The 55,829-nt window shown below is 65.7% G+C and carries 55 protein-coding genes and 1 pseudogene (2 of these 56 only partly in view); 33 read left to right on the forward strand and 23 right to left on the reverse strand.

Annotated features, from left to right (window positions below; all coding sequences use genetic code 11):
• The 3 genes in view from VSX77_RS09680 to VSX77_RS09690 are tightly spaced (at most 49 nt apart) and all read right to left on the reverse strand, a layout consistent with a single transcriptional unit that may run on beyond the window.
• Nucleotides 1-669, reverse strand: the 5' portion of a protein-coding gene (locus tag VSX77_RS09680; RefSeq protein WP_338424398.1) for a hypothetical protein. 423 nt of this gene lie to the left of the window's left edge; only the first 669 of its 1,092 coding nucleotides appear in the window; it begins with the start codon at nt 667-669; its stop codon lies off the left edge, out of view.
• Nucleotides 670-718: 49 nt separating this feature from the next.
• Nucleotides 719-1,567, reverse strand: coding sequence for a metallophosphoesterase family protein (locus VSX77_RS09685; RefSeq protein WP_338424399.1), 849 nt, complete (start codon nt 1,565-1,567; stop codon nt 719-721).
• A complete protein-coding gene (locus tag VSX77_RS09690) occupies nt 1,564-2,394 on the reverse strand; it encodes a diacylglycerol/lipid kinase family protein (RefSeq protein WP_338424400.1) in 831 nt (276 codons plus the stop codon). Before VSX77_RS09690 ends, VSX77_RS09685 begins: the two co-directional genes overlap by 4 nt.
• A gap of 124 nt (nt 2,395-2,518) precedes the next feature.
• Here VSX77_RS09690 and VSX77_RS09695 point away from each other — a divergent pair, with 124 nt between their 5' ends.
• Genes VSX77_RS09695 through VSX77_RS09705 form a run of 3 tightly spaced genes read left to right on the forward strand, consistent with a single transcriptional unit; the run spans nt 2,519 to nt 4,994 of the window.
• Nucleotides 2,519-3,442, forward strand: coding sequence for an alpha/beta hydrolase (locus VSX77_RS09695; RefSeq protein WP_338424401.1), 924 nt, complete (start codon nt 2,519-2,521; stop codon nt 3,440-3,442).
• Entirely contained in the window at nt 3,439-4,233 is a 795-nt protein-coding gene (locus tag VSX77_RS09700; protein ID WP_338424402.1) for a nucleotidyltransferase family protein, read from the forward strand. The genes VSX77_RS09695 and VSX77_RS09700 overlap by 4 nt, the downstream gene beginning before the upstream one ends.
• Nucleotides 4,230-4,994: a phosphocholine cytidylyltransferase family protein gene (locus tag VSX77_RS09705; RefSeq protein ID WP_338424403.1), complete on the forward strand. Its 765-nt coding sequence runs from the start codon at nt 4,230-4,232 to the stop codon at nt 4,992-4,994. Before VSX77_RS09700 ends, VSX77_RS09705 begins: the two co-directional genes overlap by 4 nt.
• Here VSX77_RS09705 and VSX77_RS09710 read toward each other — a convergent pair.
• The 5 genes from VSX77_RS09710 to VSX77_RS09730 are packed head-to-tail and all read right to left on the reverse strand — an operon-like array spanning nt 4,982 to nt 9,897.
• Complete coding sequence (locus VSX77_RS09710; protein WP_338424404.1) at nt 4,982-5,410, reverse strand: HIT family protein; 429 nt, start codon at nt 5,408-5,410, stop codon at nt 4,982-4,984. The genes VSX77_RS09705 and VSX77_RS09710 overlap by 13 nt on opposite strands.
• Complete coding sequence (locus tag VSX77_RS09715; protein WP_338424405.1) at nt 5,407-6,510, reverse strand: CDP-alcohol phosphatidyltransferase family protein; 1,104 nt, start codon at nt 6,508-6,510, stop codon at nt 5,407-5,409. Before VSX77_RS09715 ends, VSX77_RS09710 begins: the two co-directional genes overlap by 4 nt.
• A complete protein-coding gene (locus tag VSX77_RS09720; protein ID WP_338424406.1) occupies nt 6,507-7,646 on the reverse strand; it encodes a hypothetical protein in 1,140 nt (379 codons plus the stop codon). Before VSX77_RS09720 ends, VSX77_RS09715 begins: the two co-directional genes overlap by 4 nt.
• On the reverse strand, nt 7,646-8,356 hold the full coding sequence (locus VSX77_RS09725) for an HAD-IB family phosphatase (protein ID WP_338424407.1): 711 nt from the start codon (nt 8,354-8,356) through the stop codon (nt 7,646-7,648). The genes VSX77_RS09720 and VSX77_RS09725 overlap by 1 nt, the downstream gene beginning before the upstream one ends.
• Nucleotides 8,353-9,897, reverse strand: a complete 1,545-nt coding sequence (locus VSX77_RS09730; protein ID WP_338424408.1) for a lipopolysaccharide biosynthesis protein — start codon at nt 9,895-9,897, stop codon at nt 8,353-8,355. Before VSX77_RS09730 ends, VSX77_RS09725 begins: the two co-directional genes overlap by 4 nt.
• Nucleotides 9,898-10,025: 128 nt before the next feature.
• Between VSX77_RS09730 and VSX77_RS09735 the strand changes: the two genes are divergently transcribed.
• The 3 genes from VSX77_RS09735 to zapE are packed head-to-tail and all read left to right on the forward strand — an operon-like array spanning nt 10,026 to nt 12,429.
• On the forward strand, nt 10,026-10,808 hold the full coding sequence (locus VSX77_RS09735; protein WP_338424409.1) for a succinate dehydrogenase iron-sulfur subunit: 783 nt from the start codon (nt 10,026-10,028) through the stop codon (nt 10,806-10,808).
• Nucleotides 10,805-11,293, forward strand: coding sequence for a PaaI family thioesterase (locus VSX77_RS09740; RefSeq protein ID WP_338424410.1), 489 nt, complete (start codon nt 10,805-10,807; stop codon nt 11,291-11,293). Before VSX77_RS09735 ends, VSX77_RS09740 begins: the two co-directional genes overlap by 4 nt.
• On the forward strand, nt 11,290-12,429 hold the full coding sequence (zapE, locus tag VSX77_RS09745) for a cell division protein ZapE (protein ID WP_338424411.1): 1,140 nt from the start codon (nt 11,290-11,292) through the stop codon (nt 12,427-12,429). Before VSX77_RS09740 ends, zapE begins: the two co-directional genes overlap by 4 nt.
• Here zapE and VSX77_RS09750 read toward each other — a convergent pair.
• Nucleotides 12,382-13,425: a polysaccharide deacetylase family protein gene (locus VSX77_RS09750; protein ID WP_338424412.1), complete on the reverse strand. Its 1,044-nt coding sequence runs from the start codon at nt 13,423-13,425 to the stop codon at nt 12,382-12,384. The two genes, zapE and VSX77_RS09750, sit on opposite strands and share 48 nt — an antisense overlap.
• Before the next feature lie 285 nt (nt 13,426-13,710).
• Here VSX77_RS09750 and mdh point away from each other — a divergent pair, with 285 nt between their 5' ends.
• The 5 genes from mdh to lpdA all read left to right on the forward strand — a co-directional run bounded on the left by mdh (nt 13,711) and on the right by lpdA (nt 21,292).
• A complete protein-coding gene (gene mdh / locus VSX77_RS09755; RefSeq protein WP_338424413.1) occupies nt 13,711-14,673 on the forward strand; it encodes a malate dehydrogenase in 963 nt (320 codons plus the stop codon).
• A 59-nt stretch (nt 14,674-14,732) separates the two neighbouring features.
• Complete coding sequence (gene sucD, locus VSX77_RS09760; RefSeq protein ID WP_338424414.1) at nt 14,733-15,623, forward strand: succinate--CoA ligase subunit alpha; 891 nt, start codon at nt 14,733-14,735, stop codon at nt 15,621-15,623.
• Between the two features lie 81 nt (nt 15,624-15,704).
• Nucleotides 15,705-18,527 carry a 2-oxoglutarate dehydrogenase E1 component gene (locus tag VSX77_RS09765; RefSeq protein WP_338424415.1) on the forward strand — a complete coding sequence of 941 codons (2,823 nt, stop codon included), beginning with the start codon at nt 15,705-15,707 and terminating at the stop codon, nt 18,525-18,527.
• A 20-nt stretch (nt 18,528-18,547) separates the two neighbouring features.
• Nucleotides 18,548-19,771, forward strand: a complete 1,224-nt coding sequence (odhB, locus tag VSX77_RS09770; protein ID WP_338424416.1) for a 2-oxoglutarate dehydrogenase complex dihydrolipoyllysine-residue succinyltransferase — start codon at nt 18,548-18,550, stop codon at nt 19,769-19,771.
• Between the two features lie 123 nt (nt 19,772-19,894).
• On the forward strand, nt 19,895-21,292 hold the full coding sequence (gene lpdA / locus VSX77_RS09775; RefSeq protein ID WP_338424417.1) for a dihydrolipoyl dehydrogenase: 1,398 nt from the start codon (nt 19,895-19,897) through the stop codon (nt 21,290-21,292).
• A gap of 36 nt (nt 21,293-21,328) precedes the next feature.
• On the opposite strand, the gene VSX77_RS09780 is transcribed toward lpdA, so the two are convergent.
• Nucleotides 21,329-21,790, reverse strand: a complete 462-nt coding sequence (locus tag VSX77_RS09780) for a GFA family protein (protein ID WP_338424418.1) — start codon at nt 21,788-21,790, stop codon at nt 21,329-21,331.
• A 62-nt stretch (nt 21,791-21,852) separates the two neighbouring features.
• Here VSX77_RS09780 and VSX77_RS09785 point away from each other — a divergent pair, with 62 nt between their 5' ends.
• Nucleotides 21,853-22,476, forward strand: a complete 624-nt coding sequence (locus VSX77_RS09785) for a trimeric intracellular cation channel family protein (RefSeq protein ID WP_338424419.1) — start codon at nt 21,853-21,855, stop codon at nt 22,474-22,476.
• A gap of 90 nt (nt 22,477-22,566) precedes the next feature.
• Nucleotides 22,567-23,472 carry an alpha/beta fold hydrolase gene (locus VSX77_RS09790; RefSeq protein WP_338424420.1) on the forward strand — a complete coding sequence of 302 codons (906 nt, stop codon included), beginning with the start codon at nt 22,567-22,569 and terminating at the stop codon, nt 23,470-23,472.
• A 105-nt stretch (nt 23,473-23,577) separates the two neighbouring features.
• Here VSX77_RS09790 and sppA read toward each other — a convergent pair whose 3' ends face one another.
• The 3 genes and pseudogenes from sppA to proB form a co-directional block, all read right to left on the reverse strand.
• Nucleotides 23,578-25,563, reverse strand: coding sequence for a signal peptide peptidase SppA (gene sppA / locus VSX77_RS09795; protein ID WP_338424421.1), 1,986 nt, complete (start codon nt 25,561-25,563; stop codon nt 23,578-23,580).
• Between the two features lie 77 nt (nt 25,564-25,640).
• Entirely contained in the window at nt 25,641-26,540 is a 900-nt protein-coding gene (locus tag VSX77_RS09800) for an SDR family oxidoreductase (protein WP_338427251.1), read from the reverse strand.
• Nucleotides 26,541-26,557: 17 nt separating this feature from the next.
• Nucleotides 26,558-27,663: pseudogene (gene proB / locus VSX77_RS09805) on the reverse strand (glutamate 5-kinase).
• A gap of 373 nt (nt 27,664-28,036) precedes the next feature.
• Between proB and VSX77_RS09810 the strand changes: the two are divergent.
• Together VSX77_RS09810 and VSX77_RS09815 are read left to right on the forward strand one after the other, a co-directional pair.
• Entirely contained in the window at nt 28,037-28,597 is a 561-nt protein-coding gene (locus tag VSX77_RS09810; RefSeq protein ID WP_338424422.1) for a hypothetical protein, read from the forward strand.
• Nucleotides 28,598-28,629: 32 nt separating this feature from the next.
• On the forward strand, nt 28,630-29,160 hold the full coding sequence (locus VSX77_RS09815) for a GNAT family N-acetyltransferase (RefSeq protein WP_338424423.1): 531 nt from the start codon (nt 28,630-28,632) through the stop codon (nt 29,158-29,160).
• A gap of 96 nt (nt 29,161-29,256) precedes the next feature.
• Here the strand turns inward: VSX77_RS09815 and VSX77_RS09820 are convergent, their stop codons facing one another.
• Both VSX77_RS09820 and VSX77_RS09825 read right to left on the reverse strand, forming a co-directional pair.
• On the reverse strand, nt 29,257-29,703 hold the full coding sequence (locus VSX77_RS09820; protein ID WP_338424424.1) for an NfeD family protein: 447 nt from the start codon (nt 29,701-29,703) through the stop codon (nt 29,257-29,259).
• A gap of 1 nt (nt 29,704) precedes the next feature.
• Nucleotides 29,705-30,619 (reverse strand): SPFH domain-containing protein, encoded by a 915-nt coding sequence (locus tag VSX77_RS09825; protein ID WP_338424425.1) that lies wholly within the window; start codon nt 30,617-30,619, stop codon nt 29,705-29,707.
• 85 nt (nt 30,620-30,704) lie between these two features.
• Here VSX77_RS09825 and VSX77_RS09830 point away from each other — a divergent pair, with 85 nt between their 5' ends.
• Nucleotides 30,705-31,508 carry an HpcH/HpaI aldolase/citrate lyase family protein gene (locus VSX77_RS09830; protein WP_338424426.1) on the forward strand — a complete coding sequence of 268 codons (804 nt, stop codon included), beginning with the start codon at nt 30,705-30,707 and terminating at the stop codon, nt 31,506-31,508.
• A gap of 199 nt (nt 31,509-31,707) precedes the next feature.
• Nucleotides 31,708-33,210, forward strand: coding sequence for a M28 family peptidase (locus VSX77_RS09835; RefSeq protein WP_338424427.1), 1,503 nt, complete (start codon nt 31,708-31,710; stop codon nt 33,208-33,210).
• Nucleotides 33,211-33,328: 118 nt separating this feature from the next.
• Here VSX77_RS09835 and VSX77_RS09840 read toward each other — a convergent pair whose 3' ends face one another.
• Nucleotides 33,329-34,702 (reverse strand): class II 3-deoxy-7-phosphoheptulonate synthase, encoded by a 1,374-nt coding sequence (locus tag VSX77_RS09840; protein WP_338424428.1) that lies wholly within the window; start codon nt 34,700-34,702, stop codon nt 33,329-33,331.
• Nucleotides 34,703-34,953: 251 nt separating this feature from the next.
• Here VSX77_RS09840 and VSX77_RS09845 point away from each other — a divergent pair, with 251 nt between their 5' ends.
• The 9 genes from VSX77_RS09845 (at nt 34,954) to VSX77_RS09885 (ending at nt 42,416) form a co-directional block, all read left to right on the forward strand.
• On the forward strand, nt 34,954-35,631 hold the full coding sequence (locus tag VSX77_RS09845) for a Crp/Fnr family transcriptional regulator (protein ID WP_338424429.1): 678 nt from the start codon (nt 34,954-34,956) through the stop codon (nt 35,629-35,631).
• A 55-nt stretch (nt 35,632-35,686) separates the two neighbouring features.
• A complete protein-coding gene (locus VSX77_RS09850) occupies nt 35,687-36,037 on the forward strand; it encodes an ArsC family reductase (protein ID WP_338424430.1) in 351 nt (116 codons plus the stop codon).
• Nucleotides 36,034-37,110 (forward strand): glycerophosphodiester phosphodiesterase, encoded by a 1,077-nt coding sequence (locus VSX77_RS09855; RefSeq protein WP_338424431.1) that lies wholly within the window; start codon nt 36,034-36,036, stop codon nt 37,108-37,110. The genes VSX77_RS09850 and VSX77_RS09855 overlap by 4 nt, the downstream gene beginning before the upstream one ends.
• A gap of 72 nt (nt 37,111-37,182) precedes the next feature.
• Complete coding sequence (panB, locus tag VSX77_RS09860; RefSeq protein ID WP_338424432.1) at nt 37,183-38,046, forward strand: 3-methyl-2-oxobutanoate hydroxymethyltransferase; 864 nt, start codon at nt 37,183-37,185, stop codon at nt 38,044-38,046.
• Nucleotides 38,047-38,148: 102 nt separating this feature from the next.
• Complete coding sequence (locus VSX77_RS09865; protein ID WP_338424433.1) at nt 38,149-38,913, forward strand: tetratricopeptide repeat protein; 765 nt, start codon at nt 38,149-38,151, stop codon at nt 38,911-38,913.
• A 1-nt stretch (nt 38,914) separates the two neighbouring features.
• Entirely contained in the window at nt 38,915-40,249 is a 1,335-nt protein-coding gene (locus VSX77_RS09870) for a PQQ-binding-like beta-propeller repeat protein (RefSeq protein ID WP_338424434.1), read from the forward strand.
• Between the two features lie 44 nt (nt 40,250-40,293).
• Nucleotides 40,294-41,682, forward strand: coding sequence for a ribosome biogenesis GTPase Der (der, locus tag VSX77_RS09875; protein WP_338424435.1), 1,389 nt, complete (start codon nt 40,294-40,296; stop codon nt 41,680-41,682).
• Nucleotides 41,672-41,896: a sulfurtransferase TusA family protein gene (locus tag VSX77_RS09880; protein ID WP_338424437.1), complete on the forward strand. Its 225-nt coding sequence runs from the start codon at nt 41,672-41,674 to the stop codon at nt 41,894-41,896. Before der ends, VSX77_RS09880 begins: the two co-directional genes overlap by 11 nt.
• A gap of 115 nt (nt 41,897-42,011) precedes the next feature.
• A complete protein-coding gene (locus VSX77_RS09885; RefSeq protein WP_338424438.1) occupies nt 42,012-42,416 on the forward strand; it encodes an Hpt domain-containing protein in 405 nt (134 codons plus the stop codon).
• A gap of 13 nt (nt 42,417-42,429) precedes the next feature.
• On the opposite strand, the gene VSX77_RS09890 is transcribed toward VSX77_RS09885, so the two are convergent.
• Nucleotides 42,430-43,713 carry a DUF418 domain-containing protein gene (locus tag VSX77_RS09890; protein ID WP_338424439.1) on the reverse strand — a complete coding sequence of 428 codons (1,284 nt, stop codon included), beginning with the start codon at nt 43,711-43,713 and terminating at the stop codon, nt 42,430-42,432.
• A 230-nt stretch (nt 43,714-43,943) separates the two neighbouring features.
• Here VSX77_RS09890 and VSX77_RS09895 point away from each other — a divergent pair, with 230 nt between their 5' ends.
• Nucleotides 43,944-44,762, forward strand: a complete 819-nt coding sequence (locus tag VSX77_RS09895; RefSeq protein WP_338424440.1) for a Coq4 family protein — start codon at nt 43,944-43,946, stop codon at nt 44,760-44,762.
• A gap of 4 nt (nt 44,763-44,766) precedes the next feature.
• Here VSX77_RS09895 and VSX77_RS09900 read toward each other — a convergent pair whose 3' ends face one another.
• From VSX77_RS09900 to VSX77_RS09915, 4 genes are all read right to left on the reverse strand, one after another.
• Nucleotides 44,767-45,513, reverse strand: coding sequence for a DUF72 domain-containing protein (locus VSX77_RS09900; protein WP_338424441.1), 747 nt, complete (start codon nt 45,511-45,513; stop codon nt 44,767-44,769).
• A 128-nt stretch (nt 45,514-45,641) separates the two neighbouring features.
• On the reverse strand, nt 45,642-47,885 hold the full coding sequence (gene purL / locus VSX77_RS09905) for a phosphoribosylformylglycinamidine synthase subunit PurL (protein ID WP_338424442.1): 2,244 nt from the start codon (nt 47,883-47,885) through the stop codon (nt 45,642-45,644).
• An 86-nt stretch (nt 47,886-47,971) separates the two neighbouring features.
• Nucleotides 47,972-48,268 (reverse strand): hypothetical protein, encoded by a 297-nt coding sequence (locus VSX77_RS09910; protein ID WP_338424443.1) that lies wholly within the window; start codon nt 48,266-48,268, stop codon nt 47,972-47,974.
• Nucleotides 48,269-48,399: 131 nt separating this feature from the next.
• On the reverse strand, nt 48,400-48,816 hold the full coding sequence (locus VSX77_RS09915; protein WP_338424444.1) for a DUF2177 family protein: 417 nt from the start codon (nt 48,814-48,816) through the stop codon (nt 48,400-48,402).
• A gap of 88 nt (nt 48,817-48,904) precedes the next feature.
• Between VSX77_RS09915 and VSX77_RS09920 the strand changes: the two genes are divergently transcribed.
• The 5 genes from VSX77_RS09920 to queA all read left to right on the forward strand — a co-directional run bounded on the left by VSX77_RS09920 (nt 48,905) and on the right by queA (nt 52,570).
• Nucleotides 48,905-49,168 (forward strand): exodeoxyribonuclease VII small subunit, encoded by a 264-nt coding sequence (locus VSX77_RS09920; RefSeq protein WP_338424445.1) that lies wholly within the window; start codon nt 48,905-48,907, stop codon nt 49,166-49,168.
• Nucleotides 49,169-49,214: 46 nt separating this feature from the next.
• The gene (locus VSX77_RS09925; protein WP_338427252.1) at nt 49,215-50,096 is read left to right on the forward strand and encodes a polyprenyl synthetase family protein; all 882 of its coding nucleotides are present in this window, start codon (nt 49,215-49,217) and stop codon (nt 50,094-50,096) included.
• Nucleotides 50,096-50,602, forward strand: a complete 507-nt coding sequence (gene coaD, locus VSX77_RS09930) for a pantetheine-phosphate adenylyltransferase (protein WP_338424446.1) — start codon at nt 50,096-50,098, stop codon at nt 50,600-50,602. Before VSX77_RS09925 ends, coaD begins: the two co-directional genes overlap by 1 nt.
• Before the next feature lie 87 nt (nt 50,603-50,689).
• Nucleotides 50,690-51,499: a peptidylprolyl isomerase gene (locus VSX77_RS09935; RefSeq protein WP_338424447.1), complete on the forward strand. Its 810-nt coding sequence runs from the start codon at nt 50,690-50,692 to the stop codon at nt 51,497-51,499.
• A gap of 24 nt (nt 51,500-51,523) precedes the next feature.
• Entirely contained in the window at nt 51,524-52,570 is a 1,047-nt protein-coding gene (gene queA, locus VSX77_RS09940) for a tRNA preQ1(34) S-adenosylmethionine ribosyltransferase-isomerase QueA (protein ID WP_338424448.1), read from the forward strand.
• Here the strand turns inward: queA and VSX77_RS09945 are convergent.
• Nucleotides 52,549-53,301, reverse strand: a complete 753-nt coding sequence (locus VSX77_RS09945; protein ID WP_338424449.1) for a MerR family transcriptional regulator — start codon at nt 53,299-53,301, stop codon at nt 52,549-52,551. The genes queA and VSX77_RS09945 overlap by 22 nt on opposite strands.
• A gap of 69 nt (nt 53,302-53,370) precedes the next feature.
• Nucleotides 53,371-54,039 carry a helix-turn-helix domain-containing protein gene (locus VSX77_RS09950; protein WP_338424450.1) on the reverse strand — a complete coding sequence of 223 codons (669 nt, stop codon included), beginning with the start codon at nt 54,037-54,039 and terminating at the stop codon, nt 53,371-53,373.
• Nucleotides 54,040-54,243: 204 nt separating this feature from the next.
• Between VSX77_RS09950 and VSX77_RS09955 the strand changes: the two genes are divergently transcribed.
• On the forward strand, nt 54,244-55,829 hold the 5' portion of the coding sequence (locus tag VSX77_RS09955; protein WP_338424451.1) for an EAL domain-containing protein. The gene runs 601 nt beyond the window's last position; the window shows 1,586 of its 2,187 coding nt (coding positions 1-1,586); it begins with the start codon at nt 54,244-54,246; the stop codon falls past the right edge of the window.

Genomic DNA, 55,829 nt, shown 5'->3' on the forward strand with positions numbered 1-55,829 from the left:
CCACGGCGCGCCCGCGGCGTCGTCGTTGCTGTGAAAGAAGATCGAACGGTCGGCGAAATTGCACGGCGTCCACAACCAGAAGAATTGCGCGAAATTGCCCTCAGGCGGCGGCTGCGGTTCGCTCGCGCCGACGGGGCGGATGCCCCAGCTGCGGTCGCGGGTGCCCGTCCAGCCGTCGGTAACATCGACGCGCTGGCCGCCGACCGACAGCCAGCCCGACCAGCGGCCGTTCTGTGTCATGCGCGTATAGTCCATGAACAGCCGCGTGCCGTTGCGGCGCGTGAAGCGCGGTTCCTCGATCGGAAAATGCCGACCGGCAAAGTGCAGCCGACCCGCAAGGGGGCCATCGTTCGGCGCAATGTCCAGCGTCAATGATTCAAGCGGCGCGTCGATCGTGATCGCAATCGGGCCGACCGACAGGTCGAGTCGCTCGCCGCCCGACCGCCGGCTGGCGCGAAGATTATGCTGCACCCCGTCGAGGATGACGCAAAAGCTGGCATCGACAATGCCGAGCTGCGGATAAAAACCCATCGCTGCGGCGAAAAACACCGACCCGTCGGGCGCATAGCCGTTGAAGAAATAGCGGTCGTAAAAATTGCGGTCGGTGCCCGCGAACGCGATCGGCTCGGCGCTCTGGTGCAGCGGGTAATCATCGCCCTTGGTCAGCATCGTTCCTCATCCCGTTTTTTGTTGCAACCTAACGGGACAGACGGCGGCGTCAATGCACCGGCGGATCGACCGGCGGGACGGCGTGGACGGGCGCAACAGGCTCGCCGGGGTCGCGCGGGGGCAGCGCGTCGGGCGGGATGTCGGCGATCTGCATGTCGGGGGTCGGCACGTCGGCGAGGTTGCGGACACGCACCGACAGCGCGCCGTCCTCGATCAACAGCTCGTTGAAGCTTGGCGGGGTCGAGCGGATTCGCTGCGACAGCGTGCCGGCGCCGATCATGCGGATCGGCCCGCCCGCGGTCTGGTTCACGAGATCGAAAGCGTCGTGGACGTGGCCGGTCAGCACCGCCACGACGCCGCGCTTCGCCAGCGCGGCGAGCGCACGTTCGCCGCCGCGGGTCAGCGCGCGGCCTTTCGTGCCCGCCTCGACCAGCGGATGATGCGCGGTAACCAGCACCATGGTGCCGTGCGGCAGCGCGTCGATCGCGGCGAGCGTGCGGGTCAGCGCGCTTTCGGTCACCCATCCTTTCGACCAGTCGAGCCGCCACTGCGCGCGCGCGGTTGTCTTGAGCGGTACGATTGCGAGCCCGGGCAAGTCGATTTCGCGCTCGACGAGCCGCTCGATGCGGCGGATGCGGCGATAGGGAAAGAAGAAGCGCGCGATCGGGTTGAAATAGGGGAGGTCGTGATTGCCGACCTCGACCGTCACCGGAACGTCGAGCGTTTCGATCCAGTCGCAGGCGGCGGCGAATTCACGGGAGCGCGCGCGCATCGTGAGATCGCCGGTGATGAGGACCGCGTCGGGGCGCTCGGCGCGCACGCAATCGCCGAACCAGTCGAGCGCCGCCGGATCTTCGAGCCCGAAATGCAGGTCGCTGATATGAAAGAGTCGCCTCATGCCGTCGCGATGAAATCGACCGCGCTGGTGCCGAGCGCAAAGCGCGCGGGCGATCCCGTTTCCCGAAGCTCGCCGTCATATTCGAGGCTGATCGGCGCTTCGCCTTCGAGGATGATCGTTTCGCCGGTTGTAAGCGCCTCGGTCGGCCCGTCGCGAAAATCGCCGCCTAGCCAGGCGAGGCCGTGGCGCAGCACATCGCCCGAGCCCTCGGCGACGATGCCCTCGGCACGGATGCCGTGCTGGGTGGGGGTCAGGATGATCGCGGGCCAGTCGCGATCCTGTCCGGCGATGCGCACCCCCGGCGCGTTCATCATCGCATCGAGCGCCTCGGGCGCGGCGCGGCTCGCTTCGATCAGCCCGTCCTGCCGCATCGTTTCGCGCACCTCGGCCCAGCGGGTCGCGGGGCCGGCGACGATGGTGATGAAGGCTTCGCCGTCCTGCGACCGGATCATCGGAATTGCGGCCCGACGCCCGTTTCCTCGCAGCGCATCGGCCAATATGTCGGGTGCGTCGCGGTCGCCGTGGAGCGACTTCGACAGGAGGTTGAGCGTGCCGCCGGGCAGCGGCAGGATCGCGCCGTCCCACCCCGCCGCACCGCGCGCCGCCGCGTTGATCGTGCCGTCGCCGGTCCAGACGATCAGCAGGTCGATGTCGCGCCGCGAAAGCGCGTCGGCGTCGGGGATCGCGTCATCGGGCAGCGCAAAGGTCGCGGCGAGCGGCGCGCCCCGTTCGCGGCACGCCGCCGCGATCGCTTCGAGGACGGCCTCGTCGTGGCTGCCGCTCTGGCTGTTGCAGACAAGGGCGGGGCGGGAAAAGGGGCTGGTCATTGCCTTCTTCTACGCGCGAGCCGGGAAAAGGTCGCGCGTCGCGTCATTGGTCCGCGCTTGTTCCGCGCGTCGCGGGCCTGTAGGGCGCGGCGGGATGGCGGCGCGGCTTTTCAAGGGACGACGATTGATCAAGATCCTCTTTGTGGTGTTGCTGCTCGTGCTGCTGTTCGGCGGCGGGGCCAAGATGATCGTCGCGGGCGGCGCCAAGTCGCTCAACATGGCCGACCGGCTGCTGGGGCAGGGCGACGGCGCGCGGCTGCTGATCGCAGACCAGCCCTATGGCCGCGGACCGCGCCAGTCGCTCGACATCTGGGCGCCCGACAGCCTGCGCGAAGGTGACCGGTTGCCCGTCGTCGTTTTTTTCTATGGCGGCGGCTGGAACAGCGGCGAGCGCGGCCATTATGGTTTTGCGGGACGCGCGCTCGCGCAGCAGGGTTTTGTCGTGGTGATCCCCGATTACCGGCTGGTGCCGAAAGCGCATTGGCCCGACTATCTGGAGGACAGCGCCGCGGCGGTCGCGTGGACGCACGAGCATATTGCAAAGCTCGGCGGCGATCCCCACCGCATCGCGCTGATGGGCCATTCGGCAGGCGCCTATAACGCCGCGATGCTCGCGCTCGATCCGCAATGGCTGCGCGCCGCGAAGAGCGACCCGTCGATCATTCGCGGCGTTGCGGGCCTTGCCGGACCCTATGACTTCCTGCCACTCGAAAAGGGCGGCCGCGCCGACAAGGCGATGGGCAAGGTTCGGCCGATCGAACGCACCCAGCCGATCCATTTTGCGCGCGGCGATGCGCCGCCGCTGTGGCTCGCGCACGGCGATGCGGATGCGGTCGTGCGCCCGCGCAACAGCCAGAATCTGGCGGCTGCGATCGAGCGCGCGGGCGGGTCGGCGGCATTGCGCATCTATCCGGGCGTCGGCCACACCGGGATCGTCATGGCGCTCGCCACGCCCTTTCGCAGCCGCGGGCCGGTGCTTGACGAGGCGAGCGATTTCCTGCGCGGAGTCACCGCGCGCCGTATCGCACCGGTGGGCGCGGAGCGATGAACGGGCCGATCCCGGCGATCGTGCTCGCGGGCAGCCGTCCCGGTCCCGATCCGCTGCTTGAGGGCACCGGGGTGTCGACAAAGGCGCTGCTGCCGATCGCGGGGCAGGCGATGCTCGTCCATGTCGTGACCGCGCTGCGCGCCGCGCCCGCGGTCGGGGCGATCACCATTTTGGCGCAGGACAGCGCGGCGCTCGCCGCCGAGCCGGGACTGGCGGGCATAGCTGACCTGCATTTTGCTACATCGGGACAGGGGATCAGCAGCTCGCTCGCCGCCGCCTTGCCGCCGGGCGACGATCCGCTGCTCGTCACCACCGCCGACAATGTGCTGCTGACTCCGGTGATGATCGCTGAATTTCTGCGCGGCGCGGCGGACAGCGACGTCGCGGTCGCGATGGTCGAGCGCGATGTGCTGCTGACGCGCTACCCCGAATCGCGGCGCACCTGGCTGAAGTTCCGCGGCGGCTGGTGGTCAGGGGCGAATCTGTTTCGGCTGCGCGGACGACGGGTTCTGCCGCTGCTCGATTTTTGGGGGCGGATTGAGCGCGACCGCAAAAAGGGGCTGAAGATCGTTGCGGCGTTCGGGCCGTGGCTGCTCATCGGCGCGCTGCTGCGCCTCTTCACAATCCAGCAGGGTGTCGCGCGGGCGGGGCGGCGCTTTGGTCTGGCGGCGAGGGTCGTGCCGATGTCCGAACCCGAGGCGTGCATCGACGCCGACAAGCCCGCCGACATCGTGCTGATCGAAGCGATATTTGCCGCGCGGGGCGAAGCGGCTATAGGGCGGCGGCCATGAGCATTACCAAAGCCATCATCCTGTCGGCCGGACAGGGTTCGCGCCTGTTGCCCCTGACGCGCGACATCCCCAAATGCCTGATCGAACTGGGCGGGCGCAGCCTCATCAGCTGGCAGGTTGCGGCGCTCGTCGCGAATGGAGTCAAGGACATCGTCGTCGTCACGGGTTTCCGTACCGAGCGCGTCGAGGATCATGCGCTCCAGCTTTATCGCGACACCGGCGCGCGCATCCGTACCCTGTTCAACCCTTTCTTTCAGGTCGCCGACAATCTCGGCACCTGCTGGATTGCGCGCGAAGAAATGGACCGCGATTTCATCATCCTCAACGGCGACACCATTGTGTCGGACGAGATCGTCGCGCGGTTGATCGAGGGCGCGAACGAGCCGATCACCGTTACCGTCGATGTCAAAGCCGATTATGACGACGACGATATGAAGGTGAACCGCGACGCCGAGGGACGGCTGCACCAGATCGGCAAGCGGCTCTTGCCCCCCGATACCAACGCCGAATCGATCGGGATGCTGGCCTTTACCGGCGACGGTCCGTCGATCTTCCGCAATCAGGTCGACCAGATGATGCGGACCCCCGACGGGGTCGAACGCTGGTACCTGCGCGCGATCGACATCATCGCCAAGGGCAACCGCGTCAGCACCGTGTCGATCGAAGGCCTCGAATGGCAGGAAGTCGATTTCCCGCAGGATGTCGAGGCCGCCGAGGCGCTCACCGCCAAATGGGCCGCCGAAGGCCGCTACGCGAAATAGGGTTTGAGCCACTCGGTGAGCGCGGCGATCTGGACGTCGCTCAGCTTTACCGCCTGCGCCAGATCGGGCTGACCCGGCCAGCCGGCATCGGCGACCGTCAGCCCCGCGCCGCTGCGTTCGCCGTCATAGCGCGGCAGGACGTGGAAATGGACATGGCGATCGACCATCATCAGCATCAGATAGTTGATCTTCGCATAGCCGACCGCTTGGCCCAGTGCGGCCTCGATTGCCGCGGTGACAATCTTGAGTTCGGCATGCGCTTCGGCGGGCAGGTCGCCGAACGCCGTGGCGTCCGATTTTGCCGCCAAGATCAGCGCGCCGAGCACCGGCTGGGCGGGGCGCAGCAGCACGACCCAATGGTCATAGTCGGCAATCAGCGTCGCCGGATGCCCGAATTTGGCGATGGTGTCGTTCATGCTTCCTCCATCCAGCTGACGATCGGCTTGCCCGCGCGCCGCGTCGCATAGGCCTGCACCAGCTGCACGGCATGGACGAGCAGCGAGATGACCGTCCACCATGCCACCGCGATCAGCCCGGTGTCGGGGCGTCCGGCGAGGGTGGCGAAGAACAGGATCGCGAAATTGGGGTTGCGCCGCGCGGTGATCAGGCGAAACTGGCTGTCGAACCGGCGCCAGACATGGACGTCCATGCCGAAATCCTTGATGAACATCCCCTCGATCACGCGCTGGAGCACATAGCCCGCGACCACCGCAATCATCACCAGCAGGAAGGTCTGATCCGGCAGCGCAAGGCCCCAGGCACCGAGCCCGACGCCCCAGAAATACCACCAGAAGGGCGGGTGGATCAGGTCGACGCCATGGTCGGCGACATTGCCCCATTTCGACGAGGTGATCGTGCAGCGCGCGAGCTTTCCATCGACCGTGTCGAGCACCATGAAGATGAAGCCCGCCAGCATCCCTTCCCAATATCGGCCATAAGCGAAGAGATAGGTCGCATAGATGCACAGCGCCGCGCCGATCGCGGTGACCATGTTCGGCGTCATGCCGATGCTCGCCGCGCCGCGCGTCAGCCACAGCGCGAGTTCGGGCCAGAGATATTTGGTGAGTGCGTCGGTGACGCCCTTATAGGCACCGAAATAGCTTTTCCGCTCGATCGCGCGTCGCGTTTCAGGGGTCAGCGGCTGAATGAAGGGGCAGTCGAGCTTGCGCAGCTGGCGGTTATAGATTTGCGGATTGTCGCGATAGTCGATGATCGACAGCGTGCTGCGGTTGGCGGCAATGTCGTCCGGCGTCATGCCGCCGACCAGATGCGCCATCACCAGCGCATCGCCGTCCATCACCACCGTACCGGGAAGCGCGACGACATGGCGCAGCCAAACGGGATCAAAGACATAAGCCAGATTGACGTAAAGCCGCGCGCCCGATGCGCCCGGCACGTCGGGCAACCCCTCGGCGCGCGCCAGCCGGCGCAAACGCTCGGCATTGGTCATGCCCCAGATCGGGGTCGGATTGTCGCCGATCGGCGTCAGCGCGGGGAGGGAATGGCTGTCGGTCATCCGCCGCTCTTATCCTGCCCGGCGTCCTTTGCAAGAAAGTGCAGGATTGCCTCGGCGCCGCGCGCCGCCGCGCCGGCGGGATCGCCACCGATCGATTCGGCAAGGCGCGCGCGCTGGGCATCGGCATAGAGCGGATGGCGGGCGGAGGCGGCGTCGAATGCCGCGGGCAGCTCTGCGATGTCATCGAGAACATCCCCGAGCGTCCAGAAAAGATAGTCGGGATCGCCCGCCCAATCGACCTGATGGGCGTTGAGGAATATGCACGGCCGCGGCGTGGCGAGAAATTCGTAAACCTGGCTGCTGACGTCGCCCAGATAGAGGTCGGCGCCGATGGTATAGCTCATGTCGAACAGGCGTTCAGAGCCGAGGTCGATGTGGATTTTGTCCGGCACCGCGAGCCGCTCGACCGCCACCCGCTCGGCCTCGCTTGCTTCGGCGAACAGGCGGACGTGCGGCGCGACGACAAGGTTGTAGCGATCCTGCGCGGTGAACCAGTCGATGATCCCGAGCCCGAACCGATCCCAGGACGACAGGTCGCGCCGGAAATGCGGGGCATAGAGGATTGTCGGCCGCCCATTGTCGAAAATCGGCGCGCGCGATTTTTGCAGGCGGCGCATCAGGTCGAGCTTCACATAGCCCGTGACCGCGTAATGGCCGGGACGGATCGTTCGCGCGTCCAGCATCCGCGCTTCGCTTTTTTCTCCCGCAACGAGCGCAAAATCGAAATGACGGTCGCGCGCATCAAAGGTGATCGCGCGGTCGCCCGCGCCGTGTGGCGTGAAGATGAGGCGCGTCCGGCGCGGCAGGAAATGTCGGATCGCCGTTGTCGTTCGTTCGGGAACGATGATCGCGTCGAACTTGCGAAGAAAGGGCAGCGCGTCGAGGAGGATCGGCAGGCGCGGATTGCGGAACAAACCACACGCGCGGAGCCAGTGTGGCAGACCCTTTTGTCCGAGCAGGGTGATGTTCGGCGCAAAGCCAGGATAGGCGAGCATGACCTGCTGTGCGACGGGCAGATGGTCGGCGCTCGTCACCGCGACCTCGACTGCTTGACCTTGCACGGCCATTTCGGCGGCGATGGGCAGCGCGTGGAACAGGTGGTGCGGCTCGCCGATGAAGAGGAAGAGGATGCGCATCAACGAGCCTCTGCCGACGTCCCCGCGGCAGCATCCTCGAAATCGGCGAGCTGCCAGCCATGGTGTGCGGCGAGCCGCGCGAACCTGGCGCCGCGCCCGACGAGCCACGCCTCGCGCGCAAGCGCAAAGGTTGGCGCGTCGCTGACATGGTCCGAATAGGCGCGGATATGCGCGTCCTCGCGCTCATTCGCAACAAGCCACTCGGTGACGCGCCGCGCCTTTTCGGCTCCGTAGCAATTGGTGCCTTCGAGTGCGGGCAACCAATTTCCGACGGCGTCGCGGCGATGGCGCGAGGCAATGACGGCGTCGAAACCCAGCGCATCGGCGATCGCGTACGCGTAAAATTCGGGCGCCGCGGTCGCCATCAACAGCTGAAAGCCTTCGGAACGGTCGCGCGCGATGCAGGCGGCGGCGCCCGGCGGTACGTCGCGCGGCACCCGCCACGCGGCGAACCGCGCGGCGAGCCGCTCGGCGCGCTCCTGCGCTATGGTGCGGCCGAGCATGAGGCGGATCGCCGCGGGCTTGAACCGGTCGCGGCCATACAGGCCGAGCGCATAGCCGATCATCAGCACCGCGAGCGCAGGGAGCAGCAGCAACCGCCACGGGGTCTCGCGCCACGCTGCCCACAGCAGAAACAGCGTGAAGGTCGGCGTCCGCAGCACGGTGCGGTCAAGATCATAGACGGCGACGCGGAGCGGAATATCGGTCATCGCTCGGCGGGTCCGATCAGGCGAAGGCGATGCGCGGTCTTGCCGAGCGAGGCACGGTCGGCGAGCGGCAGCGCAAAGCGCAGCGCCAGCCAGATTGCTAAGGCAGCGATGGCGAGGAGCAGCGGCAGGGCAACGGGATCGGGCAAGAGGTCGGCGAGTATCGCAGCAATCCCCGCAGCAATGGTGATGCCGATCCCGCGCAGCGCCACCGACGGGAATTGCATATCGAATGGATGCAGCCGCTCGACCAAGGCGAGTTGCAGCGTCGGGATCGCGGCCATCGCGACGAGTCCGATCGCGGTCGCCAGCGTGACGCCGGTCAGCGGATCGACATGGCCGACCATCAGCCACCCGGCCGCGACAGCCACCGCCACCCCGATGATGCTGGCGGTCAGCTGGTGGCGAAAGGCGGCGACGACTTGAAGCACCGGCGCCGAAATGCCGAGCACCGCTTCGGCCGCGCGCGCGAAGAGCAGGATGACCAGAGCCGCCTGCGCCGTCTGCGCCTGATCGCCGAACAGGCTGAGCAATGACGCGCTGCCCGCGGCGAGCACCGCGGCGAGCGGCAGCGCGATCGCCGCGATCAGCCGCGTTGCATAGGCATAAATGTCGGCAACCTGCCGCCGGTCGCGCCGTTCGGCGCTGGCGGCGAGCGGCGCCATCACATAAGTGAAGGCGATGCGCACAAGCTGGACGACGCTCGACAATTTGCGCGCGATGGTGAAGAGGCCCGCCGCCGCGGCGCCGGCCGCGCCGGGGAGCAGCATGTTGAGGACCAGCGCGGGCGCGTCACCGAACAGCCGTGTAATGATGTTCGACGGCAGGATCGACAGCCCCGCCCAAAAGGTGTCGCGCGACGTCCGGCTCGCCCAGGGACCGCGCCAGAGATCGGCAAAGCTATATTGCTGCGCAAGCAGGCGGACCGACAGCGCCGCGGTGATCGCCAGCGAGCAGAGGTGGGCGATGAACAGCCCCTTGAGGCCGAGGCCACCGGCAAAGAAGAGGCCCGCGAACACGAGGCGCAGCAATTGTTCCCACACGATCCTGAGCCGGATTTCGGCGCCGAACACCATGCGCGCGCGCAGCGCCGACGTCGCGATTTCGACGAAGGCCCACAGCGGCAGCGCCCAGACGAAAATCTTGATCGCCGGGATGACCAGCTCGCGATCCTTAGCCGCGACATTGAGGAGCGGGCCGAGCTCCGCGGCGAACAGCGAAATCAGCGCGGCGACAAGGATGCATGGGCCGACGCCGAAAATCATCGCGGTGCGCAGCGCCGCCGCCGCTTCGGCATCGCTTGCCGATTGCGGGACGGTCCGCTGCATCGCGCTGGTCATACCGAGGTCAAAGATATTCTCGATGAGGTTCACCGCCGCCCACAGCACCGCATAAAGACCATAGCCTGCGAGCCCGAACATCAGGACATAGAGCGGCTGCGCGATGATTTCGACCACCGCACCAAGGCGCGCGAGCACCGTCGTGCCGAGTCCGCGCGCGACGCTGCGGCTGGTGACGGCAGGATGGTCGGCAGCTTCGCTCATCCTTGCCGCACCTAGCGGCTCGACCGGCGCGCCGCCAGCGGCTTTCGCGCATCGGCGGCGCATCACCCCCTTGTCGGCGCCGCCAATCGGGTCTAGTCGATCCCGCGACTGCATCATTGGAGCCCGACATGGCCGAATTCCGCCTGCCCAAGAACAGCCGCCCGCAAAAGGGCGGCAAGGTCCACAAGGCCGAAGGCGCGAGCAACGTCAAAAAATTCAAAGTCTATCGTTACGACCCCGACAAGGGGCAGAACCCGCATTTCGACACGTTCGAGATCGACACCGATACATGCGGTCCGATGGTGCTCGACGCGCTCATCAAGATGAAGAGCGAGCAGGATTCGACGCTGACCTTCCGCCGCTCGTGCCGCGAGGGCATCTGCGGCAGCTGTTCGATGAACATGAACGGCAAGAATGGCCTCGCCTGTACCACCGCGATCGAAGATCTGAAGGGCGACATCACGATCACCCCGCTGCCGTCGATGGACGTCATCAAGGATCTGGTCCCCGATTTCACCCATTTCTACGCGCAATATGCGTCGATCGAACCCTGGCTCAAGACCAAGACGACGACGCCGAGCGGCAAGGAACGGCTGCAATCACCCGCCGAACGCGAAAAGCTTGATGGGCTGTATGAGTGCATCCTGTGCGCCTGCTGCTCGACCAGCTGCCCCAGCTATTGGTGGAACAGCGACAAATTCCTTGGTCCCGCGATCCTGCTTCAGGCGTATCGCTGGCTCGCCGACAGCCGCGACGAGATGACTGGCGAGCGGCTCGACGAGCTGGAAGATCCCTTCCGCCTCTATCGCTGCCACACGATCATGAACTGCGCCAATGCGTGCCCCAAGGGGCTTAGCCCCGCGCGCGCGATTGCCGAGATCAAAAAGCTCGAGGCCGAGCGGCAGGTGTGAACGACGGGATCGAGGAACCGAAGCGCCGCGAGTATTTCAGCGCCGAGGAACTTGAGGGCGGCTGGGCCAGCTGGGACCTGAAAGACCCCACGCGTTTCAACAGCTTTATCGAACCGCTGACGGTGCGCATGGAAGCGCCAACCGCCGACGGGCGTCCGCGCGCGCGGGTGCGGATGGTTCCGGAGCGCAAGCACAGCAACCTTGGCGACAATGTTCATGGCGCGGTGACGCTGGCGCTGGTCGACGTCGCGCTGTTTGCGGCGTCGCACCAGTTTGGATCGCTCAATGCCGGTCATTCGGTGACGCTCGACCTTTCGACGCAGTTCGTGGGCGCCGGGCGCGTGGGCGAGCCGCTCGATGCCGTGGTCGAGCTGGTGCGCGAAACGGGGCGGCTCATCTTCCTGCGCGGCCTCGTCGTGCAGGGCGATGACGATAGCCATATCGTGCTCAGCTTTGCGGGAACGATCCGCAAGGCGAGCAAATGACCACCGTTCTTGCGACTTACGACGCGCTCGTCGCGGCAGGCGAGCTGCGCCCCGACCCCCAACAGCGCGCCGCCGCGGTCCGGCTCGATCATTTGCAGACGGAGCTGGAAGCGGTGCCGAAACGCGGCAGCCTGCTCTGGCGCCTTGCGGGCCGTAAGCCCGAGGCGCTGCGCGGCGTCTATCTGTGGGGCGCGGTCGGGCGCGGCAAGTCGATGCTGATGGACCTGTTCTACGACCAGCTGTCGATCGAGCGGAAGCAGCGTGTTCATTTCCACGCCTTCATGATCGATGTCCACGCGCGGATGCGCGAAGCCCGGAAGAGCGAGAGCGGCGATCCCATCCCGCTTGTTGCCGACGCGCTGGCGGCGAATGTCCGCTGCCTCGCTTTCGACGAGATGGTGGTGAACAACAGTGCTGACGCGATGATCCTCTCGCGCCTGTTCACCGCGCTGATCGACCGCGGGTTGACGATGGTCGCGACGTCGAACCGGCCGCCGAAGGATCTCTACAAGGATGGGCTCAACCGTGAGCATTTCCTGCCGTTCATCGCGCTGGTCGAGGATCGGCTCGACGTAATGGGACTGAATGGCCCGACCGATTATCGCCGCGACCGGCTGGGCGACGGCGCGCGCTGGTTCGTGCCCGCCGACGATGAAGCGAGCGCGGCGCTCTCGGCGGCTTTTTTCCGCCTCACCGATTATCCGCCCGAGGACCGCGCGCATGTTCCGTCGCTCGACCTCGACGTCGGCGGCGGACGGACGCTGCATGTGCCGAAAGCGCTGAAAGGCGTCGCGGTTTTTTCGTTCAAGCGCTTGTGCGGCGAGGCGCGCGGCGCCGCCGATTATCTGGCGGTCGCGCAGCATTTCCACACCGTGATCATCGTCGGCATTCCGCGCATGGGGCCGGAGAACCGCAACGAGGCGGCGCGCTTCGTGACGCTGATCGACGCGCTGTACGAATATAAGGTCAAGCTGCTCGCAAGCGCGGCGGCGATGCCCGACCAGATTTATGTCGCGGGCGACGGTGCGTTCGAGTTCGAGCGCACGGCGAGCCGCCTCGCCGAAATGCAGTCGGACGATTATCTTGCCTTAGGCCATGGCCAGGAGGATGCCCCCGGCAATCTTCCCCCAACGTGAGGTATTGGCGGTGACATAGGCGAGGCTGCGGACATAGCGCACCTCGTGGGCGAGATGCCCTGCCGCCTGCTCGGCGGTCCTGCGTAACGTTCGCAGCGGTCGCGGTTCGGGCATCCCGATCGGCCCCGGTTGGGCCGGGGGTGGCGGCAGGTCGGCGAAGCCGCCGTTGGTTACACGCGGGTCCGTTGCGACTGTCTGGCACAGCGCCTCCATACGTGCGATCGCCAAGCGGTTAGGGACTGCGCGGTCGCGGCTCAAAAGCTCGAAACTGTGGCTGAAGGCGGAGAACTGGATCGCGCCGCTGTCTGCCGCATGACCCAGCGCGTCGCGCATTTCCTCCTCGGACATGGCGCAGAGCTGCGCCGGGCGAAAGCTGTCGGCGCGGTCCATCAGCCCGCTGACCGGCACTTCGCACACGCCATGATGCATCCGCATCCCGATATTGGTGCGGTCGAGCGCGATGTCGCAGCCATGGCCCACATAGGCGCCATTGAAGCTGCTGTCATAGGCAAAGCCGAGCGCGGCGAGCGCGCGGAGCGTATCATCGTTAGCGCCGAAATTGCCCGCGCGAAAGGCGACCGGATCGGGTGCACCGGCGCGCACCAGCATGTCGGCGGCGAGCCCAATCAGCTTTTTCTGCGCGCCGAGCGGGAAGTCGCCGATGTTGCGCCCGGTCAGCCGCCCGACCGGGTTGAAGCGCGCGAAGGCGAGCCATTCGGTGTGGATATGGAGCTGTACCTCGTGCCCGCGCGCGACGATCGCCGCCACGATGTCGCGGACAATCGATGGCCCGTGAACGAGCGCCGGCATCGGATCGACGAAAAACACGCCCTTGAGGCCGTATTTTTCCAGCATATCCATCTGGAACATGATGCCGAAATCGCCCTCGCGGCAACGGCCGAGGATCGAGCTTTCGAAATTGGCGCGCGCGTCCTCGCCCCGCTGATAGAGGCCGGCCGACAATTCGATATCGAAACTGATGATCGCGCGCGTCACCGATCGCGCGTAACAAAGCGGGGATAAGGGAGGGTTAATCCGCCGCTACGGGGCGCGCGCGCGGCAGCGGGTAATCGCTATCGAGAAACTCTTCGTCGCGTCGATAAAAGATATTGCGAACTATTAGCATAAAAAGCCGGGAAATCGCGCTTTTCGCGGTTGTTTCGTTAACGGAATCGGCGTAGGGGCGTCGCAGTCTTGGGACCGGAACCGGAGCTTTAGCCCGTGCTCCTGCCGGTCTGTGAACCAATTGCCGGGCTTGCCAGGAAGGGAGTGCCGCGCGCCATGGGACGCAAGAAGATCGCATTGATCGGAGCCGGGAATATCGGCGGGACGCTGGCGCTGCTCGCCGCGCAGAAGGAACTCGGCGACGTCGTCCTGTTCGACGTCGTCGAAGGCGTGCCGCAGGGCAAGGCGCTCGACCTGTCGCAGGTCGGTCCGATCGCGGGCTTCGACGCGAAGATCACCGGCTCGAATGACTATGCCGACATTGCCGGCGCCGACGTCATCATCGTCACCGCGGGTGTCGCGCGCAAGCCCGGCATGAGCCGCGACGATTTGCTCGGCATCAATTTGAAGGTCATGAAGGCGGTCGGCGAAGGCATCAAGGCGAATGCCCCCGACGCTTTCGTCATCTGCATCACCAATCCCCTGGATGCGATGGTCTGGGCGCTGCGCGAGTTCTCGGGTCTCCCCCACAACAAGGTCGTCGGCATGGCCGGCGTGCTCGACTCGGCGCGTTTCAGCCACTTCATCGCCGACGAATTCGACGTGTCGGTGAAGGATGTGAACACCTTCGTGCTCGGCGGCCATGGCGACACGATGGTCCCCGTCGTCCGCTATTCGACGGTCAACGGCATCCCCGTTCCCGACCTGGTCAAGATGGGCCTTTCGTCGCAGGACAAGATCGACGCGATCGTCAAGCGCACCCGCGGCGGCGGCGGCGAAATCGTCGCGCTGCTCGGCACCGGCTCGGCCTTCTACGCGCCGGCCGCGAGCGGCATCGCAATGGCCGAAGCCTATCTGGGCGACCAGAAGCGCATCCTGCCCTGCGCCGCCTATGTCGATGGCCAATATGGCGTTGATGGCCTGTACGTCGGCGTGCCGGTGATGATCGGCGCGGGCGGCGTCGAGAAAATCGTGGAGATCGAACTCGACGATGCCGACAAGGCGGGCCTGCAGGTCTCGGTCGATGCGGTGAAGGAACTGCTTGACGCATGCAAAAAGTTGGATCCGTCGCTGGCCTGACCCTTTTATGCGGCCCGGCATTTCTCGTCGGGCCGTTGATGCTCCCCGGGAGAATTTAGATGAGCATTCTGATCGACAAGAATACCAAGGTCATCACGCAAGGGATGACCGGAGCCACCGGCACCTTCCACACCGAACAGGCGCTCGCCTATGGCACGCAGATGGTCGGCGGCGTGACACCGGGCAAGGGCGGGACGACGCATATTGGCCTGCCGATGTTCAACACCGTCGACGAAGCGAAACATGCGACCGGCGCGACCGCGTCGGTCATCTATGTGCCGCCGCCGTTCGCCGCTGATTCGATCCTTGAGGCGATCGATGCCGAGATCGAACTGATCGTCTGCATCACCGAGGGCATTCCCGTGCTCGACATGGTCAAGGTGAAGCGCGCGCTGTCGGGTTCGAAGTCGCGCCTCATCGGTCCGAACTGCCCCGGCGTGCTGACGCCGGAAGAGTGCAAGATCGGCATCATGCCCGGCAACATCTTCAAGAAGGGCAGCGTCGGCGTCGTTTCGCGCTCGGGCACGCTGACCTATGAAGCCGTGTTCCAGACCTCGAACGTCGGGCTGGGTCAGACCACCGCGGTCGGCATCGGCGGCGATCCGGTCAACGGCACCAACTTCATCGACGTGCTCGAACTATTCCTTGCAGACGAAGCGACCAAGTCGATCATCATGATCGGCGAAATCGGCGGCGATGCCGAAGAACAGGCCGCGCAGTTCCTGATCGACGAAGCCAAGCGCGGCCGCAAGAAGCCGATGGCCGGTTTCATCGCGGGCCGCACGGCGCCTCCGGGCCGCCGGATGGGCCACGCCGGCGCGATCGTGTCGGGCGGCAAGGGCGACGCCGAAAGCAAGATCGCGGCGATGGAAGCCGCCGGCATCAAGGTGTCGGCGAGCCCGTCGGAACTCGGCACGACGCTCGCCGAAGTGCTGAAGGAACGCGTCTGAGCTGGCGGCCCGCCGGCGTCCTTTGTCGGCGGGCCTCCGCTCCCCATATAGAATCCACTCCTCCCTCCCCGCGGAAAAGAAATGAACCTCGAGAGACAAAGCTTCGACATCGACGAGCCGCAGGCCGGCCCCAGCTGGGCGCCGAAGAACTGGCCGGTCATCGACAGCGACGACCTGACCGCCGCGCTCGACCCGCAGCAGATGCAGGTCGCGGTTAAGGCTGCCGCGGCGAAGGCGGGCGCGCCCTTGTCGAGTGCCGAGGTCGAGCGTGCGGCGAATGATTCGATCCGCGCGATGATGCTGATCCGCACCTATCGCGTGCGCGGGCATCTCGCCGCCAATCTCGACCCGCTGGGACTCAGCCAGCGCGAGTTGCCCGCCGACCTGACCCCCGAATATCACGGCTTCGCCGGCGCCGACCTCGATCGGCAGATCTGGCTGGGCGGCACGCTGGGGCTGGAAAAGGCGACGGTGCGCGAGATCGTGGCGATCCTGCAGGCGAACTACTGCGGCTCGGTCGGCCTTGAATATATGTATATCGCCGACATCGAGGAGCGCCAGTTCCTGCAGGAGCGGATGGAGGGCGCCGACAAGATCATCGAATTTTCGGTCGAGGGCAAACGCGCCATCCTGAACAAGGTGATCGAGGCCGAGGAATGGGAAAAATTCCTTGCGCGCAAATATGTCGGCACCAAGCGGTTCGGGCTCGACGGCGGCGAGAGCATGATCCCCGCGATGGAAGCGATCATCAAATATGGCGGCCAGTACGGCGTCAGGGAAATCGTTTACGGCATGGCGCACCGCGGGCGGCTGAACATGCTGGCGAACGTCATGGCCAAACCCTATCAGGTGATCTTTCACGAATTTTCGGGCGGCAGCGCGAATCCCGACGACGTTGGTGGTTCGGGCGACGTCAAATATCACCTCGGCACATCGACCGACCGCGAGTTCGGCGGCGCGTCGGTGCATATGTCGCTCGTCCCCAACCCCTCGCACCTTGAGGCGGTCGATCCGGTCGTGCTCGGCAAGGTGCGCGCGCAGCAAGTTGTTCGCGACGATCTGGTCAAGCATGAACAGGTGCTACCCGTGCTGATCCACGGCGACGCCGCCTTTGCGGGACAGGGGATCGTGTGGGAATGCCTCGGCTTCTCCGGCATCCGGGGTTACAACACCGGCGGTTGTATTCACTTCATCGTTAATAACCAGATCGGTTTCACTACCAGCCCGCAATTTGCCAGATCGTCACCCTATCCATCGGATGTCGCGAAGGGCGTTCAGGCGCCGATCCTGCACGTCAACGGCGACGATCCCGAAGCGGTGACCTTTGCGTGCAAGCTCGCGATCGATTTCCGTCAGCAGTTCAAGCGCGACGTCGTCATCGACATGTGGTGCTATCGCCGCTTCGGCCATAATGAGGGCGACGAACCGTCGTTCACCCAGCCGTTGATGTACGAGCGCATCCGCAAGCATCCGCCGGTGTCGCAGCTGTGCGCCGCGAAGCTGGAGGCCGAGGGCGTGATCGATGCCGGCTGGGCCGATGCGCGCCGCGCCGAATTTGTCGCGCGGCTGGAAGGCGATTTCGAGGCGGCAAAAAGCTATAAACCGAACAAGGCCGACTGGTTCGCCGGCCGCTGGTCGGGTCTCTATGCACCGACCGATTCCGAAAATGCCCGCCGCAACATCGCGACCGGCGTGTCGGAAAAGCTGTTCGATTCGATCGGCCGCACGCTGACGACGATCCCCGACGATGTCGAGGTCCACAAAACGCTGCGCCGCGTGATCGACGGTCGCGCCGCAATGTTCGCCGACAAGAGTGACGCCGAGGTGTTCGACTGGGCGACTGCCGAAAGCCTCGCCTTTGGCACCTTGCTCAGCGAAGGTTATCAGGTGCGCCTGTCGGGTCAGGATTCGGGCCGCGGCACCTTCAGCCAGCGCCACGCGGTGTGGGTCGATCAGAAAACCGAAGAGAAATATGTGCCGCTGACGACCGTGCCGCACGGCCGGTTCGAGGTGCTCGACAGCCCGCTGTCCGAATATGGCGTGCTCGGCTTCGAATATGGCTATGCGATGGCCGATCCGAAGAGTCTGGTATTGTGGGAAGCGCAGTTCGGCGACTTTGCCAACGGCGCGCAGATCATGATCGACCAGTTCATCGCGGCGGGCGAAGCCAAGTGGCTGCGCGCCAACGGGCTCGTGATGCTGCTGCCCCACGGGTATGAAGGGCAGGGGCCGGAGCATAGCTCGGCGCGCCTCGAACGCTTCCTGCAACTCTGCGCAGGCGACAATATTCAGGTGTGCAATATTTCGACCCCGTCGAACTATTTCCACGTCCTGCGCCGCCAGATGCTGCGTTCGTTTCGCAAGCCGCTGATCATCATGACGCCGAAATCGTTGCTGCGCCACAAGCTTGCAGTGTCGCAGCGCAGCGACTTCATCGGCGACGCGCATTTCCGCCGCATCATGTCGGATCGTACGCCGCCCGCGGACAAGGACATCAAGCGCGTCGTCCTGTGTTCGGGCAAGGTCGGCTACGACCTGATGGAGGCGCGCGATGCCGCGGGCCTGACCGACACGACGGTGATCCGCATCGAACAACTTTATCCTTTCCCCGGCGAAGCGCTGGCGATCCGGCTGAAGCGGATGCCGAAGCTGGAGGATGTCGTCTGGGCGCAGGAAGAACCGCGCAACAACGGCGCCTGGTTCTTCGTCAACGAACTGATCGAGGAATCGCTGATCGAGGCGGGCAAGAAGAATATGCGTCCACGCTATGCCGGTCGCGCCTCCGCAGCATCGCCCGCGACCGGGCTGATGAGCCGCCACCAGACCGAACAGTCGGCGCTCGTCGCCGACGCGCTCGGCCTGTCGGTTCGCGCCGAAATCCGCCGTACCAAGAATAAAGCCTGAGCCCCAAGGAACTGCATCTGATGAGCACCGAAGTCAAAGTCCCCACGCTGGGCGAAAGCGTTTCCGAAGCGACGATCGGCGAATGGCTGAAAAAGCCCGGCGAAGCGGTGGCGCTCGACGAGCCCATCGCCAGCTTGGAAACCGACAAGGTCGCGGTCGAGGTGCCCTCGCCCGTCGCCGGAGTGATGGGACAGCAGCTCGCTGCCGTGGGCGACACGGTCAATGTCGGCGCGGTGATCGCAACGATCGAGGCGGGCGGCGCGGCCGCGTCGCCGGCGCCCGCCAAGGCCGAAGCCGCAGCGCCGACCCCCGCCGCCACCGCGCCCGCCGCGAGCGAAGGCGTCGATACGGTCACGACCATGTCGCCGGCGGTGCGCCGTCTGGTGCTCGAACACGGGCTCGACCCGACGAAGATCAAGGGCAGCGGCAAGGACGGCCGTCTGACCAAGGAAGATGTGCTGGCGGCGGCGAATGCAGCGCCCGACGCCGCGCCCACGCCTGCTCCCGCCCCCGCGGCAGCGCCTGCCGCGAGCGGCGCGCCGGGCCGCCAGGAAGAGCGCGTCAAGATGACGCGCCTGCGCCAGACGATCGCCAAGCGGCTGAAATCGGCGCAGGACACCGCGGCGATGCTGACGACCTTCAACGACGTCGACATGTCGGCGGTGATCGAGGCGCGCGCGCGGTACAAGGATCTGTTCGAAAAGAAGCATGGCGTGCGGCTGGGCTTCATGGGCTTCTTCACCAAGGCCGCGTGCCTTGCGCTCAAGGACATTCCCGCGGTCAACGGCCGCATCGACGGCGACGAGATTGTCTATAACAATTATATGGATATTTCGGTCGCGGTGAGCGGGCCGAGCGGGCTTGTCGTGCCGGTGATCCGCAACGCCGAAACGCTGTCGTTCGCGGACATCGAAAAGACGATCGGCGATTTCGGCAAGCGCGCCAAGGAGGGCACGCTGACGATGGACGACATGACCGGCGGGACGTTCACCATCTCGAACGGCGGCGTGTTCGGGTCGCTGATGTCGACCCCGATCATCAACCCGCCGCAGTCGGCAGTGCTCGGCCTCCACCGCATCGAGGATCGTGCCGTGGTCGTGAACGGCGAGGTCGTCGTGCGCCCGATGATGTATCTCGCGCTCAGCTATGACCACCGCCTGATCGACGGCCGCGAGGCGGTCACCTTCCTCAAGACGATCAAGGAAGCGATCGAGGATCCGACGCGGTTGTTGATCGACCTCTGAAATCCTACATCCGTTCGGCCCCGGAGTTGATCCGGGGTTGAACGAAGCCCCGTTCTTCTCTTGAGAGCGACGGATCGAGAAAAGTACGGCCCTTCGACAAGCTCAGGGCGAACGGAGACTGAAATGTCCGATTACGACTACGACGTCCTTGTCATCGGCGCCGGTCCCGGCGGTTATGTCGCGGCGATCCGCGCGGCGCAGCTGGGGCTCAAGACCGCGTGCGCCGAGGGGCGTGAGACGCTGGGTGGCACCTGTCTCAACGTCGGCTGCATCCCGTCGAAGGCGATGCTCCATGCGTCCGAGTATTTCGATGCGGCGGCGAACGGGTCGATGGCGGCCATGGGCGTCAAAGTGAAGCCCGAGCTCGACCTCGATACGATGCACGGCCAGCGCCGCGATGCGGTCAAAGGGCTGACCGGCGGCATCGAGTTCCTGTTCAAGAAGAACAAGGTAGACTGGCTGAAGGGCTATGCGCAATTCAAGTCGGCCGACACGGTGGATGTTGCGGGAAAGAGCTATCGCGCAAAGAATATCATCATCGCCACCGGGTCGTCGGTGACCCCGCTTCCGGGGGTCGAGGTCGATAACGACAAGCAGGTTATCGTGGATTCGACCGGTGCACTCGAGCTGGCGAAGGTGCCGGGCCACATGGTCGTGATCGGCGGCGGCGTGATCGGGCTGGAGCTGGGCAGCGTGTGGCGCCGGCTGGGCGCCAAGGTCACCTGCGTCGAGTTTCTCGATCAGATCCTGCCCGGCATGGACGCCGACGTTCGCAAGGAAGCGAACAAGATCTTCAAGAAGCAGGGCATCGAATTCAAGCTCAAGACCAAGGTGACCAAGGCCGAGGTGAAGGGCAAGAAGGCCGTGCTGACGCTCGAACCCGCCGCCGGTGGCGAGGCGGAGACGCTGGAAGCCGATGTCGTCCTCGTTTCGATCGGCCGCCGTCCGAACACCGACGGCCTCGCGCTCGACAAGGCGGGGCTGACCACGAACCAGCGCGGTCAGATCGAGACCGATCATGATTTCCGCACCGCCGTCGACGGCATCTGGGCGATCGGCGACGTCGTTCCGGGGCCAATGCTTGCACACAAGGCCGAGGACGAAGGCATCGCCTGTGCCGAGAATGTCGCGGGGCAGACGGGCATCGTCAATCACGATGTCATCCCGTCGGTCGTCTACACCTGGCCCGAAATCGCGGGCGTCGGGCTGACCGAGGAGCAGGCGAAGGAAAAGGGCGAGGTCAAGGTCGGCAAATTCCCGATGCTCGCGAACAGCCGCGCCAAGACCAACCACGAGCCCGACGGTTTCGTGAAGGTGATCGCAGACGCCAGGACCGACCGCGTGCTGGGCGTATGGTGCATCGCGAGCGTCGCGGGCACGATGATCGCGCAGGCGGCGCAGGCGATGGAGTTTGGCGCGACGTCCGAAGACATCGCCTATACCTGCCACGCGCACCCGACGCACAGCGAAGCGATCAAGGAAGCCGCGATGGCGGTGACAGGCAAGCCGATCCACATCTGACCGGTGCTCATTTCGCTGGCGCGGACCGGCGGCGCGTTACGATGCCATCATCGCGCGCCATCGCTCCATTGCCTCCGCGCTCCAGACTTCTTCGCGTGCGGGATAGATGTCGGCGAAATTCGGCGTGTCAGCGGGCAATTGAACCCAAGGCAGCTTGCTGCGCGTGAAGATGTGGACGTCGGGCGGGCACGCGGCCGGGTCGTCGAGCGTGCCGACGCGCACGAACGAGGATCGCCGTCCGGCTTTCGGATAATGACTCCACAGCGCGATGTGGCAACTGGGGCAGCGCGCAATCTCTTGCCCGCGGCCGCTTTCGGATGGCGTCATCACCAGTTCGACCGTCCCTTCGACTTGCAGGCGGTCGCTCTCGATCATCGCATTGACAACAAAGGCGGTTCCCGTTTCGCGCTGGCAGTGGCGGCAGTGACAGCAATGGACGATCATCGGTGCGCTCGTCAGTTCATAGCTGACGTCCCCGCAAGCGCATTGACCTTTCATCATCAACCTCCTCGCGCATCGTCCATTGTGCAGCTGCGGGGCGAGTGTTAGCGCCGCCGATGATGGAAACCCAGTCCCTCATTCGCTTGATCGACCTGATCGGCATCGGCGTTTTTGCGCTTTCGGGCGCGCTGATGGCGGTGCGGCTGCGGCAGACGCTCGTGACCGCGGCCTTTTTTGCGCTCGTCACCGGGGTCGGCGGGGGCAGCGTGCGCGACCTGCTGATCGGCGCGCCGGTCTTTTGGGTGCAGGATGGGGCGATCGCCGCGGTGTGCATCGCGATCGCGCTGATCGTCTGGGTCACGCCCGAACGCTGGTGGCAGGGGCAATTGCTCGAATGGGCGGACGCGGTGGGACTCGCCGCCTACGCCGTGTTCGGCACCGCCAAGGCGCTCGCGTGGGGCGTGCCGCCCGTGCCGGCGCTGCTGATGGGGGTCATCACCGGCTGCGTCGGCGGGACGATCCGCGACATTTTGGCGGGGGTGCCGTCGATCATCGTACGCCCCGAGGTTTATGTGACCGCAGCGGCGCTGGCGTCGGGTCTGTTCCTGCTGCTGATCTGGCTGGGCGCTGGAACGCCGGTGGCGGCAGTGGCCGGCGCGCTCGCAGGCTTTGCGCTGCGCGGCGCTGCGATCCACTGGTCGCTTGCCCTCCCTCCGTATCGCGGCCCCCGGAGTGACGGCTAGGCTTGCCTAATCGGCCGAGTGGCGGCAGATTGGCCTTGTGAACAATCGTGTCAGCACCGATCGCCGGTGCGGCTTGGCCAGGGAAATTGCATGCAGACCGAACAGGCGGCGGTGAACGGCATCGACATTACCTATGAGGATCGCGGGCCGAAGGATGCGCCCGCGATCCTGATGGTGATGGGGCTGGGCGGCCAGTTGACGCTGTGGCCCGACGAATTCGTCGCGGCGCTGAACGAGCGCGGTTTCCGCACGATCCGCTACGACAATCGGGACGTCGGGCTTTCGACGCGCTTTGACGCGGCGGGGGTGCCGAACCTGAAATGGATGTTCGTGAAGGCGGCGTTCGGCCTGCCGGTGCGATCCGCCTACACGCTCGCCGATATGGCCGCCGACGGCATCGGCCTGCTCGACCATCTGGGCATTGGCCAGGCGCATATCGTCGGCGTGTCGATGGGCGGCATGATTTCGCAGCATATCGCCGCGCGCTATCCGGAGCGCGTGCTGACGCTTGCGTCGGTGATGTCGACAACGGGCAACCGCCGATTACCGCGCGCGCGCAAGGAAGCGATGCAGGCGCTCGCCAACCGGCCGACGAGCGGCGATAAGGAGGCGCTGATTGCCTATGGGGTGAAGGCAGCGCGGGTGATCGGCAGCCCCGGCTATCCGTCCGACGAGGACCGGCTCCAGCGCCGCGTGCGCACCGATTTCGAGCGCGGCTGGTATCCGCCGGGTTTCGCGCGGCAGGTTGCGGCGATCGTTGCTGACGGTGACCGGCGGTCGATGCTGAAGTCGATCAAGGCGCCGACGCTGGTGATTCACGGCGAAGACGACCCGCTCGTCCCGCTGGCGGGGGGACGTGACACCGCGGCGAATATCGCGGGCGCGCGGCTGATGACGATCCCCGGCATGGGGCACGACCTGCCGCTGGCGCTCGTCGACACGCTGGCCGATGCGATTGCGGGGCATATTGCGAAGAAAACGAAGGTCGCGGCCTAAGGGACGATCTCGGTTTCAAAACCCGTCATTGCGAGCGAAGCGAAGCAATCCAGATTAGCGCAAACCGCTCTGGATTGCTTCGCTTCGCTCGCAATGACGAACTCGTTATTTCAATAGAAGCGCCAGCGTCGCCAGAAAACCCTTTGCTTCGCCCTTGCCCGGCCGCGGGACGGCGGGCAAATAGGCGCGGCAGTCGAGGCACGACGCCTGGATCGAGCCCGTCTGCGTCAGCATCGTCAGATCCTGCACCAGCCGCCGCTCGGTGAGCTGGCGGTTCATCGCCGCGATGCCAAACCAGCCGCGGGGGAGCGCGGCGGTTTCTTCCTCGCCGCCGTCCGACCATTTGGCGAGCATTTTGGAAAACTCGCTCGGCTCTTCCTCGAAATATTTGGCGTGGAAATCGCCCTCGACCTTCGCGAGCTTCGCCGCGGCGGCAAGCGCGTCGGGCAGGCCGCCGAACTGGTCGACAAGGCCAAGCTGGCGCGCGGTGCCGCCCGCCCACACGCGCCCTTCGGCGATCGGCAGGATCTTGTCGAGCGGCTGATTGCGGTTCTTGGCAACGAGGCCGGTGAAGCGCGTATAAATGTCCTCGACGCTCGCCTGCGCCAGCGCGTTGAATTCGTCGTTCACCCCGCCGACAATGTCGGGCTGGCCCGACAGCGGCGTCGTTGCGATGCCGTCGGCGTTGACGCCGATCTTGGCGAGCGCCTGGTCGAAGCTCGGCAGGATGCCGAACACGCCGATCGATCCGGTGATCGTGTCGGGTTCGGCAAAGATGCGGTCGGCCGGGGTCGAAATCCAGTAACCCCCCGACGCGGCGACATTGGCCATCGACACGACGACGGGCAGTTTCTTGGCCTTGGCGGCGAGCAGCGCCTGACGGATTTCCTCCGACGCCAGCACCGATCCCCCGGGCGAATCGACGCGCAGGACGATCGCCTTGACGCTGCTGTCGGTCGCGGCGTCGAGGATATGTTCGGCGATCGTCGTGCCGCCCGCGAGGCCGGCCGGCGCTTCGCCATCGACGATTTCGCCGACGACGGGAACTACCGCGATCGCGCTGCCCGGCTGAGCGGGCGGGTTCGCCGCGACCCAATTTTCGAGCGGGATGGCGTTAAAGTCCCACGGCGTGCCATCGTCGGTGGCGCCGCTGATTTCCGCGACGCGGCGGCTGAACGCCATGCGGCTGCCGAGCTTGTCGATAAGGCCCGCATCGAGCGAGGCTTTCGACAGGTCGTTGCCCGCGGCGCGCACGGCGCCTGCCGTGTCGGCGATATAGGCGTCAAGTTTGGCCGCCGGGCGCGCCTTTTTGACGTCCGCCAGCCAATTGTCCCACAGGACGCCTGCATAGGCGAGGTTGGCTTCCTTCGCCTCGGGTGACTGGTCGCTGCGCAGATACGGCTCGACCGCGCTCTTGAAAGTGCCAACGCGATAGATGTTGGCGGTGATCCCCAGCCGGTCCATCAGCCCCTTATAATAGAGGCGCGACCCGCCCGGCCCCGCGATCGCAACGCCGCCGATGCTGTCGGCCCAGATTTCGCTCGCGTGCGAGGCGATCTGATAGCTGTCGGTGGTGTATGCGGTGGCAAAGGCGAGCACGGGTTTTTTCTTCGCGCGCACCTTGTCGATGGCGCCGCCGATGTCGGCCAGCGACACCTGTCCGCCGCCAAGGAAACGGTCGAGGTCGAGCACGACCGAGGTGATGCGCTTGTCCTCCGCAGCGGTTTCGAGCGCGTGGACGACGTCGCGCGTGCGGATTTCCTTGATCTGCGCGCCGCCCGACAGCGCCGTGAAAGGATCGACTTCGGTCGGCTGTTCGCTGACGAGCCCGTCGAGTTCGATCAGCAGCGCCCCCTGGTTGACCGGCAGCCCGGCATTGGGGCGCCCGGCGAGCAGTCCGAACAGTGCGACGAAGAAGAGCAGCAGGAATATGAGCGCCAGCGCATCCTTGATTCCGACGAGCAGGTTCCAGACCTTGCGCGGAAAGCTGGTCGTGCGGTGCGGCTTCTCCTCGCCCGGAAGCGGCCGGCGGACGGGGATGGCCCAAGGGCCGGCGGGATCGTTGGGCGTGGTCGCGCTACTGTCGGTCATCGGACAAATCTAGGGATGCGCCCCGTCCTTGGCAATGCACGCTTCGACGGGAGGGCGACAGCACGGCACCGGCAGCGTCAAAGCCAACCTTCGCGGCGATACCAGCGCACCGTTTCGGCGAGCGCATCGTCGGTCTCGCGCCCGGGCCGCCAGAGCGCCGCAGGCGGGCGCGCGCCCTCGGTCACCACCCAGTCGGGATGCGCGATATAGCGCGCGCGGTCGGGGGTCAGCTTGGCCCGGCCGCGGCGCACGAACCTGTCGATGCGTCCGCCGGCCTTGAGCAGCAGTGCCGGGGCCGCGAGCGTCGGCACATAGGCGCGGCCGACCGCGCGGCCGATCGCGCGGGCAAAGCCGCGGTGCGACCAACCGCCCGGCACCCCGTCGTCGGGTTCATAGATTTGGCCGATGCTCGTTTCGCGGTCGGCGGCAAGCGCGACGAGCAGGCACGCGAGATCATCGACATAGATCGCCGACATTCGTCCCTTGGGAGGCAGCAGCGCGATACCGCGCCGGACCATGCGGAACAGGTCGAGCATCTCGGTATCGCCGGGCCCGAACACCGCGGGCGGGCGCACGATGGTCCAGTCGAGCCCGCTGTCCTGAACGACGACCTCGGCGCGCTCCTTCGACCAGCCATAGTCCGAAAGGCCCGGTTCGCGCGCCGCCAGCGACGAGACATGGACGAAGCGTGACACCCCGGCATCGCGCGCGGCCTTGACGACATTCGCGGTAGCGGTGGCATTGCCCGCCTCGAAGGCTTCGCGGCTGGGCACGTTGACGACGCCGGCGATGTGCATGACGACGTCGGCGTCCGCCGCCATTTCGGCCAGGCTGTCGGGCCGGTCGAGTGCGCCGGCGATCCAGGTCACGCCGTCGCGCTCGGGCTGCGGCCGGCGGGTGAGGGCGCGGACGTGCCAGCCCGCTTCGACCGCTTCGCGGAGCGTCGCGCGGCCGACGAAACCGGTTGCGCCGGTCATCGCCAGCACGCGCTGCGTCACAGCAACACCAGATGGTCGCGGTGGACGATGGCGCTGCGCGGCGCATAGCCAAGCGCGGCCGCCTGCGCCTCGCGGCCGAGGCCGGCGATTGCGGCGGCGTCGGCCGCGGGATATTCGGACAGGCCGCGCGCGACGACGCGCCCGTCGGGTCCGGCGATATCGAGGATGTCGCCGCGCGCAAATGCGCCCGATACCGCGGTCACCCCGGCAGCGAGCAGGCTCGCGCCGCCCGCCAGTGCCTTGATCGCACCCGCGTCGATCGTCAGCCGTCCTTCGGCGGTCAGCCCGCCGGCGAGCCACGCCTTGCGCGCGTTTGCGCCACGCTCGGCGACGAACAGGCTGTGCCGCGCCTCAGCCGACAGCGGGCGGTCGACCCGGCCCGACGCGATGGCGAGATGCGCGCCCGCGGCGTTGGCAATGCGCGCCGCGGCGATTTTCGACACCATGCCGCCCGATCCCATGCCCGATGCCGATCCGGTGTCGGCCATCGCCTCGATCTTGGCGTCGATCCGCTCGATCCGCGCGATATGCACCGCGCCCGGATGCGCGGGGTTGCGGTCATAGAGGCCGTCGATGTCGGACAGCAGGATGACGCCGCGCGCCGCGGCAGCCTGCGCGACGCGCGCGGCGAGCCGGTCGTTGTCGCCGAAACGGATTTCCTCGGTCGCGACGCTGTCATTCTCATTGATGATCGGCACAACGCCCAGGCTGAGCAGCCGGTCGAGCGTCGCCGCGGCGTTGAGGTAGCGGCGGCGATGCTCCAGATCGCCGAGCGTCACGAGCATCTGCGCCGCGGTCAGCCCTTCGGCGCCCAGCACCTCGGCCCACACCTGGCTGAGCGCGATCTGCCCGGTCGCGGCGGCGGCCTGCGCATCCTCCAGGCTCGCGCGGCCGCCTTTGGGAGCCCCAGCCGCCGCGCGCCGAGTGCGATCGCGCCCGACGACACGACGGCGACCTGCTGGCCCGCGCGCGCGCGCTCGGCGATGTCGGCGGCGATGCCCGTCAGCCAGTCGCGCCGCACCGCGCCATCGGGATCGACGAGCAGCGCCGACCCGATCTTGACGATCAGCCGCGGGCAGGAGGCAGGCGGGAACAGGCTCATGCCGCCGCCGATAGCGCGGCCGCCGCGCCGCGCCAATGCGAATGTCGCGATGCGGGCGTGCCGCGCCAGCCGGGTCCAAAGGTCATGCAGGCTCCAGAGGAGGGGCGGTGACGCAGACGGCGCCGCGACGTGTGGGGCTTAAAGCGACAAAATATACGCATGTGCGCAGCTAAATTGTCTCCTTTGTCGCTTTAAGCGCGATTTGCCGAAGCCGGTGATGTCAAAGAGCGAGAGGGAGGCTGGCACGTCGCGGCGAAATAGGACAGCGAATTTTGGGGGGCGGCACAAACCTCGGGGCAGGCGGCGCCGAACTGGACGCCCGGCGCCGATTGCCATAACGCTGCGCGCTCGGGGGGATCATGGGGAGGGGGCCATGCAGCCACATATGACCGCCGCCGAGGCGCGGCATTTCGAATTGCAGCTGGCGGGGCTCGGTTCGCTGCTCGAATTCGGCTGCGGCGGCAGCACGCTCGTCGCGGCGCGGCAGGTGCGGCGGATCGTCAGCGTCGACAGCGATGCCGCCTGGCTTGCGCGCGTGCAGGCGGACATTGCGGCCGAGCCCGTTGAATTCACCCCGATCCACATCGACATCGGTCGGGTCGGCGAGTGGGGCTATCCGGTCGATGAGAGCCGCCTTCGCGACTGGCCGCGCTATCACACGCAGGTCTGGCGCGGCATGGGGGGCAGTCCCGACGCGGTGCTGATCGACGGGCGCTTTCGTGTCGCCTGCCTGCTCCAGGCGGTCATCCACTGCAAACCCGACTGCATCCTGCTGTTCCACGATTTTGCCGATCGACCGCATTATCATGCCGTGCTGCGCCATGTAGACGTGCTGACGCGCGTCGATACGCTGGCGGTGATGCGCGCCAAGCAGAAAGTCGACGGCAAGGTGGTGCTGCACGATCTGTTCGACCATTATCTGAACCCCGATTGACGGCGCGCGTTCGCTTCGGCACATCGCGGCGCATGTCGAGCATCGCCCCCGTCATCGAAACCGATCGCCTGCGCCTGCGCCCCGGCCGCCTTTCCGACAAGGATACGCATATCGCGATGTGGGCCGACGCGCGCGTTACGCGGTTTATCGGCGGCGAACCGCGCGCGCCCGACGTCAGCTGGGGCAAGTTCCTGAGTGCGGCGGGGCTGTGGCCGGTGATGGGTTTCGGTTACTGGGTGTTCGCCGACCGCGCGAGCGACGCGCTGATCGGTATGGGCGGATTATCCTATTTCGGGCGGGGCATCGCCGAACTGGAGGGGGTGCCCGAAGCGGGGTGGGCGTTCGACGCCGATCATTGGGGCGCGGGCTATGCGACCGAGGCGATGACTGCGGTACTTGGCTGGGCCGACGCGCACCTCGATGCAACGGACGTGCGCTGCATCATCGACCGCGGCCATGAGGCGTCGGAGCGCGTCGCGGCGAAGCTGGGGTTCCGCCACATCGGCGACACCGACGCGCTGGGGCATCTGACGGCGATTTATTCGCGGCCGCGGGGCGGGTAAGGACCAACCGTCGCCCCCGCGCAGGCGGGGGCCGCAGGCGGTTTAAGTTTCAGTGCCGGGCAAGGGCGGCCCCGCCTGCGCGGGGGCGACGCTTTGCTATGCCAGCTCGACCATCAGCACCCCACCGTCGGCGCTCACCACGCGCACCTTGCTGCCCTCGGCCGCGTCGGGACCGCGCACCGGCCATTCGCCGTCGCCGACCTTGGCACGGCCGCGGCCATCCTCGATCGCCTTGGTCACCGTCAGCACCTCGCCGACCAGGCGGCCGCCGCGCTGGTTGAGATAGGGGTCGGTCGTGGTGATCGGGTTCGCCTTAAGCCACCGGCGCCCGCCATAAAGCGCGACGAACGACAGCAGGGCAAAGATGCCGAGCTGAAGCGGGATGCCGAGCGGTATAACCCAGGCGATGACGCCGGTGACGATCGCCGCCGCGCCGATCCAGATCAGGAAAAAGCCGGGCGCGACGATCTCGGCCGCGGCGAGCAGCACGCCAAGCGAAAGCCACGCCCAATGCGGTTCCATATTGGCGAGCCAGTCGGGCATGTCAGGCTCCCGTCTTGCGTTCGAGGGCATCCTTGGCAAGTTCGCCGATGCCGCCGAGCGTCCCGATCAGCTGCGTCGCTTCGACCGGGAACAGGATCGTCTTGCTGTTCGGGCTGGTGGCGAACTGGCTGACGGCTTCGACATATTTCTGCGCGATGAAATAGTTGATCGCCTGCGCATTGCCGCTGGCGATCGCGTCGCTGACCATCTGCGTCGCCTTGGCTTCGGCCTCGGCTTCGCGCTCGCGCGCTTCGGCATCGCGGAAAGCGGCTTCGCGGCGGCCCTCGGCCTGGAGGATCTGGCCCTGCTTCTCGCCCTCGGCGCGCAGGATTTCCGACGCCCGCAGCCCTTCGGCTTCGAGGATCGCAGCGCGCTTTTCGCGCTCCGCCTTCATCTGGCGCGCCATGGCATTCGAAATGTCGGCGGGCGGGCGGATGTCCTTGATCTCGACGCGCGTGATCTTGACCCCCCATGGCGTCGTCGCGTCGTCGACGACGTGCAGCAGGCGCGCGTTGATTTCGTCGCGTTTCGACAGCGTTTCGTCAAGGTCCATCGACCCCATCACGGTGCGCAGGTTCGTCGTCGTCAGGTTCATGATCGACAGATAAAGGTCGCTGACCTCATAGGCCGCTTTGGCGGCGTCGAGCACCTGAAAGAACACCACCCCGTCGACCGCGACCATCGCATTGTCCTTGGTGATGATTTCCTGTCCCGGGATGTCGAGCACCTGTTCCATCATGTTCACCTTGCGCCCGACACGGTCGAAGATCGGCATGATGAAGTTGAGCCCCGGCTGCGCGGTGTGCGTGTAGCGGCCGAAGCGTTCGATCGTATAGGCGAAGCCCTGGCGCACGGGCGTCAACGCCCAGATCAGGAACACCAGCGCCAGAACGACCAGTGCAAGTGCAAATTCCATCGATCATCCCCTCTTGCAAAAACGTCTCTTTGCAAACCCGCCTTCCTTATTGCGGCAACCGCGCGGCTACGCCACAGAAAAGCGCATGACCGATTTTGCCCCCCGCTCGCTGCTCTATGTTCCAGGATCGAACGCCCGCGCGCTTGAAAAGGCCGCGGGTCTTGCGGCCGACTTGCTGATTATCGACCTGGAGGATGCCGTGCCCGCCGATCGCAAGGCCGAGGCGCGCGCGGCCATGCGCGCGGCGGTGACCGCGGGCTATCCGGGCAAGCGTGTCGCGGTGCGCGTCAACGCGACGGGCGGCCTCGGGCAGGCGGACGACCTGGCCGCTATTGCGGGGCTGGCGCTCGACGCGGTGGTGCTGCCGAAAGTCGATGCGCCGGACGATCTGGGCCCGCTGCGTGCGCTCGGCCTGCCCGTCCTCGCGATGATCGAGACACCCGCCGCCATCTATGCCGCGCGGGAGATCGCCGCGGACGACGCCGTCGCGGGGCTGATCGCGGGGCTCAACGACCTCGCGCACGAACTGAAGCTGCCGGACGGTATGGACCGCAGCGCGATGAGCCACGCAATCCAGGCGATTGTGCTCGCGGCGCGCGCGGCCGGCGTCTGGTGCTTCGACGGCGTTTACAATGCGATCGACGACGCCGCGGGCTTCGCCGCCGAGGCGGCCGAGGGGCGGCGGCTGGGCTTCGACGGCAAGACGCTGATCCACCCATCGCAGGTAGATCCGTGCAACGCCGCCTTTGCGCCGACGGCGCGTGAGATTGCCGCGGCCGAGGCATTGGTCGCGGCGGCAACCGGCGGCGCGCAGCGGCACGAGGGGCGGATGATCGAGGATATGCACGTCGCGGCGGCGCGCGCGTTGCTCGCGCGGACGGGGCGGTGAGGTTTTAGCCCCTCCCCTTCAGGGGAGGGGTTGGGGTGGGGCCATCGGCCTTGCGCAAGGCCGATGGCCCCACCCTGCGACTAGCGAACAAGTTCGCAAGTCTCGCTGCCCTCCCCTGAAGGGGAGGGCGTAAGCACGCCCTTCGTCGTTCGACGAACCGCCTTGCCTGCCCGCGGCGGAAATGTCATGCCGCGCGCCCATGACAACCATGCCCTTCCGCGCCGCCATTGCAGCCGTCGCCCTGATCGCCCTATCGACCCCCGTTCTGGCCGCGCCCGCCAAGGCGGACGCCCCGATTACCGAGGCGGACCTTGCCGCGCATATCAAGGTGCTGGCGGACGATGCGTTCGAGGGGCGCGCGCCGGGCACCGACGGCGAGGATCGCACAATTGCCTATATCGTCGGCGAATGGGCAAAGGCGGGGCTCCAAGCGGTGCCGGGCAGCGCAACCCCGTGGCTCCAGCCGGTGCCCTTTGTCGAGACGCAGGCGCTGGGCGGCACAGGGACGTTCAAGGTGAACGGCCGCGATTTCGCGCTCGGCGATGACGGCGTCGTCGTGAGCGGGCGTGAAGCATCGGTGACGCTCGCGGGCGTTCCCGCAGTCTTCGTCGGCTATGGAGTCGATGGTGCAGGTCAGGTCAATGCCGACGTCCGGGGCAAGCTCGCGATCATGCTGTTCGACAACGCGCCCTTTGGCGACAAGCTGCCGCGCTATCGCGAACGGCGTCAGCTGCTCGCCGATGCGGGCGCCTCCGCGGTGCTGGTGATCGCAACCGATGCGGTGCCGTGGGATGCGCTGCGCGAAAGCGTCGGCAGCAAATCCATGCGCCTTGCCAGCGCCAGGGTGGGCGCGCCGGTGAGCGGTTTCCTGTCGGGCGCCGCCGCGAACGCTCTGTTTAGAGCCGCGGGACAGGATGGCGCCGCGCTACGCGAGGCGGCCAAAGCGTCGGACTATCGAGGCGCAGCGCTGTCCGTGACCGCGGACTTTACCGCACAATCGGCGGTTCGCCCCTTCGCCAGCCACAATGTCGTTGCAAGGCTGCCGGGCGCGAAGCCCGACGGCAAGGCCGTGCTGTTCTTGGGCCACTGGGACCATCTGGGCATCTGCGCGCCCGAGGGCGAGACCGACCGCATCTGTAACGGCGCGGTCGACAATGCGAGCGGGATCGCGATGCTGATCGAGGTTGCGAAGCGGCTGGGCAAGGGCGTGCGCCCCGACCGCGATGTTTATTTCCTCGCGACGACGGCAGAGGAGCAGGGCCTGCTTGGCGCGCGTTATTTTGCCGATCATCCGGTGGTTCCGCTCGGCGACATCACCGTTGCGCTCAACGTCGACACAGTTGCGATTTCGCCGCGCGGCACGCCCGTGGCGACGATCGGCCGCGGCAAGCCCGCCTATGACGCAGTGGTGCGTGAGGTGGCGACCAGGCTGGGCCGCACGCTCGACGAGGATGGCGAGGCCGACCCCTTCATCCAGCGGCAGGACGGCTGGGCGCTGGGCGCGAAGGGTGTCGCTTCGCTGATGGTCGGCGGCAGCTTTTCGGACATGAAACTGCTCGAGGCATTCCTCGGCAGCGACTATCACCGGCCGGGCGACAATTTCTCCGACAAGATACCGCTCGGGGGCGCGGCCGAGGATGCCGATCTGCACGTCGCGCTGGGACGGGCGTTTGCCGACACGAAGCGGTGGGCCGTCAAGTAGCTCTGTAGCGCGTCATTGCGAGGAGCCGGAGGCGACGCGGCAATCTCCAGCCCTCGACCTTACGCAAAGGTCGAGGGCTGGAGATTACTTCGCTGCGCTCGCAATGACGAGAAAGAAATTAAGCCGCCTGCTTGGCGCGATCCGCCATTTCCTGATTGAGCATCTCTGCCAGCAGAAAGGCGAGTTCGAGCGACTGCCCCGCGTTCAAACGCGGGTCGCAGTGGGTGTGATAACGGTCGGCGAGGTCCATCTGCGTCACGTCCATCGCGCCGCCGGTGCATTCGGTGACATTCTGGCCGGTCATCTCGATATGGATGCCGCCGCCATGCGTGCCCTCGGCGCGGTGCACGGCGAAGAAGCCGCGCACTTCGGCGAGGATACGCTCGAACGGGCGCGTCTTATAGCCGTTGGGCGTCTTGATGACGTTGCCGTGCATCGGGTCGCACGACCAGACGACGGGATGCCCCGATTCCTTCACCGCGCGCACCAGCCTGGGCAGATGCGCCTCGATCTTGTCATGGCCATAGCGTGTAATGAGCGTCATCCGCCCAGCGACATGATTGGGATTGAGCGTGTCGAGCAGGCGCAGCAGCGCGTCGGGCTCCAGGCTGGGCCCGCATTTCATGCCGACCGGATTGCCGATGCCGCGCAGATATTCGATATGCGCCGAGCCTTCGAATCGCGTGCGGTCGCCAACCCACAGGAAATGCCCCGAGGTGTCGTACCAGCCGCCGGTCAGGCTGTCCTGCCGCGTCAGCGCCTGCTCATAGGGGAGCAGCAGCGCCTCATGGCTGGTATAGAAGCTGGTGCCCTTGATCTGCGGCACCGTCTCGGGCGTGACGCCGCATGCTTCCATGAAAGCGAGGGCTTCGGAAATCCGCGCGGCGGTTTCCTGATATTTCTTCGCCCAGGGGCTACGGTCCATGAAATCATGCGTCCAGGCGTTGACCTGGTGAAGATTGGCATAGCCGCCGCCGGCGAAGGCGCGCAGCAGGTTCAGCGTCGCCGCCGACTGGTTATACGCCTTGACCATGCGCGCAGGGTCGGGCTCGCGGCCTGCTTCCTCGAACGCGATGTCGTTGATGATGTCGCCGCGATAGCTCGGCAGCGAAACGCCATCCACGTCTTCCATATCGGCCGAGCGCGGCTTGGCGAACTGCCCCGCCATGCGGCCGAGCTTCACCACCGGCATTTTCGAGGCGAAGGTCAGCACGACCGCCATCTGGAGGAGAACGCGGAAGGTATCGCGAATATTGTTCGGATGGAATTCGGCAAAGCTTTCGGCGCAATCGCCGCCCTGCAGCAGGAACGCCTTGCCCTCGGCAACGCGCGCGAGTTCGCTCGTCAGCTCGCGCGCTTCGCCGGCGAAGACAAGCGGCGGATAGCCCGCGAGCTCGCGTTCGGCGGCGGCGAGCGCATCGGCGTCGCGATAAGTGGGCAGCTGGCGTGCCTCGTGCGAGCGCCAGCTATGCGGTTGCCAGTTTTTCGTCATCTGCCTGTCATTTTCATCATCGAATCATGCGCCCCATGGCGCCAATGGCCGCCGGACGCAATGTGTGCGGGACGATTGGGGCGGAAAATTAGCATTATCGTGACATTTGCGCACCTATGCTTTTCTTCAGGACCATGAACTGATAGTTTCTTGCGGGACTTTGGCGTGTGGGAGGGCGTTCAAGGTTCTGGGCTATCGACGACGTCATACACCCAATGGCCCGGTGCGGGCCGGGATGCGAGCGATTGGCTATGGCGAGTTCCGACTCCGCGTGGTTCCTTTACGGGGCATTGCTGCTCCTTCTGGCGACGAGTTTCGTCGTGCGTATCGATTATGTGCGCATCGGCCTTGCCGCCGCGGCGCTGGTCGCGCTGCCGCTCACCCTCTTTCGCGCGTCTGACCCCGGTTACAGCCTGCTTGTCCTTGCGATCCTTGCGGTCAACATCGGCATCCTCATGCGGTTGTGGCTGCGCGGCGCGAAGGTGCGCTTCTCGCCCGAAGACGAGGAACTGCGGCGCCGGCATTTTCCGGGGCTCAGCGCGCACGCGGCGCGCGGTCTGATCGACCAGGGGCATTGGATCTCAGCGAAGCGTGGCGAGGTGCTGATCCGCGAAAGCCAGGCAGCACCCAGCCTTTTCTATCTGGCGGAGGGGCGCGCGGCGATTCTGCGCGACGGGGTCGAGGTCGGCCGCTTGTCCGACGGCGAGCTGATTGGCGAGGCGACGGTGCTCGACGGATCGCATGCGACGGGTACGGTCGTGCTGGGCAGCAACGCGCGGCTGTGGTTCGTCCCCGCCGCGGCCCTCCGCGCCTATCTGGCGGCCAATCCCGATATCGCGGCCGAGCTGCACGAGGGGTTCGCGCGCGCGTTGCGCGGCAAGCTGGCGAGCGCGAACACGCGCATCGCGGACCGCGCCGTGGTTTCGTGATGATCGCCGCGGTGCAGCCTCGTATCTGCAACCGCCGCCTGCTAATCCCTCCGCCATGACGATGATTCTCTATGGCATTCCCAACTGCGATACGGTGAAGAGGGCGCGCCGCTGGCTTGATGAGCGGGGTGTGGCACACCGGTTCCACGACTTTCGGAAAGACGGCTTGGACCCTGAACGGCTTCAGCGCTGGATCGACGAACTCGGATGGGAAAAGCTGCTCAACAAGGCCGGTACGACCTTTCGCAAATTGCCCGATGAAGCCAAGGCGGAACTTGATGCGGGCTCGGCCAAGGCGTTGATGCTCGAGCAACCGGCGATGATCCGGCGGCCGGTGGTGGAGACCGGGGACGGGGTCAGCATAGGCTTTTCCGCCGACGACTGGCAGGCGCGCTTTGCGGCATGATGCGCTGGGTTGCGGCCCTTCTGGCCCTCATGCCGCTCGCCGGCTGTTCGGCTGATCCGGTGATGGCCGAGCCCACGCTTGACGGTAAACCGCCCGTCGTCATCGCGCACCGCGGCGCGTCGGGCGAGCGGCCCGAACATACGATCGCGAGCTATCGTCTGGCGATCGAGCAGGGCGCCGACTTCATCGAACCCGATCTGGTGCTCACGCGCGACGGTGTGCTCGTGGCGCGTCACGAGAATGAGATTTCGGAGACGACCGACGTCGCGGACCGGCCAGAATTTGCCAATCGCAAGGCGACAAAGACGATCGACGGAGACGAGGTGACGGGCTGGTTCACCGAGGATTTCACGCTCGCCGAGCTCAAGACCTTGCGCGCGAAGGAACGGCTGCCGCAACTGCGCGGAACGGCGTTCGACGGGCGGTTCGCGGTGCCGACCTTCGAGGAGATACTGACGCTGCTCGCCGAGGTGAACCGCGGGCGCACCAAGCCCGTCGGCGTTTATCCCGAGACCAAGCATCCGAGCTATTTCGCGTCGATCGGCCTGCCGCACGAAGCGCCGCTCCTCGAACTGCTCGATCGCTTCGGCTATCGTGGCCGCACTGCACCGGTGTTCGTTCAGAGCTTCGAGGTGGGCAATCTCATCGATCTGCGCGAAAAAACCGACCTCCCGCTGATCCAGCTGGTCGATGCGAGCGGCGGTCCCGCCGACCGGCCCGACGCGAGCTACGCCGCCATGACGTCGCCGGCGGGTCTCAGATTGATCGCGGCCTACGCCGACGGGATCGGTCCGAACAAGGCGATGGTCATTCCGCGCGGGATGCTCGGACGGCTCGGTGAACCGACCGGTCTGGTGCGCGACGCTCATAAAGCGGGGCTGAAAGTGCATCCCTGGACGTTTCGCCGCGAAAATTATTTTCTGCCGCTCAGCGACAAGGGTGGCCTCAATCCCGCGGCGCATGGCGACCTGGGCGGCGAGATCGCTGCTTATCTTGCGACAGGCATCGACGGCCTGTTCAGCGACAATGTGCGCGAAGCGGTCGCGGCGGTGGGCGACGCGCGGGCTCGTTGAGCGCAGCGCGCAAGTGCGCGCATTCCGGATTGCGTTGGCAATATATGGTCGCATCGGCTAAGCCCTCGCGCCATGTCTACTCTCCCCAAAACGCTCACCCTCGACACATCCACCAGCCGCGCGAACCCGACGCCGCAGCCGATGAAGCGCCTGACGGTGCCGCGTATCCGGCAGCGCAAGGGGGGCGAGCCGATCGTGATGCTCACCGCCTATACGGTGCGCATGGCGCAACTGCTCGACCCGCATTGCGACATGCTGCTCGTCGGCGATTCGCTCGCGCAGGTGATCTACGGCCTGCCGCATACCGTCGGCGTCACGATGGAGATGATGGCGCTGCACGGCGCCGCGGTCGTGCGTGGCAGCTATCATGCGGCGGTGATCGTCGATATGCCCTTCGGCAGCTATGAAGCGAGCCCGCAGCTGGCGTTCGACAACGCCGCGCGGCTCCTGAAAGAAACGGGCGCGGCGGCGGTGAAGGTCGAGGGCGGCAAGGTGCTGGCCCCGACGATCGAATTCCTGACCCAGCGCGGCATTCCGGTGATGGGTCATGTCGGGCTGACCCCGCAGGCGGTGAACATCCTCGGCGGCTATGGCGTGCGCGGCAAGAGCGAGGAGGAGGCCCGCTCAATCGTCGAGGATGCGGTCGCAGTCGCGCAGGCGGGCGCCTTTTCGATCGTCATCGAAGGCGTGCTCGAATCGATTGCGATCGAGATCACGAACAAGGTCAATTGCCCGACGATCGGCATCGGTGCATCCGCCGAGTGTGACGGCCAGGTGCTCGTCACCGATGACATGCTGGGGATGTTCGAGCGCGTTCCCAAATTCGTCAAGCGCTATCAGGATCTTGGGAACATCATCAGCGGCGCGGCACAGGACTATGCCAGCGAAGTCAGGTCCCGTTCATTCCCGACCGAGGAACAGATTTATACGGGTTGACGGCCTCGCGCCCCCGGACAAGTGAAACGCTTGGCCTTTCATCATGCCGTCGCTAAGGAAGCGGACCGGCCCCGTGCCGCCATGAAGTTTACGGAGGTTTGATTGGCCCTGAGCCCGACGAACGATGCCGCGCTGTTGCAGGAAGTCGACGAAGCCGTCCGCAAGGACCGGCTCGATACGATCATGCAGCGCTATGGCCGCTGGATCATCGGCGGTGTCGCCGCGATCCTGCTGGCGTTCGGCGGCTATCTTTACTGGAATCACCGGCAGGACGTCGCGCGCGGCGAGCAGGCGGAGGAATTGGTCGCGGCTCTCGACAAGCTTCAGGCCAACCAGCCGCGCGCCGCGGCGAGCGAGCTCGAGAAGATCGCCGCCGAGGGTACGCCGGCTTACCGCGCTGCGGCGATGATGCAGCAGGCAAATATCAAGGCCGGTGCGGGCGATCTCAAAGCCGCCGCCGCGCTGATGGCGAAGGTCGCCGCCGATACAGAGGTCGACCAGTCGCTCCGCGATCTGGCGCTGATCCGCCAGACGGCGTTCGAATATGACACGCTGAAACCCGAAGCGGTGATTGCGCGAATGAAACCGATGGTCGATGCCAAGGATCCGGCGTCGAGCTGGTTCGCGAGCGCGGCCGAGCTGTCGGCGACGGCGCATTATCAGCTCGGCCAGTTCGATCAGGCGGGCGCGCTTTATGGCCGGATCGCCAAATTGCCCGACGTCACCAAATCGCTGCAATCGCGGGCGGTCCAGATGGCGGGGATGCTGGGTGTCGATGCCGTCACCGACCGCGCCGCCGAGAGCATCGCGGCCGAGCAAAAGGGCGCGGCGCCCGCCGCCGCCCAAAAGACTGAGGAAGCCAATTAACATGCGGAAAGCGCGTTTCGGACTTTATGCGGCGCTGTTGGCGCTGCCGTTGGCGGGTTGCGGGGTGTTGAAGGGCGACGGCGGGCCCAGGACGCCGACAATCGGCAACCGCGTGTCGATCCTGTCGAACGACAACAGCATCAAGGTCGATCCGGCAACCGCCGAAATCGCCGTTGTCCTGCCCGAACCGGCGGTCAACGCCGCTTGGGCGCAGTCGGGCGGCAATGCGTCGAAATCGATGGGGCACCCGGCGCTCGGCGCGACGCGCGCGAAGCTCTGGGAAGCGGACATTGCGGGCAGCACGAACAAGCAGCGCCTGGCCTCTTCGCCGGTGATCGCTGACAATCGGCTGTTCGTCGTCGATACCGACGCGGTTGTCTCGGCCTTTGCCGCCGACACCGGCGCGAAACTCTGGAGCGTGGCGATCGGCAGCACGGGGAAGGATTTCCGGGATTCGCTGTTCGGCGGCGGCGCGAGCGTCGACGGCAACGTCGTTTATGCCACAAGCGGCGTCGGTGACGTCGCGGCGCTCAACGCGGCCGACGGGTCGGTGATCTGGAAGGTCCGGCCCGCGGGCCCGCTGCGCGGCGCGCCGACGGTCGCCTTTGGCGGCGTCTATGTGATCAGTCAGGACAACCAGATTTTCGCGCTCAACGCGGCTGACGGCGCGGTGCAGTGGCAGGCGACGGCATCGCTGGAAGCGGGCAGCGTGTTCGGCGCGGCATCGCCCGCGGCGGGGCAGGGGACGATCGTCGCCGGCTTCTCGTCGGGTGAAGTGCAGGCCTATCGTTACGAAAACGGCCGCGACCTGTGGGAAGACGCGCTTGCGCGCACGTCGATGGCGCTGTCGGTATCGACGCTCACCGACGTCGACGCCGATCCCGTCATCGACCGCGGCCGCGTCTTTGCGCTCGGTCAAGGCGGTCGCATGGCGAGTTACGAGCTGGTCACCGGCCAGCGCAGCTGGGAAATCTCGATCGCGGGCATTTCGACGCCTTATGTGGTGGGCGAATGGGTCTATGCGATGACCGACGACGGCAAGCTGCTGTGCGTCGCGCGGTCGACGGGCAAGGTGCGCTGGCTCCAGCAGCTCGCGCGCTTCCGCGTCGAAACCGAGAAGAAAAAGAAGGACCCGATCCGCTGGACCGGGCCGATTCTGGCGGGCGGGCGCCTGATCGCGGTGAACAGCGAAGGGCAGATGCAGGAATTCTCGCCGACCGACGGCAGCCTGCTCGGCACCACCGAATTCAAATCGCCGCTGTCGCAGTCGCCGGTGGTCGCGAACAATATTTTGTATATTCTGGCGGACGACGGACGGCTCACGGCCTGGCGCTGACCGCGTTCGGGCCGGGGCGGCCCGGATAGGATAGGAACCAAGCCATGTCGCGATCCGCGACGATTGCCATTGTCGGCCGCCCTAACGTGGGCAAATCGACGCTGTTCAACCGGCTGGTCGGCAAGCGCCTTGCGCTCGTCGACGACCAGCCGGGGGTCACGCGCGACCGGCGCGAGGGCGACGCCGAACTGCTCGGGCTGAAATTCACGATCGTCGACACCGCGGGGTTTGAGGATCATGACGCCGCGACCTTGCCTGGACGGATGCGCGTCCAGACCGAAAAGGCGGTGCGCGAGGCCGACGCGGCGCTGTTCATGATCGACGGCCGCGCGGGAGTCACCCCGCTCGACGAGGAAATCGCGCGCTGGCTGCGCAGCGAGGACACGCCGATCATCCTCCTCGTCAATAAGGCCGAGGGGAAGCAGGGCGAAAACGGCCTGATGGAAAGCTATTCGCTGGGCTTCGACAATCCAATCGCACTCAGCGCCGAGCATGGCGAGGGCATCGTCGACCTGTTCGACGCGCTGCGCCCGATCGTCGAGGGCTTCCACGCCACCGAAGCCGAGGCCCTGCCACCCCCCGTTGAAGGCGAAGACGACGAGGATGCGCCGCTCGGCCCGATGAAGCTCGCGATCGTTGGGCGCCCGAACGCGGGCAAATCGACGCTCATCAACCGCATGATCGGCGAGGACCGGCTGATCACCGGGCCCGAGGCTGGAATCACCCGCGATTCGATCCGCGTCGACTGGCAATGGGAACAGGATGGCGAGGTCCACGAAATCCAGCTGTTCGACACCGCCGGAATGCGCAAGCGCGCAAAAGTGCAGGACAAGCTGGAAAAACTCTCGGTCGCCGACGCGCTCCACGCGATCGATTTCGCCGAGGTGGTTGTGCTGCTGCTCGACGCGACCAAGGGGCTGGAGGCACAGGACCTGCGCATCGCCGACCGCGTGCTCCAGGAAGGCCGCGCTCTGATCGTCGCGCTCAACAAATGGGACATCGCCGAGGATCCTTCCTCGCTGTTCAACGGTGTCCGCGCGGCGCTCGACGACGGGCTCAGCCAGGTCAAGGGTGTGCCGGTGCTCAGCATCTCGGGCGCGACGGGCAAGGGGATCGACACGCTGGTCCGCGTCGCGTTCGAACAGCGTGCGATCTGGACGAACCGCGTTTCGACGGCGCGGCTCAACCGCTGGTTCGAGAGTGCCGTGACGGCCAATCCGCCACCCGCACCGGGGGGCAAGCGGATCAAACTGCGCTATATCACGCAGGCACGCACGCGTCCGCCGACGTTCGTTGTGTTCGGGTCGCGCACCGACGCCTTGCCGGGAAGCTATGAACGCTATCTCGTCAACGGGATGCGCAAGGAACTGGGGTTCCAGGGCGTGCCGGTGCGGCTCAACTTCCGCAATTCGCGCAACCCCTATGACGAATGACGCGGCCGCGCGGCTGGTCGACGCGCGCGGAATGCGCTGCCCCTGGCCCGCGCTGCGGCTGGCGCGCGCGATGCGCGATGCGGCCGAGGCGGTGCTGATTGCCGACGATCCCAATGCAGCACGCGAAGTGGCGGCACTCGCCGCCGAGCATGGCTGGGCGGTGGAGGATGAGAGCATTCAGGAGGGCGAGGGTCGCTGGCGCGTTCGCCGCTGACCCAGAATGGTGCAGCTTTGGTTGCGATAGGCCCGGCTCGTAACGTCTTTTTTACCGCCTTTGAGGCATGGACCGGCCGGGACCACCGCGGATTTGAACACCAAGGGACAAAGCATTGGACGAGATCCTGGTCGATTGGGATGAGTTTCGCGCGACGCGAACCCAGCTGGGTGCGGCTTTTGTGCGAATTCTCGGCTATTTCCGCGAAGACGGCACCAAGTCGGTCGCCGCGATCGAAGACGCGATGCGTGCGCGCGACCCGCGCGGCCTCGTCATGCCCGCGCACACGCTGAAAAGCGAAGCACGCCAGTTCGGCGGCGAAAAGCTGGGCGCGCTGGCCGAGGACATCGAGATGTTCGCGCGCCACTGCGTCGAGACACAGACGAGCCCCGAAGAATATCTGCCGCGCGTCGTCGAGCTGCGGCCGCTGTTCGAAGAGACGCTCGGCGCGCTCGAGCGCGAAGCCAACCCCCTCGTCCAGCGCCGCCCCACTGGATTCGGCCGCGCCGTCAGCTATTGACCAGCGCGCAGTTTCACGCCGGCGCGACTTTTCTCATCGGCTGCATTTGCCAGCGCGACACGCTGCGCCACAGCCATTCGAGCGGGCCATAGTGGAAACGGTCGAGCCACGGCTTTGACCAGAGCAGCATCGCCGCCCACATGCCGAAGCAAAAGAGATAGAGCGGCAGGCGGCCGACGCTGCCGAACAGGCCGAGCCCATAGCCGTAAAAGATCGTCGTCATCAGGACCGAGGTGACGAGATAGTTGGTAAAGGCCATGCGCCCCGCCGCCGCGAGCCGGGCGCGCACCGCAGTGCTGGCCGTCGTCTTGATCAGCAGCATGATGAGCGCCGCCCAGCCGACCGTCATCAGCGTATCGAACGGCACCGACAGTGCCACTGTCGAACCGAATACCGATACCGCGTCATAACCGGTTCGCATCTGATAGAGGCCAAGCCCGGCCAGCGGCGGAGCGGCGATCAGAAAACAGGCAATCGCCCATTTGCGATAGCGCGCCGCTTCCCATTCGCCGGTCAGCATATGCGATTTGAACAGCGCCATGCCGATCAGCATCAGGCCGATGGTCTCCCAGAGGAACAAAAACAGGAAGAAGAACGGATCGCCCGCCATCTCGCCCGTTCGGTGCGCGACGATGCTGGCGTAGCTGCCAAGGTAAAGCGCCTTCTCTTCGGCATAGACGGGGGTGGATGGCCCCATGTCGGCGTTGATTTGCCGTAACGCCTCCTGCATCGCGGTCGCGGCCTCGGGGGGCAGCGTCCCCGCCTGCGCCATCGACAGCATCCACCAGAGGCTGATGTGCACGCCGATGCCGATGAGGAAAAAGGGGATCGACCAGAGAAGCAGCGCACGCACCGACAGCTTCCTGAACAGGAAAATCAGCAGGCCGCAGATCGCATAAAGGAACAGGATATCGCCGAACCAGACCAGATAGAAATGCGCGAGACCGAAGAGCGCGAGCCAGAACATGCGCGAATAATGAGCGCTCGCGGCGCTGCGTCCCGCGGCGGCGGCGCTTTCAATCACCAGCAGCGTGCTTGCCCCGAACAGCATCGAGAATAGGCCGCGCATCTTTGAATCGATGAAAACAAAGTTGAAGAACCACGTCGCGACGTCGCTACCCGTCGGCGGACCCCCGGCGGCGGGATTCCCATAGGCGGGGAAGGGCAGGGCAAAGGCGACGATATTCATCGCAAGGATGCCCATCACCGCCACTCCGCGGATCGCGTCGAGGCTCTCGTAGCGTGTCGTCATTCCCCCGTTCATCGCCTCTTCTCCCCCAAAGTCGCGCGGAATCATGGCCGGTTGCTGATCTGTTCCGGTAATTTCTCGTGCATGAAACGTCTCTCCCGCCGCGGTCCGCGCGGTGTCGGTCGTGACCAGTGAGCCCAGCAAGGCGTCGTCGCATCGGCCGTCATGATGATGGTCTATCGGCGATCGAACACGCGCGCCAGCGCTGTTTTGCGAACTATTGACATATATGTCAGTAATGCTATCGAGCGATCAAGGATTCGCCACAGAGGTTTGCTATGACCGCTTTCCCACTCTCTCACCCCGACCGCGTCGAAGGCGGTTTCCGGCCGCTCAAGGCGTGGCGCCATTTTCGCCAGCTCATCGCCGACAAGGAAGACACCGAACAGGTATTCCACATCATCGAATCGCTGCGCGACAAGCGCTTCGACAAGGCGGCGCAGGCCTTTTTCGCCACCGCGGAGGGGCGGAAGCAGCTTGCCGAGCGGCCCTATCTGCCCGCGATGCTCGACGACCATGACCGGCTTCGCCAGCTGCCCGACGGCAGCGTCGGGCGCACCTATGTCGACTTCATGGAGCGCGAGGGGCTGACCGCGCAGGGCCTTGTCGACGAGTTCGACAAGTTCCGCCGCGGCCAGCCCCGCTATGACGATATGCTGGAGCTTTACGGCAATCGGCTGCGCGATACGCATGACCTGTTCCACATCCTCACCGGCTATGGCCGCGACGCGCTCGGCGAACAGTGCGTGCTCGCCTTTTCCTACAGCCAGACGCCGAGCTGGGGGACGCTGTTCATCGCCTGGGCTGGTGCTCGCGAAATCCGCAAGGGGTTCGGCGGCCGTTATCCCATCTATGGCGCGGTGCGCGAGGGCCAGCGCATCGGCCGCGCTGCGCAGCAGATTGCGCATCAGGATATCGAGGCGCTGCTTGCCGAACCGTTGGCAGCGGCGCGGCAGCGGCTGGGGATCGCCGAACCGATCGTTTACAAACAGGTTCACGCCATGATGCGCGCTGACGGCATCGACCCCTATCTCCTGCTGGGAAACGAGGCTGCCGAGACGGCGCCGGCGTCGGCGCCACTTGCGCAGGCGGCCTGAACGGTCAGTTGCTGCTGCGCAACCGCGCGATCAGCGCCTGCGCGGCAGCGGGATTGCGGACTTTCGCGCCCGAGATGAAGAAGAGGAAGACGTCGCGGCCGCCCTTGGCCCAATCGCGCGCCTGCTGGGCCCAGCCGTCGAGCGCCTTTTCGTCATAGCCGGTTTCGATATCGTCCTGCGAACGCTGCAATCGCGCGTAGGTGAAGTCGGCCGTCTGTTCGTCGATGCAGGGAAATTCGTCGCTGTCGGCATAGACAATCGCCATGTTGCGCTCGCGGAGCATTGAGGCGAACGCCGGGTCGCGGAAGCTTTCGCGCCGTACCTCGATCGCGTGACGGAGCGGGAGGCCGTCCTGGCTGTCGGGCAGCAGATCAAGGAAACCCGCGAAATCATCGCGGTCGAACTTTTTCGTCGCCATGAATTGCCAGTGGATCGGTCCGAGCCGGTCGCCGAGGCGGGTGATGCCTTGGTTCAAGAATTTCTCGATCGAGGCGGCGCCTTCAGCCAGTACCTTGCGGTTGGTACAAAAACGTGACGCCTTGACGCTGAACTTGAAGCCATCGGGGACCGACGCGGCCCAGTTGGCGAAACTCTCAGGCTTTTGACTGCCGTAATAAGTGCCGTTGATCTCGATCCCGGTCAGATGCTGGCCGGCATATTCGAGCTCGCGCTTTTGCGGGTGTTTGGGCGGATAGAAGGTTCCGCGCCAGGGTTCGTAGGTCCATCCGCCGATGCCGATATGGATGCTCATGGGCTCACTCCTCCACCCGAAAGTCCTGCCTCGTCATTGCGAGGAGCCGAAGGCGACGCGGCAATCTCCAGTCATCGTCATTGGCGTGCGGTCGCTGGAGATTGCTTCGCTACGCTCGCAATGACGATTTAGGCAAGCGCCGCGTTGGCACCCATCAGCTTGGGGAAAAAGCCTTCATGCGCCTCGCGCAGGTCCGCCAGCGTTACCTGATGATCGCTGCCGGGCAGCTCGAACACGATGCGGTCCTTGATCGTGCGGCCGAGCGGATCGACCGGCACATCGGCGCGGTTCGCGGCGTCAAGGAAATCGGCGAGGCAGGTGTCGCAGACGGTGACAAGGTACAGTCCCTGATCTTCGCCGAAGAAGCTTTCGGCGACACCAAACGGCTGTTCTTCGCTCACAAGCACGCCGATGTTCGACTTCAGTGCCATTTCGGCGAGCCCCACCGCGATGCCGCCGTCCGACACGTCGTGGCAGGCGGTGATCCAGCCGGCGTTGATTGCATTGCGGATGAAATCGCCGGTGCGCTTTTCGCAGCGCAGATTGACCTCGGGCGGCGGGCCCTCTTCGCGGCCGTGGATTTCGCGCAGCCACACTGACTGGCCGAGATGGCCGGCGCGTTCCCCCACGGCCAATACGATGTCGCCGGTGCGCTTGAAGCCGATGCCGACGGCCTTGCTTACATCCTCGATCACGCCGACGCCGCCGATCGCGGGGGTGGGCAGGATCGCGCTGCCGCCGCCGGTCGCCTTGCTCTCGTTATAAAGACTGACGTTGCCCGAGACGATCGGATAGTCGAGCGCGCGGCAGGCCTGCGCCATGCCATCAAGGCAACCGACGATCTGCCCCATGATTTCGGGACGCTGCGGGTTGGCAAAGTTTAGGCAGTTGGTAATCGCCAAAGGAGTGGCGCCGACCGCGGTGATGTTGCGCCAGGTTTCGGCGACCGCCTGCTTGCCGCCCTCGACGGGGTCGGCGTAGCAATAGCGCGGGGTGCAGTCGGTTGACATCGCGAGCGCGCGGCCTGTGCCATGGATGCGAACGAGCGCCGCGTCGCCGCCGGTCTGCACCGTGTCGGCGCCGACCTGGCTGTCATATTGCTCCCAGATCCAGCGGCGGCTGGCGATGTCGGGGGTGCCCATCAGCGTCTTGAGGTCGGCGGCGACGTCGGTCGTCTCGGGGACGTCGGTCAGCTCGGCCGGCTTCGGGGTCGGAACGTGCGGGCGGTCGTAGAGCGGCGCGTCGTCGGCGAGCGGGGCGAGCGGAATGTCGCAGACGATTTCGCCATGATGTTCGAGCACCATGCGCCCCGTGTCGGTGACGGTGCCGATGACCGCGAAGTCGAGTTCCCATTTGTGGAAAATCGCCTTGGCGAACTCTTCCTTGCCGGGCTTCAGGACCATCAACATGCGTTCCTGCGATTCGGACAGCATCATCTCATATGCGGTCATGCCGGTCTCGCGCTGCGGCACGTCATCCATCTTGAGGTGGAGCCCAACGCCGCCCTTCGACGCCATCTCGACCGACGAGCTGGTGAGCCCCGCGGCGCCCATGTCCTGGATCGCGACGATTGCGTCCGATGCCATCAGCTCGAGGCACGCCTCGATCAGCAATTTTTCGGTGAAGGGATCGCCGACCTGCACGGTCGGGCGCTTTTCCTCGGCATCTTCACCGAAGTCCGCCGACGCCATCGTGGCGCCGTGGATGCCGTCGCGGCCGGTTTTCGACCCGACATAGACGATCGGATTGCCGACGCCGCTCGCGGCCGAATAGAAGATCTTGTCCTGTTCGGCGACGCCGACGGTCATCGCGTTGACGAGGATATTGCCGTCGTAGGCCTTGTGGAAATTGACCTCGCCGCCGACCGTCGGGACGCCGACGCAATTGCCGTAGCCGCCGATGCCGTGGACGACGCCCGAGATGAGGTGCTTCATCTTCGGATGGTCGGGGCGGCCGAAACGCAGCGCGTTGAGATTTGCGACTGGGCGCGCGCCCATGGTGAACACGTCGCGCAAGATGCCGCCGACCCCGGTCGCCGCGCCCTGATAGGGTTCGATGTACGAGGGGTGGTTGTGGCTCTCCATCTTGAAGATCGCGGCGAGCTTCTTGCCGTCCGGCCCTTCGCCGATGTCGATGACGCCTGCATTCTCGCCGGGCCCACAGATCACCCACGGCGCCTCGGTGGGCAGTTTTTTCAAATGGATGCGCGAGCTTTTATAGCTGCAATGCTCCGACCACATGACCGAGAAAATGCCGAGCTCGACGAGGTTCGGCTCGCGCCCGAGCGCGGTCAGGACGCGCTCATATTCTTCGGGCGAAAGCCCGTGCTCGGCGACGATTTCGGGCGTGATAGCGGGCGCTGGCTGAGTCATGGCGCGCCTTTAGCGGGGCGCAGACAAAACGAACAGACCCCATATCGCCTTTCAGGACTATATGGGGTCCGTCGTCGGATAGAAATTCAGCGCGATGCGAGCGTCGTCTTGTCTGCCGTCAGCGGCTCGACATCGCGGAGCGCGAAGCTCACCTGCTGCGAGCCCACGGTGCCGCGGACGCGATTTTCGCCGACGCGCAGCGTGAACGGCTTGCCCGTGCGTTCTTCGACACCGGTGATCACGCGCGTGTCGCCGACTTGGGTCACGGTATAGCTGTAGATCGCGCCGTCGTGCTGGAAACGCTGCGCCGCTTCGTCCTTCGCCAGCGCCGCGGTGGGCGCCAGTGCGAGCAGGCCAAGGGCGGGGAGGATTATGGTTTTCATGGTGCAAGTCCTTGTTGGTGGAACAAAACTTGCCTTCGAGCCCCTCTCTTCTTGTGCAGTGCAACATGGCAAGCGCCACACGCCGAGGCAATTGCAAAAAACGGAACCGTGATTGCACCGAACAGACGGAATCAGGCGCTCCGCGGCATCCAGGCGAGGACCATCCAAGCCGCCGCACCTGCCGCGAACCCCGTCGCGAGCGTGCCCCATGCGATGTCGAGCAAGGTGACCTTGGTCGACCAGATTTTCATCGTCGCATGATTGGTGAGATCATAGGTCATGTAACAGAAGAAACCGAACAGCGCCCCCCATTGCGCCGCCACCTGCCACTTGCCCGCCGCCAGTGCGGGTTGCACCGCGAAAATCTGTATGCCGAGCATATAGAGTGCATAAAAGATCAGCGCCGGCGCGGGGCGCCACCCGTCCATCATCAACGCGCCGATTTCCGGGCGGTAGACTTTGGCGACCATGACACGCAGCCAGAGCGCATCGAGAATGCCGAAGACGACGGCGGTGGCGATATAGGCGGCGACGGATTGCAGGGTCATGGCCAGGTTCCTCCGACATCAAACGCTAGAGGAGCGCCGCGCGACGTCAAGCTTGACCGAAAGGGGGCGAAGAGGCCAAAGCAGGGGCATGACGGACACCCCCGACACCGCCGCTGCTGCCGACATCGCCGCCCTGTCGTTCGAAGCCGCGATGGGCGAGCTCGAAACGATTGTCCGGCGGCTCGAAAGCGGCGACGTCAGCCTCGAAGAATCGGTCAGCCTTTATGAGCGCGGCCACGCGCTGCGCAGCCATTGCGAGGCGCGGCTCGCCGCGGCGCAGGCGCGGATCGAACAGGTCAGCCTCGCTGCCGACGGCCGGCCGTCGGGAACCGTGCCCTTTGGCGAAGGCTGAGCGGGGCGTGGCATCGACAGGCGGCGATATTGCGCGCGGCGCCGAGCTGCTCCGCGCGACCCAGGTCGAGGTCGCCGAAGGGATCGACGCGCTGTTCGAGACTTTGCTCGCCGTACCCGCCGACCCGCGCGCGCCGCTTTATGAGGCGATGCGCTATGCCGCGATCGCGGGGGGCAAAAGGCTCCGCCCCCTGCTCGTACGCGCGGCGGGCGATCTGTTCCACGTCGATCGCTCGTTAACGCTGCGCGTCGGCGCCGCGGTCGAGGCGATGCACGTCTATTCGCTGATCCACGACGATCTGCCGTGCATGGACGATGACGATATGCGCCGCGGCAAGCCGACCACCCATAAGGCATTCGGCGAAGCGACCGCAGTGCTTGCAGGCGATTCGCTTCACGCGCTGGCCTTTGAATGGCTGTGCGATCCGGCGACAAGCGCCGATCCCTTCGTACGGGCGGAGCTGTGCTGCGAACTTGCGCGCGCCGCGGGACCGGCGGGAATGGCGGGCGGACAGATGATGGACCTCGCCGCCGAAACCTCCGATTTCGACCTGCCCACAGTAACGCGGCTGCAACAGCTCAAGACTGGGGCGCTCATTGCCTTTTCGGTCGAGGCGGGCGCGATTCTTGCGCGCATTCCCGCTGAGGGCCGCCGGCCGCTGCGCGGCTATGCTCGCGACATCGGGCTCGCTTTCCAGATCGCCGACGACATCATGGATGTCGAGGGCGACGAGGCGCTGGCGGGCAAGGCGCTGCACAAGGACGAAGCGGCGGGCAAGGCGACCTTCGTCACGCTGATGGGGCTGGAGCGCGCGCGCGACCAGGCCACGCTGCTCGTCGAACAGGCGGTCGGCCATCTTGCCGGCTTTGGCGAGGAAGCGGCGCTGCTTCGCGCGATCGCACGCTATGTCGTGGAAAGGGACCGGTAATGCGGGTGGGGGTTTATCCGGGGACGTTCGATCCCATCACGCTCGGCCATATGGACATCATCCGGCGCGGGGCGAAGCTGGTCGACCGGCTGGTGATCGGGGTGACGACCAACATCACCAAATCGCCGATGTTCGACGATGACGAGCGCATCGCGATGGTGAAGCGCGAGGTCGAGGCGATCGAGGGCGACATTCGGGTCGTCGGTTTCAACTCGCTGCTGATGGATTTTGCCCAGCGCGAAGGCGCAACCGTCATCGTCCGCGGGCTGCGCGCGGTCGCCGATTTCGAATATGAATATCAGATGGCGGGCATGAACCAGCAGCTCAACGACCGCATCGAAACCGTGTTCCTGATGGCCGACGTCGGGCTGCAACCGATTGCTTCGCGGCTGGTCAAGGAAATCGCGATCTTTGGCGGGGACATCCACAAATTCGTGACGCCCGCGGTGCGCGATGCGGTTGTTGCCCGCATCGCGGAGCGCGGCCTTCGGCAGGGCGAGGCGTGACACCATCCATTGAGCGTTCAGCTTTTTCCCGCTAGGGCGCGCCCGATGGGGCGCAGTTCCGGAATATTTTACAGAGGCCGATCCAGCATGACATCTTCCTTCCGTCCCCTGATTCTTATGGGCATGGCGTTCGGTCTCGCGGCTGCGGCCGTCGCGCAGGATGCGCCGCCCGCGCCGGCGCCGAACCCCGAACAAAACCAGCCGGCCCCGCCGGTAGAGACTCCGGCGCCGATCGATCCCGCACCCCTGGATACGCCGCCGGCGCCGCCCGCCACAACGAGCGAAGCCGCACCCGCCGCGGCAGCGCCGGCCCCGGCGATGGCGCCCGACCAATATCTGAACAACCCCGAATATATGCTGAACCTCGACCTTTCCACCGGCGGCCGCGTGGTGATCCAGCTTTATCCCAATGTCGCGCCGAACCATGTCGAACGCGTCAAGCAGCTGGCGCGTGCGGGCTTCTATGACGGGGTCAAGTTCCACCGCGTGATCGACGGCTTCATGGCGCAGACGGGCGATCCGACCGCGACGGGGCAGGGCGGGTCGGAGCTTCCCGACCTCAAGGCCGAATTCAACGCGACCCCGCACCTGCGCGGCACCGTCTCGATGGCGCGCGCGCAGAGTGATGACAGCGCGAACAGCCAGTTCTTCATCATGCTCCTGCCGCGTTTCTCGCTCGACCGCCGCTACACCGCGTTCGGCCGCGTCGTGTCGGGAATGCAATATGTCGACGCGATCCAGAAGGGGGAGCCCCCCGCAGTAATGTCGCGCATGGTCCAGGTGTCGGTCGCCGCCGACAACAAGCCGGTACCGCCGGCCTCGATGCTGACCGAGGCTCAACCGGCACCGCCGGCCGACGTGACCATCGACCAGCTCAACGCGCCGATCGCGCAATAATCGCGGGAAGGCGCGCGAACCCGCATGCGCGTCGACGCCTTCGATTTCGATTTGCCCGGTGAGCGCATCGCGCTGCGTCCCGCGCGCCCGCGCGATGCGGCGCGGATGCTGGTGGTTGACGGCGGTAAGATCGTCGATGCCGGGGTGCGCGACCTGCCGCAATGGCTACGCCCTGGCGATTGCCTCGTCTTCAACGACACGCGCGTGATCCCGGCGCAGCTCGAAGGGCGGCGCGGAGAGGCGAAAATCGGCGCGACGCTGCATAAACGCATCGACCTGCGCCGCTGGCAGGCGTTCGTGCGCAACGCCAAGCGGCTGCGCGTCGGCGAGACGGTCGATTTCGGTTCGGGGGTCGCGGCGGTGGCCGAGGAACGGCTCGCCGACGGCAGTTACATCCTCGCCTTTGCGGGCGACGAGCCGGTGGAGCTGCTGCTCGAACGCGCGGGGACGATGCCGCTGCCGCCCTATATCGCCGGCAAGCGCGCGACCGACGAAGCCGACCGCGCCGATTACCAGACGATGTTCGCGCGTGAGGACGGCGCGGTCGCGGCGCCGACCGCGGCGCTGCATTTCACCCCCGAACTGCTCGCGGAATTGGCGGCGGCGGGGATCGTTACCGAAACGCTGACCTTGCACGTCGGCGCAGGCACCTTCCTGCCCGTAAAGGCCGACGACACTGACGACCACGTCATGCACGCCGAATGGGGGCGGATCGACGCCGATACCGCGGCACGGCTGAATGCCGTGCGCGCGGGCGGCGGCCGGGTGATTGCGGTCGGCACGACCAGCCTGCGCTTGCTCGAAAGTGCCGCCCGCGACGATGGCACCATTGCACCTTTCGCGGGCGACACGTCGATTTTCATTACTCCCGGCTATCGCTTCAGGGCGATCGACGGGCTGATGACCAACTTCCACTTGCCGCGCTCGACGCTCTTCATGCTGGTGAGCGCGCTGATGGGGTTGGAAACGATGCAGTCGGCCTATGCCCACGCGATTGCCGCGGGCTATCGCTTCTACAGCTATGGCGATGCCAGCCTGCTATTGCCGGATCAGAGCGAGCGCTCGGCATAGATCGCCATCGCCTCGGCGATGAATTCTGGGCAGCCGGGCAATTCCTCATCCTTATAGGTCGCCCGGAACTCGGGATTTTCGACATAAAGGCGTCCGAGCCCGGCAAAAGCCGCCGCATCGGGCGTCCAGCTGTGCGAGACCCAGCGATAGTGGCGGTCGGTGACGGCCTGCACCGCGTCGGACCCCGGTTCCGCCCCGTCGCGGAAAAGACGGGCGAAAGCGTCGCGGATTTCTTCCATTTCGCGGCGGATCTCGTCGACCTGCTCTTTCGTCAGCGCCTTGGCCTTTTCCTGGGCCGCTGCGACCGCTTCCTTGCCCCAGAAGGCTTCGGCTTCGCGCTCCCAGCGGTCACGCGTTTCGGGAGCGATCCCGGCATAATAATCATTGTCTTCCATTGTTTCGTTCCTTTCCAGTGACGCGATCGTGCGATCGATGGTCTGGATGAGGCCCTGATACTGCGCGATCCGACCCTGCAGCGCGGCGCGATGTCCGCGTAGCGCGGCAAGCAGGTCGAAGGCAGGATTGTCGAGCACGGCGCCGATCTCGGCGAGCGGCATACCGAGTTCGCGATAAAAGAGGATTTGCTGCAATCGCAGCAGTTCCTCTTTTCCGTAATAGCGATAGCCGTTGGCACCGACATGCCCGGGTCGCAGCAGACCGATTGCATCATAATGATGCAGCGTCCGGACGCTGATACCCGCGGCTTTCGCTACTTGTTTGACCGTTCGCACTTCTGTCTCCTCATCACGCGGCACCCTATCGGGGATGACGCAGCGTGAGGGTCAAGCGCGTTTTGACTCTTATATTTCGATCGTCACGCGCACCCGGTCGATGCCGACACCCGCCGCGCGTGCGATTTGCTGCTTGGCGCGGGTGACCAGCGTGCTCAGCGTTTCGGTGCCTTCGAAGCCGAGCAGTTCGGAAATCTCGACGCCCAGAGCTTCGGACAGGGCTTCCATCCGGCCGGCCTTGGGCCGTGCCTTGTCGAGCTCCCATGCCGAGATCGAGGGTTCGCTGACGCCCAGCTGCACGGCGAGTTGGCCTTGCGTCAGTTCGCGCGCGACGCGCAGCCGCTGAAGACGGCCGCCGAAGGTCTCGACCGATGTCGGCGCGCCCGCTTCGGTCGGCACCACGTCCGGTTCAACGACGACGCTGCGCAGCTGCGCCGCGCTCAGCGTCGCGGGCGAAATCGGCGTGTCGAAGTGGCACCCGGCAAGCCGCGCACTTGTCCAGATCACTTTTGCCGCCGTTTTCCCGCTGTGCGGCAGATTGACCTCGATTTCCTCGCCAACACCGAGCGACGCCTCGCTTTCGACGAGCATCCCGGTCGCCGAAATATTGTGGACGAAAGCCTCGATCTCGGTTCCGCTCGCTTTCGACCCGTGGAGCGGCAGCCGCAGCTGGCGGCGCGACGCGCGACCCTTGCCGGCCGCGCGCGGGGTGTCGTTCAGATATACCGTCATCGCCATGCAAGCAGCCATCGCGACAGCAGCCTTAACATTGGGCTTCGGAAGAGGGTTAATCGGATGCGTCGACCCCAATTGGTGACCGAGCAGACCCGAGCAATTAAGCCTTTCACTTTCAACGGTTCGGGGCGGCAACGGACATTTACCGTCTGGCAAGGGATTGCGGTCATAGCGACAAGACCAGGGGACAAGCCGGACGGATTTTTAATGGACGTGCCATTGCGGATCGAGTCCGGTGAGCAGGGAGGTCATGACGTCGATGAAGGCCCGCGCGGTTTTCTCGGCCTGATCGGCTCGCGCATCGGCAAGCATCGCGACGTCGGAGCGAATCTTGACACACGCGAGGCCCTGCTGCTGCTCCAGAATTATGAAGAGAGTGGCCGCGGGTGGTTCTGGTCCACCGATGCGAAGGGACGGCTCACTTATTTCACCGACTGCGTGGCGCGCATGATGGGGCGCACGGCGTTGTCGTTGCTCGGTACGCCGCTCACCGATCTTTTCCTGCCCGTCGATAGCAGCGGCGAGCACCAGCGCACCTTGCCCTTCCTTCTCACGCGCCAGTCGAAATTCGACGATTTGCCGCTGCGAAGCGCGTTCGAGGGCGACGATCGCTGGTGGGCCGTTTCGGGGCGGCCGCAATTCGACACCGGGGGCAGGTTCACCGGCTATCGCGGCAGCGGTACCGACATCACTGCGCAGCGGCGGTCGGCGGAGGATGCATCGCGGCTGGCGCTCTTTGATTCGCTGACCGGGCTCGCCAATCGCTTCAACATCTCAAAAAAGCTCGAGACGACGCTCACTAGCTTTGCGCCCCAGCAACGCGCGTGCGCGATCATGCTCCTCGACCTCGACCGGTTCAAACAGGTCAACGATACGCTCGGCCATCCGGCGGGCGACGCGCTGCTCAAACAGGTGGCCGAACGGCTGCTCAAGATCGTCGGCGATAAGGAAATGGTCAGCCGATTGGGCGGCGACGAGTTTCAGATCATCCTGCCCGACGTCGAGGATCGCGGAAAGCTGGGCGACATGGCTGCCGACATTATCGCCAGCCTGTCCCAACCCTATTCGGTCGAGGGCAGCCGCTGCATCATCGGCGCGTCGGTGGGGGTGGCGATCGCCCCGTTCGACGGTCAAAGCAGCGGCGATCTTGTCCGCGCCGCCGACCTCGCGCTCTACGCCGCAAAGGGCAATGGCCGCGGGCGCTTCGCCTTTTATTCGAGCGACCTGCACCAGGCGGCCGAGGACCGCCGCGCGCTGGAAGAAGATTTGCGCGACGCGCTGGCCCGCGGCGAGATTGCGCTTGCCTATCAGCCCGTCGTCAACGCCAAGTCGAATATGGTCACCGGGGTCGAAGCGCTGATCCGCTGGACGCACCGCGACGGCCGCACGATTTCGCCGGCACTGTTCATCCCGATCGCCGAAGAGGCGAACCTGATCTGGCCGCTCGGCGAATGGGTGCTGAAAAAGGCGTGCGAGGATGCGGCAGGCTGGCCCGGCGACATGCGCGTCGCGGTCAATGTCTCGCCAATCCAGTTCGCCAACCCCGAACTGCCGAAGGTCGTTGCGAGGGCGCTGGCGGCGAGCGGGCTCTCGCCTGACCGGCTCGAACTCGAGATCACCGAAAGCGTGTTTCTCGGCGACACGGCGGAAACGAACCGGATGTTCAAGGCGCTGAAGGCGTTGGGTGTCCGGCTCGCGCTCGACGATTTCGGAACCGGCTATTCATCGCTCGGCTATTTGCAGTCGGCGCCGTTCGACAAGATCAAGATCGACCAGAGCTTCGTGCGCGGCGC

The sequence above is a fragment of the Sphingopyxis sp. TUF1 genome, assembly GCF_036687315.1.
Lineage (GTDB): Bacteria > Pseudomonadota > Alphaproteobacteria > Sphingomonadales > Sphingomonadaceae > Sphingopyxis > Sphingopyxis kveilinensis.

Bases quoted from the DNA above. Each gene is read 5' to 3' on its own strand.
- VSX77_RS09685 (WP_338424399.1), bottom strand. From the start codon at position 1,567: ATGAGGCGACTCTTTCATATCAGCGACCTGCATTTCGGGCTCGAAGAT.
- VSX77_RS09690 (WP_338424400.1), bottom strand. From the start codon at position 2,394: ATGACCAGCCCCTTTTCCCGCCCCGCCCTTGTCTGCAACAGCCAGAGC.
- VSX77_RS09700 (WP_338424402.1), top strand. From the start codon at position 3,439: ATGAACGGGCCGATCCCGGCGATCGTGCTCGCGGGCAGCCGTCCCGGT.
- VSX77_RS09705 (WP_338424403.1), top strand. From the start codon at position 4,230: ATGAGCATTACCAAAGCCATCATCCTGTCGGCCGGACAGGGTTCGCGC.
- VSX77_RS09710 (WP_338424404.1), bottom strand. From the start codon at position 5,410: ATGAACGACACCATCGCCAAATTCGGGCATCCGGCGACGCTGATTGCC.
- VSX77_RS09715 (WP_338424405.1), bottom strand. From the start codon at position 6,510: ATGACCGACAGCCATTCCCTCCCCGCGCTGACGCCGATCGGCGACAAT.
- VSX77_RS09720 (WP_338424406.1), bottom strand. From the start codon at position 7,646: ATGCGCATCCTCTTCCTCTTCATCGGCGAGCCGCACCACCTGTTCCAC.
- VSX77_RS09725 (WP_338424407.1), bottom strand. From the start codon at position 8,356: ATGACCGATATTCCGCTCCGCGTCGCCGTCTATGATCTTGACCGCACC.
- VSX77_RS09730 (WP_338424408.1), bottom strand. From the start codon at position 9,897: ATGAGCGAAGCTGCCGACCATCCTGCCGTCACCAGCCGCAGCGTCGCG.
- VSX77_RS09735 (WP_338424409.1), top strand. From the start codon at position 10,026: ATGGCCGAATTCCGCCTGCCCAAGAACAGCCGCCCGCAAAAGGGCGGC.
- zapE (WP_338424411.1), top strand. From the start codon at position 11,290: ATGACCACCGTTCTTGCGACTTACGACGCGCTCGTCGCGGCAGGCGAG.
- mdh (WP_338424413.1), top strand. From the start codon at position 13,711: ATGGGACGCAAGAAGATCGCATTGATCGGAGCCGGGAATATCGGCGGG.
- sucD (WP_338424414.1), top strand. From the start codon at position 14,733: ATGAGCATTCTGATCGACAAGAATACCAAGGTCATCACGCAAGGGATG.
- VSX77_RS09765 (WP_338424415.1), top strand. From the start codon at position 15,705: ATGAACCTCGAGAGACAAAGCTTCGACATCGACGAGCCGCAGGCCGGC.
- odhB (WP_338424416.1), top strand. From the start codon at position 18,548: ATGAGCACCGAAGTCAAAGTCCCCACGCTGGGCGAAAGCGTTTCCGAA.
- lpdA (WP_338424417.1), top strand. From the start codon at position 19,895: ATGTCCGATTACGACTACGACGTCCTTGTCATCGGCGCCGGTCCCGGC.
- VSX77_RS09780 (WP_338424418.1), bottom strand. From the start codon at position 21,790: ATGAAAGGTCAATGCGCTTGCGGGGACGTCAGCTATGAACTGACGAGC.
- VSX77_RS09785 (WP_338424419.1), top strand. From the start codon at position 21,853: ATGGAAACCCAGTCCCTCATTCGCTTGATCGACCTGATCGGCATCGGC.
- VSX77_RS09790 (WP_338424420.1), top strand. From the start codon at position 22,567: ATGCAGACCGAACAGGCGGCGGTGAACGGCATCGACATTACCTATGAG.
- sppA (WP_338424421.1), bottom strand. From the start codon at position 25,563: ATGACCGACAGTAGCGCGACCACGCCCAACGATCCCGCCGGCCCTTGG.
- VSX77_RS09800 (WP_338427251.1), bottom strand. From the start codon at position 26,540: ATGACCGGCGCAACCGGTTTCGTCGGCCGCGCGACGCTCCGCGAAGCG.
- VSX77_RS09810 (WP_338424422.1), top strand. From the start codon at position 28,037: ATGCAGCCACATATGACCGCCGCCGAGGCGCGGCATTTCGAATTGCAG.
- VSX77_RS09815 (WP_338424423.1), top strand. From the start codon at position 28,630: ATGTCGAGCATCGCCCCCGTCATCGAAACCGATCGCCTGCGCCTGCGC.
- VSX77_RS09820 (WP_338424424.1), bottom strand. From the start codon at position 29,703: ATGCCCGACTGGCTCGCCAATATGGAACCGCATTGGGCGTGGCTTTCG.
- VSX77_RS09825 (WP_338424425.1), bottom strand. From the start codon at position 30,619: ATGGAATTTGCACTTGCACTGGTCGTTCTGGCGCTGGTGTTCCTGATC.
- VSX77_RS09830 (WP_338424426.1), top strand. From the start codon at position 30,705: ATGACCGATTTTGCCCCCCGCTCGCTGCTCTATGTTCCAGGATCGAAC.
- VSX77_RS09835 (WP_338424427.1), top strand. From the start codon at position 31,708: ATGACAACCATGCCCTTCCGCGCCGCCATTGCAGCCGTCGCCCTGATC.
- VSX77_RS09840 (WP_338424428.1), bottom strand. From the start codon at position 34,702: ATGACGAAAAACTGGCAACCGCATAGCTGGCGCTCGCACGAGGCACGC.
- VSX77_RS09845 (WP_338424429.1), top strand. From the start codon at position 34,954: ATGGCGAGTTCCGACTCCGCGTGGTTCCTTTACGGGGCATTGCTGCTC.
- VSX77_RS09850 (WP_338424430.1), top strand. From the start codon at position 35,687: ATGACGATGATTCTCTATGGCATTCCCAACTGCGATACGGTGAAGAGG.
- VSX77_RS09855 (WP_338424431.1), top strand. From the start codon at position 36,034: ATGATGCGCTGGGTTGCGGCCCTTCTGGCCCTCATGCCGCTCGCCGGC.
- panB (WP_338424432.1), top strand. From the start codon at position 37,183: ATGTCTACTCTCCCCAAAACGCTCACCCTCGACACATCCACCAGCCGC.
- VSX77_RS09870 (WP_338424434.1), top strand. From the start codon at position 38,915: ATGCGGAAAGCGCGTTTCGGACTTTATGCGGCGCTGTTGGCGCTGCCG.
- der (WP_338424435.1), top strand. From the start codon at position 40,294: ATGTCGCGATCCGCGACGATTGCCATTGTCGGCCGCCCTAACGTGGGC.
- VSX77_RS09880 (WP_338424437.1), top strand. From the start codon at position 41,672: ATGACGAATGACGCGGCCGCGCGGCTGGTCGACGCGCGCGGAATGCGC.
- VSX77_RS09890 (WP_338424439.1), bottom strand. From the start codon at position 43,713: ATGATTCCGCGCGACTTTGGGGGAGAAGAGGCGATGAACGGGGGAATG.
- VSX77_RS09895 (WP_338424440.1), top strand. From the start codon at position 43,944: ATGACCGCTTTCCCACTCTCTCACCCCGACCGCGTCGAAGGCGGTTTC.
- VSX77_RS09900 (WP_338424441.1), bottom strand. From the start codon at position 45,513: ATGAGCATCCATATCGGCATCGGCGGATGGACCTACGAACCCTGGCGC.
- purL (WP_338424442.1), bottom strand. From the start codon at position 47,885: ATGACTCAGCCAGCGCCCGCTATCACGCCCGAAATCGTCGCCGAGCAC.
- VSX77_RS09910 (WP_338424443.1), bottom strand. From the start codon at position 48,268: ATGAAAACCATAATCCTCCCCGCCCTTGGCCTGCTCGCACTGGCGCCC.
- VSX77_RS09915 (WP_338424444.1), bottom strand. From the start codon at position 48,816: ATGACCCTGCAATCCGTCGCCGCCTATATCGCCACCGCCGTCGTCTTC.
- VSX77_RS09920 (WP_338424445.1), top strand. From the start codon at position 48,905: ATGACGGACACCCCCGACACCGCCGCTGCTGCCGACATCGCCGCCCTG.
- coaD (WP_338424446.1), top strand. From the start codon at position 50,096: ATGCGGGTGGGGGTTTATCCGGGGACGTTCGATCCCATCACGCTCGGC.
- VSX77_RS09935 (WP_338424447.1), top strand. From the start codon at position 50,690: ATGACATCTTCCTTCCGTCCCCTGATTCTTATGGGCATGGCGTTCGGT.
- queA (WP_338424448.1), top strand. From the start codon at position 51,524: ATGCGCGTCGACGCCTTCGATTTCGATTTGCCCGGTGAGCGCATCGCG.
- VSX77_RS09950 (WP_338424450.1), bottom strand. From the start codon at position 54,039: ATGGCGATGACGGTATATCTGAACGACACCCCGCGCGCGGCCGGCAAG.